This is a genomic window from Pseudomonas sp. 2(2015), assembly GCF_000955865.1.
In the GTDB taxonomy this organism is placed as follows: Bacteria; Pseudomonadota; Gammaproteobacteria; order Pseudomonadales; family Pseudomonadaceae; genus Aquipseudomonas.
The window spans coordinates 3,504-59,080 of sequence record NZ_JYOF01000024.1 but is presented as its reverse complement, the minus strand read 5'-3'; the positions used below and the strand labels follow the sequence as shown (position 1 = coordinate 59,080).

General features: G+C 63.3%; 56 protein-coding genes (1 of these 56 only partly in view). 34 read left to right on the top strand and 22 right to left on the bottom strand.

Annotated features, from left to right (window positions below):
* Together UB48_RS25610 and UB48_RS25605 are read right to left on the bottom strand one after the other, a co-directional pair.
* A protein-coding gene (locus UB48_RS25610; RefSeq protein ID WP_045202001.1) for a YMGG-like glycine zipper-containing protein crosses the window boundary here: on the bottom strand, positions 1-234 show its 5' portion. Its footprint begins 216 nt before the window's first position; the window shows 234 of its 450 coding nt (coding positions 1-234); it begins with the start codon at positions 232-234; its stop codon lies off the left edge, out of view.
* A gap of 83 nt (positions 235-317) precedes the next feature.
* On the bottom strand, positions 318-1,205 hold the full coding sequence (locus UB48_RS25605) for a LysR family transcriptional regulator (protein ID WP_045201999.1): 888 nt from the start codon (positions 1,203-1,205) through the stop codon (positions 318-320).
* Between the two features lie 103 nt (positions 1,206-1,308).
* On the opposite strand from UB48_RS25605, the gene UB48_RS25600 reads away from it, so the two are divergent.
* Complete coding sequence (locus tag UB48_RS25600; RefSeq protein WP_045201997.1) at positions 1,309-2,700, top strand: aldehyde dehydrogenase family protein; 1,392 nt, start codon at positions 1,309-1,311, stop codon at positions 2,698-2,700.
* Between the two features lie 12 nt (positions 2,701-2,712).
* On the opposite strand, the gene UB48_RS25595 is transcribed toward UB48_RS25600, so the two are convergent.
* Positions 2,713-4,104 carry a PLP-dependent aminotransferase family protein gene (locus UB48_RS25595; protein WP_045201995.1) on the bottom strand — a complete coding sequence of 464 codons (1,392 nt, stop codon included), beginning with the start codon at positions 4,102-4,104 and terminating at the stop codon, positions 2,713-2,715.
* Between the two features lie 87 nt (positions 4,105-4,191).
* Here UB48_RS25595 and UB48_RS25590 point away from each other — a divergent pair, with 87 nt between their 5' ends.
* The 3 genes from UB48_RS25590 to UB48_RS25580 all read left to right on the top strand — a co-directional run bounded on the left by UB48_RS25590 (position 4,192) and on the right by UB48_RS25580 (position 5,792).
* Positions 4,192-4,653 (top strand): GNAT family N-acetyltransferase, encoded by a 462-nt coding sequence (locus UB48_RS25590; protein WP_045202028.1) that lies wholly within the window; start codon positions 4,192-4,194, stop codon positions 4,651-4,653.
* Positions 4,646-5,287: an FMN-dependent NADH-azoreductase gene (locus UB48_RS25585; RefSeq protein ID WP_045201993.1), complete on the top strand. Its 642-nt coding sequence runs from the start codon at positions 4,646-4,648 to the stop codon at positions 5,285-5,287. The genes UB48_RS25590 and UB48_RS25585 overlap by 8 nt, the downstream gene beginning before the upstream one ends.
* A gap of 64 nt (positions 5,288-5,351) precedes the next feature.
* Entirely contained in the window at positions 5,352-5,792 is a 441-nt protein-coding gene (locus UB48_RS25580; RefSeq protein ID WP_082075521.1) for a hypothetical protein, read from the top strand.
* Positions 5,793-5,950: 158 nt separating this feature from the next.
* Here UB48_RS25580 and UB48_RS25575 read toward each other — a convergent pair whose 3' ends face one another.
* The 3 genes from UB48_RS25575 to UB48_RS25565 all read right to left on the bottom strand — a co-directional run bounded on the left by UB48_RS25575 (position 5,951) and on the right by UB48_RS25565 (position 9,507).
* Entirely contained in the window at positions 5,951-6,268 is a 318-nt protein-coding gene (locus UB48_RS25575) for a DUF2388 domain-containing protein (protein WP_045201991.1), read from the bottom strand.
* Positions 6,269-6,336: 68 nt separating this feature from the next.
* A complete protein-coding gene (locus UB48_RS25570; RefSeq protein ID WP_045201988.1) occupies positions 6,337-7,080 on the bottom strand; it encodes a hypothetical protein in 744 nt (247 codons plus the stop codon).
* Between the two features lie 102 nt (positions 7,081-7,182).
* Entirely contained in the window at positions 7,183-9,507 is a 2,325-nt protein-coding gene (locus tag UB48_RS25565) for an FdhF/YdeP family oxidoreductase (RefSeq protein WP_045201986.1), read from the bottom strand.
* A 341-nt stretch (positions 9,508-9,848) separates the two neighbouring features.
* Between UB48_RS25565 and moaA the strand changes: the two genes are divergently transcribed.
* Positions 9,849-10,853, top strand: coding sequence for a GTP 3',8-cyclase MoaA (moaA, locus tag UB48_RS25560; protein ID WP_045201984.1), 1,005 nt, complete (start codon positions 9,849-9,851; stop codon positions 10,851-10,853).
* A 19-nt stretch (positions 10,854-10,872) separates the two neighbouring features.
* Here the strand turns inward: moaA and UB48_RS25555 are convergent, their stop codons facing one another.
* Both UB48_RS25555 and UB48_RS25550 read right to left on the bottom strand, forming a co-directional pair.
* A complete protein-coding gene (locus tag UB48_RS25555; RefSeq protein ID WP_045201982.1) occupies positions 10,873-12,021 on the bottom strand; it encodes a glycerate kinase in 1,149 nt (382 codons plus the stop codon).
* 110 nt (positions 12,022-12,131) lie between these two features.
* A complete protein-coding gene (locus UB48_RS25550) occupies positions 12,132-13,232 on the bottom strand; it encodes a sugar diacid recognition domain-containing protein (protein ID WP_045201980.1) in 1,101 nt (366 codons plus the stop codon).
* Positions 13,233-13,393: 161 nt separating this feature from the next.
* Between UB48_RS25550 and UB48_RS25545 the strand changes: the two genes are divergently transcribed.
* Positions 13,394-14,728, top strand: a complete 1,335-nt coding sequence (locus UB48_RS25545; protein WP_045201978.1) for an MFS transporter — start codon at positions 13,394-13,396, stop codon at positions 14,726-14,728.
* A gap of 143 nt (positions 14,729-14,871) precedes the next feature.
* Positions 14,872-15,879 (top strand): aldo/keto reductase, encoded by a 1,008-nt coding sequence (locus UB48_RS25540; protein WP_045201976.1) that lies wholly within the window; start codon positions 14,872-14,874, stop codon positions 15,877-15,879.
* Here the strand turns inward: UB48_RS25540 and nahK are convergent.
* From nahK to UB48_RS25525, 3 genes are all read right to left on the bottom strand, one after another.
* The gene (gene nahK / locus UB48_RS25535; RefSeq protein ID WP_045201974.1) at positions 15,857-18,436 is read right to left on the bottom strand and encodes a hybrid sensor histidine kinase/response regulator NahK/ErcS'; all 2,580 of its coding nucleotides are present in this window, start codon (positions 18,434-18,436) and stop codon (positions 15,857-15,859) included. The genes UB48_RS25540 and nahK overlap by 23 nt on opposite strands.
* Positions 18,366-19,529 (bottom strand): nitric oxide-sensing protein NosP, encoded by a 1,164-nt coding sequence (gene nosP / locus UB48_RS25530; RefSeq protein WP_045202024.1) that lies wholly within the window; start codon positions 19,527-19,529, stop codon positions 18,366-18,368. The genes nahK and nosP overlap by 71 nt, the downstream gene beginning before the upstream one ends.
* Positions 19,530-19,681: 152 nt before the next feature.
* Positions 19,682-20,863: a porin gene (locus tag UB48_RS25525; RefSeq protein WP_045201972.1), complete on the bottom strand. Its 1,182-nt coding sequence runs from the start codon at positions 20,861-20,863 to the stop codon at positions 19,682-19,684.
* Positions 20,864-21,202: 339 nt separating this feature from the next.
* On the opposite strand from UB48_RS25525, the gene UB48_RS25520 reads away from it, so the two are divergent.
* Entirely contained in the window at positions 21,203-22,273 is a 1,071-nt protein-coding gene (locus tag UB48_RS25520; protein ID WP_045201970.1) for an enoyl-CoA hydratase/isomerase family protein, read from the top strand.
* Positions 22,274-22,289: 16 nt separating this feature from the next.
* A complete protein-coding gene (locus UB48_RS25515; RefSeq protein ID WP_045201968.1) occupies positions 22,290-23,441 on the top strand; it encodes an acyl-CoA dehydrogenase family protein in 1,152 nt (383 codons plus the stop codon).
* A gap of 84 nt (positions 23,442-23,525) precedes the next feature.
* Here the strand turns inward: UB48_RS25515 and pedF are convergent, their stop codons facing one another.
* Complete coding sequence (gene pedF / locus UB48_RS25510) at positions 23,526-23,963, bottom strand: cytochrome c-550 PedF (protein ID WP_045201967.1); 438 nt, start codon at positions 23,961-23,963, stop codon at positions 23,526-23,528.
* Positions 23,964-24,223: 260 nt separating this feature from the next.
* On the opposite strand from pedF, the gene exaA reads away from it, so the two are divergent.
* The gene (gene exaA / locus UB48_RS25505) at positions 24,224-26,095 is read left to right on the top strand and encodes a quinoprotein ethanol dehydrogenase (protein WP_045201965.1); all 1,872 of its coding nucleotides are present in this window, start codon (positions 24,224-24,226) and stop codon (positions 26,093-26,095) included.
* A 111-nt stretch (positions 26,096-26,206) separates the two neighbouring features.
* A complete protein-coding gene (locus UB48_RS25500) occupies positions 26,207-26,845 on the top strand; it encodes a pentapeptide repeat-containing protein (RefSeq protein ID WP_045201964.1) in 639 nt (212 codons plus the stop codon).
* On the opposite strand, the gene UB48_RS25495 is transcribed toward UB48_RS25500, so the two are convergent.
* Positions 26,842-27,468 (bottom strand): response regulator transcription factor, encoded by a 627-nt coding sequence (locus tag UB48_RS25495; protein WP_045201961.1) that lies wholly within the window; start codon positions 27,466-27,468, stop codon positions 26,842-26,844. The genes UB48_RS25500 and UB48_RS25495 overlap by 4 nt on opposite strands.
* Before the next feature lie 161 nt (positions 27,469-27,629).
* Between UB48_RS25495 and UB48_RS25490 the strand changes: the two genes are divergently transcribed.
* The 11 genes from UB48_RS25490 (at position 27,630) to UB48_RS25440 (ending at position 39,195) form a co-directional block, all read left to right on the top strand.
* Positions 27,630-28,295, top strand: coding sequence for a response regulator transcription factor (locus UB48_RS25490; protein WP_045201960.1), 666 nt, complete (start codon positions 27,630-27,632; stop codon positions 28,293-28,295).
* A gap of 546 nt (positions 28,296-28,841) precedes the next feature.
* Positions 28,842-29,903 carry a 3-deoxy-7-phosphoheptulonate synthase gene (locus tag UB48_RS25485; protein ID WP_045201959.1) on the top strand — a complete coding sequence of 354 codons (1,062 nt, stop codon included), beginning with the start codon at positions 28,842-28,844 and terminating at the stop codon, positions 29,901-29,903.
* 114 nt (positions 29,904-30,017) lie between these two features.
* Positions 30,018-30,299 carry a peptidylprolyl isomerase gene (locus tag UB48_RS25480; RefSeq protein ID WP_045201958.1) on the top strand — a complete coding sequence of 94 codons (282 nt, stop codon included), beginning with the start codon at positions 30,018-30,020 and terminating at the stop codon, positions 30,297-30,299.
* 93 nt (positions 30,300-30,392) lie between these two features.
* Positions 30,393-32,246, top strand: a complete 1,854-nt coding sequence (locus UB48_RS25475; protein ID WP_082075520.1) for an extracellular solute-binding protein — start codon at positions 30,393-30,395, stop codon at positions 32,244-32,246.
* On the top strand, positions 32,243-33,301 hold the full coding sequence (locus UB48_RS25470; protein WP_045201957.1) for a microcin C ABC transporter permease YejB: 1,059 nt from the start codon (positions 32,243-32,245) through the stop codon (positions 33,299-33,301). Before UB48_RS25475 ends, UB48_RS25470 begins: the two co-directional genes overlap by 4 nt.
* Positions 33,301-34,323, top strand: coding sequence for an ABC transporter permease (locus UB48_RS25465; RefSeq protein WP_045201955.1), 1,023 nt, complete (start codon positions 33,301-33,303; stop codon positions 34,321-34,323). Before UB48_RS25470 ends, UB48_RS25465 begins: the two co-directional genes overlap by 1 nt.
* Before the next feature lie 29 nt (positions 34,324-34,352).
* Entirely contained in the window at positions 34,353-35,744 is a 1,392-nt protein-coding gene (locus UB48_RS25460) for a sigma-54-dependent Fis family transcriptional regulator (RefSeq protein WP_045201953.1), read from the top strand.
* 233 nt (positions 35,745-35,977) lie between these two features.
* The gene (locus tag UB48_RS25455) at positions 35,978-37,369 is read left to right on the top strand and encodes a GntP family permease (RefSeq protein WP_045201951.1); all 1,392 of its coding nucleotides are present in this window, start codon (positions 35,978-35,980) and stop codon (positions 37,367-37,369) included.
* A 10-nt stretch (positions 37,370-37,379) separates the two neighbouring features.
* Complete coding sequence (hbdH, locus tag UB48_RS25450) at positions 37,380-38,150, top strand: 3-hydroxybutyrate dehydrogenase (RefSeq protein WP_045201949.1); 771 nt, start codon at positions 37,380-37,382, stop codon at positions 38,148-38,150.
* Positions 38,151-38,207: 57 nt separating this feature from the next.
* The gene (gene eco / locus UB48_RS25445) at positions 38,208-38,687 is read left to right on the top strand and encodes a serine protease inhibitor ecotin (protein ID WP_045201947.1); all 480 of its coding nucleotides are present in this window, start codon (positions 38,208-38,210) and stop codon (positions 38,685-38,687) included.
* A gap of 232 nt (positions 38,688-38,919) precedes the next feature.
* Positions 38,920-39,195: a peptidylprolyl isomerase gene (locus tag UB48_RS25440; RefSeq protein ID WP_007932676.1), complete on the top strand. Its 276-nt coding sequence runs from the start codon at positions 38,920-38,922 to the stop codon at positions 39,193-39,195.
* Here UB48_RS25440 and UB48_RS25435 read toward each other — a convergent pair.
* A complete protein-coding gene (locus tag UB48_RS25435; RefSeq protein ID WP_045201943.1) occupies positions 39,192-39,452 on the bottom strand; it encodes a DUF1652 domain-containing protein in 261 nt (86 codons plus the stop codon). The genes UB48_RS25440 and UB48_RS25435 overlap by 4 nt on opposite strands.
* Positions 39,453-39,728: 276 nt before the next feature.
* Between UB48_RS25435 and UB48_RS25430 the strand changes: the two genes are divergently transcribed.
* Both UB48_RS25430 and UB48_RS25425 read left to right on the top strand, forming a co-directional pair.
* Complete coding sequence (locus tag UB48_RS25430) at positions 39,729-42,071, top strand: autotransporter outer membrane beta-barrel domain-containing protein (RefSeq protein ID WP_045201942.1); 2,343 nt, start codon at positions 39,729-39,731, stop codon at positions 42,069-42,071.
* 79 nt (positions 42,072-42,150) lie between these two features.
* The gene (locus tag UB48_RS25425) at positions 42,151-44,379 is read left to right on the top strand and encodes an autotransporter outer membrane beta-barrel domain-containing protein (RefSeq protein WP_275560843.1); all 2,229 of its coding nucleotides are present in this window, start codon (positions 42,151-42,153) and stop codon (positions 44,377-44,379) included.
* Here UB48_RS25425 and UB48_RS25420 read toward each other — a convergent pair.
* Positions 44,376-45,002 carry a LysE family translocator gene (locus UB48_RS25420; protein WP_045201937.1) on the bottom strand — a complete coding sequence of 209 codons (627 nt, stop codon included), beginning with the start codon at positions 45,000-45,002 and terminating at the stop codon, positions 44,376-44,378. The two genes, UB48_RS25425 and UB48_RS25420, sit on opposite strands and share 4 nt — an antisense overlap.
* A gap of 305 nt (positions 45,003-45,307) precedes the next feature.
* Between UB48_RS25420 and UB48_RS25415 the strand changes: the two genes are divergently transcribed.
* The 3 genes from UB48_RS25415 (at position 45,308) to UB48_RS25405 (ending at position 47,671) form a co-directional block, all read left to right on the top strand.
* Positions 45,308-46,039: a hypothetical protein gene (locus UB48_RS25415; RefSeq protein WP_045201935.1), complete on the top strand. Its 732-nt coding sequence runs from the start codon at positions 45,308-45,310 to the stop codon at positions 46,037-46,039.
* Positions 46,040-46,146: 107 nt separating this feature from the next.
* A complete protein-coding gene (locus tag UB48_RS25410) occupies positions 46,147-46,965 on the top strand; it encodes a helix-turn-helix domain-containing protein (protein ID WP_045201933.1) in 819 nt (272 codons plus the stop codon).
* Between the two features lie 79 nt (positions 46,966-47,044).
* Positions 47,045-47,671, top strand: a complete 627-nt coding sequence (locus tag UB48_RS25405) for a LysE family translocator (RefSeq protein ID WP_045201931.1) — start codon at positions 47,045-47,047, stop codon at positions 47,669-47,671.
* On the opposite strand, the gene UB48_RS25400 is transcribed toward UB48_RS25405, so the two are convergent.
* The gene (locus UB48_RS25400; protein ID WP_045201928.1) at positions 47,649-48,344 is read right to left on the bottom strand and encodes a metallophosphoesterase; all 696 of its coding nucleotides are present in this window, start codon (positions 48,342-48,344) and stop codon (positions 47,649-47,651) included. The two genes, UB48_RS25405 and UB48_RS25400, sit on opposite strands and share 23 nt — an antisense overlap.
* Positions 48,345-48,429: 85 nt before the next feature.
* Between UB48_RS25400 and UB48_RS25395 the strand changes: the two genes are divergently transcribed.
* The 4 genes from UB48_RS25395 (at position 48,430) to UB48_RS25380 (ending at position 50,055) form a co-directional block, all read left to right on the top strand.
* On the top strand, positions 48,430-48,951 hold the full coding sequence (locus UB48_RS25395; RefSeq protein WP_045201925.1) for a DUF3016 domain-containing protein: 522 nt from the start codon (positions 48,430-48,432) through the stop codon (positions 48,949-48,951).
* Positions 48,952-49,014: 63 nt separating this feature from the next.
* Complete coding sequence (locus UB48_RS25390) at positions 49,015-49,353, top strand: hypothetical protein (protein ID WP_045201924.1); 339 nt, start codon at positions 49,015-49,017, stop codon at positions 49,351-49,353.
* A gap of 15 nt (positions 49,354-49,368) precedes the next feature.
* Positions 49,369-49,695 (top strand): DUF2388 domain-containing protein, encoded by a 327-nt coding sequence (locus UB48_RS25385; RefSeq protein WP_045201922.1) that lies wholly within the window; start codon positions 49,369-49,371, stop codon positions 49,693-49,695.
* A 78-nt stretch (positions 49,696-49,773) separates the two neighbouring features.
* A complete protein-coding gene (locus UB48_RS25380; RefSeq protein WP_045201920.1) occupies positions 49,774-50,055 on the top strand; it encodes a hypothetical protein in 282 nt (93 codons plus the stop codon).
* A gap of 10 nt (positions 50,056-50,065) precedes the next feature.
* Here the strand turns inward: UB48_RS25380 and UB48_RS25375 are convergent, their stop codons facing one another.
* From UB48_RS25375 to UB48_RS25355, 5 genes are all read right to left on the bottom strand, one after another.
* Positions 50,066-50,593: a DUF2867 domain-containing protein gene (locus UB48_RS25375; RefSeq protein WP_045201918.1), complete on the bottom strand. Its 528-nt coding sequence runs from the start codon at positions 50,591-50,593 to the stop codon at positions 50,066-50,068.
* Between the two features lie 12 nt (positions 50,594-50,605).
* A complete protein-coding gene (locus tag UB48_RS25370; RefSeq protein ID WP_045201916.1) occupies positions 50,606-51,031 on the bottom strand; it encodes a VOC family protein in 426 nt (141 codons plus the stop codon).
* A gap of 30 nt (positions 51,032-51,061) precedes the next feature.
* The gene (locus UB48_RS25365; protein ID WP_052676579.1) at positions 51,062-51,379 is read right to left on the bottom strand and encodes a hypothetical protein; all 318 of its coding nucleotides are present in this window, start codon (positions 51,377-51,379) and stop codon (positions 51,062-51,064) included.
* A 77-nt stretch (positions 51,380-51,456) separates the two neighbouring features.
* Positions 51,457-52,473 carry a fimbrial protein gene (locus UB48_RS25360; protein ID WP_177329192.1) on the bottom strand — a complete coding sequence of 339 codons (1,017 nt, stop codon included), beginning with the start codon at positions 52,471-52,473 and terminating at the stop codon, positions 51,457-51,459.
* A complete protein-coding gene (locus tag UB48_RS25355; protein ID WP_045201912.1) occupies positions 52,470-53,204 on the bottom strand; it encodes a molecular chaperone in 735 nt (244 codons plus the stop codon). The genes UB48_RS25360 and UB48_RS25355 overlap by 4 nt, the downstream gene beginning before the upstream one ends.
* A 110-nt stretch (positions 53,205-53,314) precedes the next feature.
* Here UB48_RS25355 and UB48_RS27855 point away from each other — a divergent pair, with 110 nt between their 5' ends.
* The gene (locus UB48_RS27855; protein ID WP_177329191.1) at positions 53,315-53,770 is read left to right on the top strand and encodes a hypothetical protein; all 456 of its coding nucleotides are present in this window, start codon (positions 53,315-53,317) and stop codon (positions 53,768-53,770) included.
* On the opposite strand, the gene UB48_RS28280 is transcribed toward UB48_RS27855, so the two are convergent.
* Positions 53,694-53,900, bottom strand: a complete 207-nt coding sequence (locus UB48_RS28280) for a DUF6434 domain-containing protein (protein WP_045201909.1) — start codon at positions 53,898-53,900, stop codon at positions 53,694-53,696. The genes UB48_RS27855 and UB48_RS28280 overlap by 77 nt on opposite strands.
* Before the next feature lie 145 nt (positions 53,901-54,045).
* Between UB48_RS28280 and UB48_RS25340 the strand changes: the two genes are divergently transcribed.
* Entirely contained in the window at positions 54,046-54,279 is a 234-nt protein-coding gene (locus UB48_RS25340; protein WP_045201907.1) for a hypothetical protein, read from the top strand.
* 260 nt (positions 54,280-54,539) lie between these two features.
* Entirely contained in the window at positions 54,540-55,274 is a 735-nt protein-coding gene (locus tag UB48_RS25335) for a hypothetical protein (RefSeq protein WP_045201905.1), read from the top strand.
* Positions 55,275-55,577 lie beyond the last annotated feature (303 nt).

The following is a 55,577-nucleotide window of genomic DNA, read 5'->3' as shown; positions in this document are numbered from 1 at the left end:
CCGTACCTCGGCGCCCGCGGCGCCGGCGGCCGCACCCACGGCAGCTCCGCGCACCCGCCCACCGACATGGGCACCGCTGCTGGCGGAACTCGCGGCGACGTTATGGCAAGCGTTGATATCGACCTGCACCTGCTGGGCGCTCTGGCCCTTGAGCGGCACCACGGTTTCGGCCCAGCCCTGCGCACATACAGTCGATAACGCCAAGCACAGGCCAATGGAGGACAACCTGTTCATGATGGACTCCGGGATCGGACAGTAGCAACAGTGTAGCTGGCCAGTAGACGCTGGCTTGCCAGCGATGAGGCCAGCACATCAGGTCACACCGGTTCCTCGACCTTGAGTACCTCGCCGCACTCTTCCAGCAGTTGCACGAAGGTCCTCAAGCTGCGCGATACCGTGCCGCGCCGCCACACCAGCCAGGTGCGCAGGTAGCGAAAGCGCTGGGACAGCGGCCAGACACTGACCGTGCTGCAGCCGGGCATGCTTTCGAGCATGCTGCGCGGCATCAGCGCCAGGCCGGCGCCGGCGCTGACGCAGGCGAGCATGCCGTGGTACGACTCCATCTCAATAATTTTGCCCGGCACCGCCTGGTCCTGGGCAAACCAGTTCTCGAAGTGATGACGGTATGAGCAGTTGGCGCGAAAGGCGTAGATGGTCATGCCGTTGACCTCGCCAGCGCGGGTGATCGGCGTGTGGTTGAGCGGTGCGATCAGCACCATCTCTTCGACGAACACCGGCACCCCCTCGAGCGCCGGGTGCAACACCGGGCCGTCGACGAAGGCGGCGCTCAGGCGCCCGGCCAGCACGCCGTCGATCATCGCCCCGGACGGCCCGGTGGTGAGGTCCAGTTCGACCTTGGCATAGGCCTGGTTGTAAGCCGCCAGCAGCGTCGGAATGCGCACCGCGGCGGTGCTTTCCAGCGAGCCGAGGGCGAAGGCGCCTTGCGGCTCGTCACCCGCCACGGTCAGCCGCGCCTCGGCCACCAGGTCGAGAATTCGCCGGGCATAGTCGAGAAAATTCCAGCCCGCCGGCGACAGGCGCAAACGGCTTTTTTCTCGGATGAACAGCTCGGCACCCAGCTCCTGTTCCAACTGCTTGATCCGCGTGGTCAGGTTCGACGGCACCCGATGGATGTGCTGGGCCGCGGCACTGATGCTGCCCTGCTCGGCCACCGCCTTGAACATCTCCAGTTGCACCAGATCCATAGTCATTCTCTCTGCGTGAATGTTTTGCTCAGTATTATTCAGTTTAAGGCAAAGGCACAACGCAGTAGTCTGAAACCGTTCCCCTCCCCTCAGGACCGCCGTGATGACCGCGATCAACTTGCACACCCACGCCTTGTCGATCAACCCCGCCAATGGCGAGCAGATCGGCCACTATGCCTACGAAAGCGACGCTGTCCTCGATGCTGCCCTGAGCCGCGCCGCCCAGGGCTATGCTGCCTGGCGCCGCACGCCGGTAGCGGCACGCACCGCATTGCTGCTGGCCCTGGCCGGCGCCCTGCGCAACAACGCCGAGGCCATGGCGCGGATGATCACCGACGAAATGGGCAAGCCGGTGGCCCAGGCCAGGGGCGAGATCGAGAAATGCGCGCAGCTCTGCGAGTGGTACGCGGCCAACGGCCCGGCCATGCTCGAGGCTGAAGCGGCCCCGGTGCCCGTCGGCAAGGCGCGCATCGAATACCGCCCGCTCGGCCCGCTGCTGGCAGTGATGCCGTGGAACTTCCCGATCTGGCAGGTGCTGCGCGGCGCGGTGCCGGCGTTGCTGGCCGGCAATACCTATGTACTCAAGCACGCGCCGAACGTGATGGGCAGCGCCTACCTGCTGCTCGAGGCGTTCCAGCGCGCAGGTTTCCCCGAGGGCGTGTTCGAGGTGATCAACGTCACCCCAGAGGGCGTGTCCAAGGCCATCGCCGACCCGCGCATTGCCGCCGTGACCCTGACTGGCAGCGTACGCGCCGGTACCGCCATCGGCGCCCAGGCCGGCGCCGCGCTGAAAAAGTGCGTGCTGGAGCTGGGCGGCTCCGACCCGTTCATTGTCCTCAACGATGCCGACCTTGATGAAGCGGTCAAAGCCGCCGTCATCGGCCGTTACCAGAACACCGGCCAGGTCTGCGCCGCAGCCAAGCGCCTGATCGTCGAGCAAGGCGTGGTCGAGGCCTTCACCCGCAAATTCGTCGAGGCCACCCAGGCGCTGGTCATGGGCGATCCGCATGCCAGCGAGACCTACATCGGCCCGATGGCCCGCTTCGACCTGCGCGATGAGCTCGACCAGCAAGTCCAGGCAACCCTGGCCGAGGGCGCGACCCTGCTGCTTGGCGGTGGCAAGGTGCAAGGCAACGGCAACTACTACCAGCCCACCGTGCTGGCCGACGTCACCGACCAGATGACTTCGTTCAAGCAGGAGTTGTTCGGCCCGGTGGCCTCGATCATCACCGCCCGCGATGCCCGCCATGCCCTGCAACTGGCCAACGACAGCGAATTCGGCCTGGCCTCGACTATCTACACTGCCAATGCTGCGTTGGCCGAGCAACTGGCCGATGAGCTGGACACCGGCGGCGTGTTCATCAACGGCTACTGCGCCAGCGACCCGCGGGTGACCTTCGGCGGCGTCAAGAAGAGCGGCTTTGGCCGTGAGTTGTCGCACTTCGGCGTACGCGAGTTCTGCAATGCGCAGACTGTGTGGGTGGACCGCAACTGACAGCCACCACGGCTAAAGGCCCATCGCCAGGCGTAACTGCCTGGCCAGCGCAACGGCTTGTTCGCGGCTGGTGACATTGGTAAAGCCGATCAACAACCCGCGCCGTTGCCCGGGTTGTCGGTACCAGCCTGAAAGCGGCTCGATCGCCAGGCCAAGCACCCGCGCGCGGCGGGCAATCGCACAATCGTCGAAGCCGCCGCGCACATCTGCCACCAGGTGCATGCCGCCTGCCTGATTGTCCAGTTGCAGATACTCACCGAGTTCGGCCTGCAAGGCCTCGACCAGTTGCTGGCGCCGCTGGGCATAGAGGCTGCGCATCTTGCGCAAGTGCCGGGCAAAATGGCCTTCTTCGATAAATGCGCTCACCGTCGCCTGCAACAACTGCGGGCAGTGGTTATGCATGTCCCGGGCCACGCTGGCGAAGCGCTCTACCTGGGCCTGAGGAACCACCAGATAGGCCAGGCGTATGCCCGGCGCCAGTACTTTGCTAAAGGTCGCGCAGTACAGCACCCGCCCCTCGCTGTCGAGGCTCTTGAGTGCCGGCACCGGCCGGCCGCGGTAACGGTACTCGCTGTCGTAGTCGTCCTCGATGATCCAGCTGCCCTGGCTACTGGCCCAGTCCAGCAGGCGCTGGCGCCGCGGCAGCGACAGCGTGACGCCAAGAGGGCTCTGGTGATGGGGCGTGACCAGGGCAAAGCGCGCATCAGCAGCCCGAGCGATAGCGGCGTCGACATCAAGGCCGTCGCCATCCACCGGCACCGGCACCAACTGCACCCGGGCGTGCTCAAGAAAACGCCTGGCCTGGAAGTAACCCGGGTCTTCGAACCAGCAGCGGTCACCGTCCTCCAGCAGGCTGGAGCAGATCAGGTCGAGACAGGCACGGTAGCCTGCGCAGATGAAAACCTGTTGCGCAGTACAGCTGATGCCCCGCGACACCGCCAGGTAACCCGCCAATGCATGGCGCAGGGCAAGCTGCCCTTGAGGGTCCGGGTACGCCAGGCCCTCCACCCCGCTTTGGCGCAAGGTACGCCCCACCAGGCGCGTCCACAGCTTGCGCGGAAAGGCGTCCAGCGCCGGCAGGCCGATCTGCAAGGGCATTGGCAAATACGTCTGCGGCTCCGGGGCCAGCGCTGGCCCCGGCACATAGACATCTACTGCCCTGGTACTGAGCGACGGGGCGACCACCGTGCCTGCCGGGCCCCTGGATTGCACATAGCCTTCACCGCCGAGCATCTGGTAAGCCGCCTCGACCGTGCCGCGCGCCAGGTTGAGTTCCGCCGCCAGGGCCCGCACCGAAGGCAGGCGCTCACCCGGCTGCAAGCGCCCGGTACTGATGGCGTCGCGAAAACGCAAGTAGATCTGTCGATAGAGGGGCGTCATCGTCGGTGGGCTGCAGGCTGGCATGTCCTAGTCATTTGTGCATTTTTTGGACCTATAAGGTAGTCCGTTGCCGCCGTAAAGTAACGGCTCAAATTGATCTGGGAGAAACCCGTGGGCGAACAGGCAACCATCCGCTACCTGCAAGAAGGCACCGAGCAACGCGACGCCTTCGAGCTAATGCGCGAACTTCGGCCGCACCTGGTGGATGCCGACGCGTTCGCGCAGCAAGTCAGGCGCCAGGCGCTGCAGGGCTACCGCTTGCTCGGGGCTTTCTACGGCAAGCAACTGCTGGGGCTGGCAGGGGTAAGGAGCAGCGAAAACCTGCTCTATGGACGCTTTACCTACGTCGACGACCTGGTGGTGTCCCCGGCCATGCGCGGCCTGCGGGTCGGCGCCGCATTGCTCGATGCCGCCCGCGCCGATGGCCTGCGCAACGGCCATGCCTACCTGGTGCTCGATACCGGGCTGCATATGCCATTGGCCCAGCGCTTCTATTACCGCGAAGGACTTTTGGCCAAAGGCATGCATTTTGTTCAGGCACTGCCCGCCGCCGAGGCACAGCGCCATGGATAACCTGCTCCTGGTCAATGCCAGCATGCGCGGCAGCGCCTCGATCGGCTTGCGCCTGGCCGACGAAATGGTCGCTTGCATCCGCCACCAGTACCCACACCTCAAGGTGACCCTGCGGGACCTGGCGGCCACGCCACTGGCGCCGTTGAGTGCCGGCTACGCGACAGCGCTGACCGGCTTTGTACCGCCGCACGACCCGGTATTTGCAAGCTCCGAGGCACTGATCAGCGAGCTCGAAGGCTGTGACCTGCTGCTGATTGCCACGCCCATGCACAACTTCACCGTGCCGGCAGCGCTCAAGCTCTGGATCGACCATGTGCTGCGCATCCACCGCACCTTCATTGCCGGCCCTGAAGGCAAGGTCGGCCTGCTCAAAGACCGGCCGGTGTACCTGATCGTCAGTTCAGGCGGCTACCACCGCGGGGCACGGGCCCGCCAGCCGGACTTTCTCAGCGCTTACCTGCGCCACGTGCTCGGCACGTTGGGCCTTCAGAATGTGCACTTCGTCTACCTCGAAGGCATGGCCGTCAGTGATCAGGCGCGGCTTGCCAGCGTCACTCAAGCCAGGCTCGAACTCGCCCGGCACCGCTGGTTTGGCCAATTGTGTGAGTCAGAGAGCACGTCGGCGCGATCATAGGCGAGGTGCAGTTCGTCGACGCTTCTGTTCAAACGCGTTTTTGTATTCAGACGAACGATTTGCCATGGCTTTCTTCTCGCTCAAACGCCCTCGCCGCTGGCTCTTCGGGCTGGCCCTGGCCAGCGTCGTAGTCGGCCTGCCGGTGGGCTGCGCGGTGCTCGAGCACAAGGAGCGCGAGTTGCTGTTTCGCATCGAGCCGGGCAATGCCAGCTGGTACCGGGGCATGCCCGCAGGCGTCCAGGAGCTTGAATTACGGCCTGAAAGCTTTAAGGCCGGGCAGAACATCCATGCCTGGTGGTGGCCAGCAAAAAGCCCCGATGCCGCGGCCATCCTCTATCTGCACGGGGTGCGCTGGAACCTCACCGGCCAGCTGTTTCGCATCCAGCAACTGCATAATGCTGCGGCGCAGCCGCCCAAACGCCTGCTGCTGGTGCCCGGGGCGACTCATAACAACAGCATGAGTCTTGCCGGGCAGCGTTATCGACAGGCGATCGAGGCGCTTTGAGGTAGATCTGTAGCGGCCTCATCGCGGGTCAAGCCCGCTCCCACAGTGGGCCTGTTTACACCGAACCGGTGGGAGCTGGCCTTGCCAGCGATCGAGCGCGCAGCGGTCGTAATCCAGGCGACACCTGATGTGCTGGCTGCACCGGCCCCTACGGGTGATTACTGCCCGGCGCCGAACTGGTCTTGCAGCAGGATCGCCCGTGCCAGTTCTTCATCACTGGCTTTAAGATCGGGGTTCTGCGCGCGGATGCTCTGCAGCATCGACTCCAGGTACACGCCGCGGATCGCACCGTCACTGGCGATGAACGACGAGGCGTCGTCACGGGCGGGGATGATGCGTTTGTCGTCCTTGAAGGTCGAGTACAGCGAAGCGGATACCCCGGCCGAGGTGGCAACATCACCGGCGTCGACTTTGGCCAGGGCCGAGCCGAAGGGCAGACAGAGCACAAGCGAGGAAACGAGCAGTAAACGGCGCATGGTGATGCCTCCGGATAAAGAGTACCTACATCAACTAGGATTGCCGTAAGTACCTTGAGTTCCCCGGCCTATTGCACCGGCAGGAAGTTCATCAGCAGCAGGCTTTGCGCGTAGTTAAGGCCAATACGCCGATAGCGCTCGTCGAGCATCTGCGCCAGCAGGTCCAGGCGCGCGACGATCTTGCCGAATTCCACGGCAAAGCTCAGGTTGCTGCCCTCCTCCGATATTTCATTGGAAAACAGCAGCAGCACGCCATTGGCGTCCTGCCGCTGGCTGAGCAGCCAGGTGGCCTTTTCGATGTTGCGCGCGGCATTGCTGACGAACTGCGGGTCGATGGTGTCGGTCATGAAAAATTCGGTGCGCCCGCCATGGGCGGTGACCAGCATGCTGCCAATGGCATAGATGAAGGCGCCGACCCGATCGCCGCGAAACTCCGGGCTAAGCGCATAGCTGAGCGCAGCCAGGTCGCGGCGCTCGCCCAGTTGCGCCAACGGCTGGCGTTGCTCGATGGCCTGGCGGATCTGCCGCTCGGCGGTGCTGGCATCGACATAGCCGGACTGGCGCCACTGGTTGGGGTTGCGCTGGTACAGCTTGTTCATCAGCAGGTAAAGGCTGCGCAGGTTGTCGCGCATCGACAGCGTGGCCATGCGGTCGACGCTGGTCTGCAACAGCTCTTGAGGGCGGCCTTGGCTGAACTGGCTGACGATGTCGCGGCCTTGTTGCTGGCTGCAGGCGCTGAGGCTGGCAAGCAAGGCGCCCGCCATCACCGGCAGGCGCAGGTGTCGCAGGAAAACGAGAAACGGATCAACCATCGGCACCGGTCAGTAGTCAGCGTCGCCTGGCCATGAATAGAGCCGACAAATCGGAAAAAGTGCGATGGTGGGCGCGATTGCCTCAGCGACTCGAGTACAGCGTCAGAGGTGCGCTGAAGGAATCAGGTTGTCGGCGCTGGCTTTCTCGAGCTTGATGGCGATGAATTTCGAGGTCGGTGTGAAGGTGCGCTCGCCGTAGCTTTCCAGCGGCACCAGCGGGTTGGTCTCCGGGTAGTAGGCCGCGGCCTGGCCTGGCGGAATGTCGTAGGCGACCAGGGTAAAGCCGCTGACCCGACGCTCGCGGCCGTCTTCCCACAGCGAGACCATATCGACCTTGTCGTTGGGCTTGAAACCCAGGCGGCGGATGTCCTGCTCGTTGGCGAAGACCACCTCACGCAGGCCGAATACGCCGCGGTAGCGATCGTCGAGGCCGTACAGGGTGGTGTTGTACTGGTCGTGGGAGCGCAGGGTCTGCAGGATCAGGTCCGGGGTGTCGCCACGGGCCAGAACTTCTTCGTTGACCAGCTGCGCCGGCAGCACGCTGGCAGTGAACTGCGCCTTGCCGCTTTCGGTGTGCCAATCGCGCTGCGCTGCGGTGTTGCCCAGGTGGAAGCCACCTGGGTGCTGCAGGCGCGCATTGAAGTCCTCGAAACCCGGGATGACGTCGGCAATCAGGTCGCGAATGCGGCTGTAGTCGGCAACCGTCCACTGCCAGTCGATCGGCCGGTCACCGAGGGTGGCCCTGGCGATGCCGGCGACGATCGCAGGCTCCGAGCGCAGCAGCGGCGAGCAGGGTTTGAGCTGGCCGTGGGAGATATGCACCATGCTGAAGGTGTCTTCGACGGTGATGCCTTGCGGCCCTTCGGCCTGCAGGTCGATTTCGGTACGGCCCAGGCACGGCAGGATCAGGGCGTCACGGCCGGTGACCAGGTGCGAGCGGTTGAGCTTGGTGGCGATGTGCGCGGTCAGCGCGCAGTTGCGCAAGGCATCGTGGGTGCGCGGGGTATCGGGGGTGGCCTGGGCGAAGTTGCCGCCCAGGGCGATGAACACCTTGGCGCGCTGCTCTTCCATGGCCTGGATCGCCAGCACCGCGTTGTGCCCGTGCAGGCGCGGGGCCTTGAAGGCGAAGCGCGCCTCCAGGGCATCGAGCAGGCGCGCCGGTGGCTGCTCGTCGATGCCCATGGTGCGGTCGCCTTGCACGTTACTGTGGCCGCGTACCGGCGACAGCCCGGCGCCAGGCTTGCCGACGTTGCCGCGCAGCAGCTGCAGGTTGATGATTTCCTGCACGGTCGGCACCGAGTGGCGGTGCTGGGTCACGCCCATCGCCCAGCACATGATCACCCGCTCGGCGCGCCGGTACATGCGGGCAGCCAGCTCAAGCTCAGCCAGGCTCAGCCCCGACTGCTCGACAATATGCGCCCAACGAGTGGCATCGACTTCGGCCAGGTAAGCGTCGAGCCCCGAGGTGTGCTCGGCGATAAAGACGTGGTCGAACACTGCCGGCTCGCCCTTGGCCTGGGCCTCGCGTTCCCATTGCAGCAAAAACTTGGCAATGCCGCGCATCACCGCCATGTCGCCGCCCAGGGCCGGACGAAAGTACGCGGTGTTGGTCGGCTCGGAGCCGTTGCTGAGCATCTCGAACGGGTGCTGCGGGTGCTGGAAACGCTCCAGGCCACGCTCCTTGAGCGGGTTCAGGCAGATCACCTGGGCCCCGCGCTTGACTGCCTCGCGCAGCGGTTCGAGCATGCGCGGGTGGTTGGTGCCGGGGTTCTGGCCGATAACGAAGATTGCGTCGGCGTGCTCCAGGTCGTCGAACACCACCGTGCCCTTGCCGACCCCGAGGGTTTCCGACATGCCGACACCGCTGGCCTCATGGCACATGTTCGAGCAATCAGGGAAGTTGTTGGTGCCGTAGGCGCGCACGAACAGCTGGTAAAGGAACGCCGCCTCGTTGCTGGCCCGGCCGGAGGTGTAGAACTCGGCCTGGTCAGGAGATTCGAGGCTGTTGAGGTGCTGGGCGATCAGCGCAAAGGCGTCCTCCCAGCTGGTTTCGACATAGTGGTCGGTGGCGGCGTCATAGCGCATCGGATGGGTCAGGCGGCCCTGATATTCAAGCCAGTAGTCGCTCTGGCGGGCCAGCTCGGTGACGCTGTAGCGGGCGAAGAAATCCGCATCGACCAGGCGCCCGGTGGACTCCCAGTTGACCGCCTTGGCGCCGTTCTCGCAGAACTTGACCATGCCGCTTTCCGGCGACTCGCCCCAGGCGCAACCGGGGCAGTCGAAACCGCCGTTCTGGTTGGTCTTGAGCATAACGCGCAGGTTCTTGAAGGCGTTTTCGCTGCCCAGCCAGCTCTTGGTCACGCTTTTCAGCGCACCCCAACCGGCGGCGGGGGCGTCATAGTTTTTTATATGTTCATCTTGGCTCATCGCGGCTTCCTCGCTTGGCTCGCAGGGCATCTTTAACGTTTCACCGATTAACAACTATTTATTGACAGGTTGATTAATGGCGAACTTCGTTTTCTACCCTTTCAGGCTATTGAGCGTGGACTCAGGCGTCTAATCAAAACAAATGACGAACCGATCAAGACCCTCTATCACGCCGCTGAAACCCACGTAATACGGGGGCTGCAAGCTACCGATAGATGAGCCTTATCAGTTGGTCATTATTAGTGATTTGACCGACATGGATAATTTAAATAGCCTCGACCATCATCAAAGAACTAGTGCGCAAACGCATCCCAGACGCGCGATAAGAGGCCCTGCCCAGCATGAGTGCAAACGGCAAACAACTGGTCGACGGCTACAGTCGTAAAATCGATTACCTGCGCATGTCGGTCACCGATCGCTGCGACTTTCGCTGCGTCTATTGCATGGCCGAAGACATGCAGTTCCTGCCGCGCCAGCGCATCCTCACCCTCGAGGAGCTGTACCAGCTGGCCGAGCGTTTCGTCGCCATGGGCACCCGCAAGATCCGCCTGACCGGTGGCGAGCCGCTGGTGCGCGCCGGCATCGTCGAGCTGTGCGCACGCATCGCCGCCCTGCCCGGCCTGCGCGAACTGTGCATGACCAGCAACGGCTCGCAACTCACCCGCCTGGCCCAGCCGCTGTTCGATGCCGGCCTTTCGCGCCTGAACATCAGCCTTGATAGCCTCGATGCCGAGCGTTTCAGGGCCCTGACCCGCACCGGCGATCTGGCCCAGGTGGTTGCCGGCATCGACGCCGCCCATGCCGCCGGCTTTCGCCGCACCAAGCTCAACTGCGTGGTGCTCAAGGGCCGCAACGATGATGAAGTGGTCGATCTGGTGCGCTTTGCCATCGATCGCCAGCTGGATATTTCCTTTATTGAAGAAATGCCCCTGGGGGTGATCAGCGAGCACCAGCGCAGCGAGTCCTATTGTTCTAGTGACGAAGTGCGCGCGCGTATCGCCGAGCACTTCAGCCTGATCGAGTCGGCCGAATCAACCCAGGGCCCCTCGCGTTACTGGCGTCTGGCTGAGGCGCCGGATATCCGCATCGGCTTCATCTCGCCGCACAGCCACAACTTTTGCGCCAGCTGCAACCGCGTGCGGCTGGCCGTCGAAGGCCGCCTGCTGCTGTGCCTGGGCAATGAGCACGCCGCCGACCTCAAGCAGGTGCTGCGTGCCCACCCGGGTGACAGCGAACGCCTGGACAAGGCCATCCGCCAGGCCATGACCCTCAAGCCCTACAGCCATAACTTCGATATCAATGGCGAAGTGCAGATTTTGCGTTTCATGAACATGACGGGGGGCTAGCGGCGATGACGCCGGCCCGTCAGCCGGCGGGCAACGCCCGGGCGCGGCACCACAGGCGGGCGATGTCGCCGGCGCGGGCCTGGAGCAAGGCTGGCGCATTGGCACAGGCCGCCTCCAGGGTCATCGGCCCGCTGGTCAGGGCAAACGCGGCGTCGATGCCATGGGCATACAGCTGTTGGTAACCCTCGCCCAAGGTGCCAGCAATCACCACCACCGGTACCCCATGGCGCTGTGCTACCCGGGCCACGCCGAACGGCGTCTTGCCGCGCAGGGTCTGCGCATCAAAACGGCCTTCGCCGGTAATCACCAGGTCTGCCCCCTGCACCGCCGCCTCAAGCCCGGCAAGCTCGGCCACCACTTCGATCCCCGGACGAAAGGCCGCCTGCATGAAGGCCTTGGCGGCAAAGCCCATGCCGCCAGCGGCGCCGCTGCCAGGAAAGTCACGCACATCAGTGCCCAGCAGTTGCCCGCAGTGGTCGGCAAAGTGTCCCAAGGCCTGGTCCAGGGCCCGGACCTGCTCGGGGCTTGCGCCCTTTTGCGGGCCAAAGATCGCTGAAGCGCCACTGCTGCCGCACAGCGGGTTGTCGACATCCGCAGCAACTTCCAGTTGCACCTCGCGCAAACGCCGGTCCAGCGCGCTGGCATCGATGCGGGCAAGCTGGGCCAGGGCCAGGCCGCCTTCAGCCAGCGGCTGATTGTCGGCGTCGAACAATTGCAGGCCCAGCGCCCGCAACATGCCGCTGCCGGCATCATTGGTGGCACTGCCGCCGATGGCCAGGATGATCCGCCGGGCGCCGGCATCCAGCGCCGCAGCAATCAGTTGGCCGGTGCCAAAGGTGCTGCTGCGACAGGCATCGCGCTGCGCCAGGGTGAGCAGTTGCAGGCCACTGGCGGTGGCCATTTCGATGATCGCCGTGTGGCTGTCGGCCAGCCAGCCCCAACCGGCGTCGACCGGCTCACCCAGCGGTCCGCGCACGCGCAGGCTGCGCAGCTCGCCGGCACAGGCAGCGACGATGGCCGCCATGGTACCTTCGCCGCCGTCGGCCATCGGGCACTTGACCCGTTGCGCCTGCGGCAACACCAGGGCAATACCGGCAGCAATGGCGTCGGCGACGCCTTCGGCGCTGAGGCTGTCCTTGAACGAGTCGGGGGCGATGACGATTTTCATGGGGATTCTCCTGATCCAGATGCCTGCATGCTGACAGTTGGGCCGCTAGAGTGCGTCGGTCGGATGCACAAAAACCGCCCGCGCTTGTTTGGCACTTGGCCAAAACCGCCTCAGTTGCCGGCTGGCAGCAACTGCAAGCCCAGGTACAGGCTGAGCATCCCTTCTAGGCGCAACGGGTCGACTTCGCTCAGTTCGGCGATGCGCTCCAGGCGATAGCGCAGGCTGTTGCGGTGAATGCCCAGGGCATCGGCGCAGGCCTGGCTCTGGCCATCATGAGCGCACCAAGCGCGCAGGGTCGCCAGCAGCTGGCCGCTGTTGTCCTTGGCACGAATGCGCTGCAGCGGTTCGAGCAGCTCGTCGAGGGCGTCATCATTGCGATGGCGCCACAACAATGCTGGCAGCCGGTAGCGGCTCAAGGTCAGCAGGCGCTCGGCCGGCAGCACTTCGCGGCCATAGGCCAGCAAGTCGCGCACCCGCCGATAACCCCGGCGCAGTTGCTCCAGGCTTTGCGCTGGCGAGCCTGCGGCCAGGCGCTGCACCTGCCAGCCATGGCGTTGCAAACGCTCCAGCAGTTTCGGCTCATCCAGCACCACGGTGGCGGGCCGGCACCAGAGCAGCGACTGGCGCGCGGGGCTTACGCACCAGCTGTCCGGGTAGCGGCTCATCAACCAGCTGGCCAACGCCTCGGCCGCAGGCCCGGCGTCCAGCTCAAACAGGCAGGGAATGCGCGGCAGTTGCGGCTTGAGGCCCAGCTGGCGAGCCTCATCGACCAGCCGCGGCGAATCGCCAGAGCCGCCCAGCAGCAATGCCAGCAGGTCGTCGCAGCGCTGGCGCCGCCACTGCTGCTCGACCTGCAGGTGACGCTGGGCCAAAAGCATTTCGGCGGTCATCCGTACCAGCTCGCCATAGGTGCGCAACTGCTGCGGATCACCGGTCAGGCCCAGCACACCGATCAAGCGCCCGTCGAGCAGCAGCGGCAGGTTGACCCCGGGCTGCACACCCTTGAGGCACTTGGCCGCTTCGACGTCGAGCTCGACGATTCGACCGTTGGCCAGCACCAGCTGCGCACCTTCGTGACGGGTGTTGATGCGCTCGGGCTCGCCACTGCCGAGGATCAGGCCCTGGCTGTCCATGACGTTGACGTTGCACGGCAGAATCGCCATCGCCCGCTCGACGATGTCTTGCGCCAGGTCATGGTCCAGTTCGAACATGGGAGGATCCTTGTTGTCGCAATGATTGGTCCGGGGCACAGCAGGCCGCACGAATTGCTGTGCAAAAGCACAAAGACAGCCACGGTCCGCTCACCGAGACTCGTCGCAGCAGCCGCCTCGATGCAGGCTGCGGCGATAAACATAACAACAGAGAGAGAATCATGTCATACAGCCCTGCCCCTGACCAAGGCCAAGACGTCACCCGCAATGCGCTGTATCGGCGCATCACCTTGCGGCTGATTCCGTTCATCTTCATCTGCTACCTGTTCAACTACCTGGACCGGGTCAACGTCGGCTTTGCCAAGTTGCAGATGCTCGATGCGCTCAAGTTCAGCGAAACCATCTACGGCCTGGGTGCCGGGATTTTCTTCATCGGCTATGTGCTGTGCGGGCTGCCCAGCAACCTGGCACTCAACCGCTTCGGCCCGCGGCGCTGGATCGCGCTGATGATGATCGCCTGGGGCACGCTGTCGACCTGCCTGCTGTTCGTCACCACGCCCATGGAGTTCTACGTCCTGCGCCTGTTCACCGGCGCCGCCGAAGCGGGCTTCTTCCCCGGCATCGTGCTGTACCTTTCGCGCTGGTTCCCGGCCACCCGTCGCGGGCGGATCATGGCCCTGTTCATGTCGGCGATCCCGGTGTCGGGCTTGCTCGGCGGGCCGTTCTCGGGCTGGATTCTCAATCATTTCGCCGCCGGCCAGCATGGCCTGGCCGGCTGGCAGTGGATGTTCCTGATCCAGGGCCTGCCGACCGTGCTGCTGGGCTTTCTGGCGATCTTCCTGCTCAGTGATGGTTACGCCAAGGCCAAATGGCTAAGCCCGGCCGAACGCCAGATCATCGAAACCGACCTCAAGGCCGATGCCGCCAGCAAGCCGGTGACCAGCAGCGACAGCCTGCTGTCGGTGTTTGCCAACCCGCTGATCTGGACCTTCGGTTTCGTCTACTTCTGCATCCAGAGCGGGGTCTATGCGATCAACTTCTGGCTGCCTTCGATCATCAAGAACCTGGGTTTCAGCGACGCCCTGCTGATCGGTTGGCTGAGCGCCATCCCCTACCTGCTGGCCGGGGTGTTCATGCTGCTGGTCGGGCGCTCGGCAGACCTGCGCAACGAGCGCCGCTGGCATCTGGTGGTGCCGATGCTGATGGGTGCCCTGGGCCTGCTGATCGCGGTGAACTTCGGCCACAGCCCGGTGATTGCGATTATCGGTTTGAGCATTGCCACCATGGGCGCCCTCACCGGCCTGCCGATGTTCTGGCCAATGCCCACCGCACTGCTCAGCGCCGGTACCGCAGTGGCGGGCCTGGCGATCATCAACTCGGTCGGGCAGATGGCCGGCTTTCTCAGCCCCTACCTGGTCGGTTTCATCAAGGACCAGACCGGCTCGACCGATGCCGCGCTGTATTCGCTGGCGGGCTTGATTGTGTTTGGCAGCCTGGTGGCGTTGCGGGTTTCGCGGGTGCGGGCTGCCGGGGCGGCGGCCGAAGCGGCGAACTGATCAACTGCGCGGCGCTGCTATCGCTGGCAAGCCAGCTCCCACAGGTTCCGGTGATGTGGGAGCTGGCTTGCCAGCGATGCTTTTAATCCCTCGGCGAACTGTGTAAAACAGATCGAATTCCAACCGCCAAAGGCCTTTCGATCATGATTTACCGTCCACTGGGCCAAAGCGGCCTGCAGGTGTCGGCACTGACCCTGGGCAGCATGATGTTCGGCGAGCCGACCAGCACCGAAGACTCGCTGCGCATCATCGCCAAGGCCTGGGACCAGGGCATCAATTTCATCGACACCGCCGACGTCTACAACGCCGGGCGCAGCGAGGAAATCGTCGGCGAGGCCATTGCCCGCCACCGCCACGACTGGATCCTAGCCTCCAAGGTCGGCTTCGGCCCTGCCGAGGGCCTGCCCAACCGTAGCGGCTTAAGCCGCAAGCACATCTTCAATGCCATCGAAGCCAGCCTGACCCGCCTGGGCACCGACTACCTGGACATCTACTACCTGCACCGCGAAGACCACAACACCCCGCTTGAGGTCACCGTCGGCGCCATCGGCGACCTGCTGCGCCAGGGCAAGATCCGCCACTGGGGGGTGTCCAACTTCCGCGGCTGGCGCATCGCCGAGCTGTGCAACCTGGCCGAGCGCCTGGGCGTGCCCAAGCCGGTGGTCAGCCAGCCGCTGTACAACATCGTCAACCGCCAGGCCGAACCCGAGCAGTTCAGCGCCGCCGCCCATCACGGCCTGGGCATCGTGCCCTACAGCCCGCTGGCGCGCGGCGTGCTCAGCGGCAAGTACGCGCCCAATGCCAGCCCCGACGCCAACAGCCGCGCCGGGCGCCAGGACAAGCGCATCCTGGAAACCGAATGGCGCCCCGAATCGCTGCAGATCGCCCAGCAGATCCACGCCTACCTGCAGCCCAGGGGCATCGGCATGGTCGAGTTCGCCATCGCCTGGGTGCTCAACAACCGCGCGGTCAGCTCGGCGATCGTCGGCCCGCGCACCGAAGCCCAGTGGGACACCTACAGCGGCGCGCTGGCGGTGCAGATCAGCGCTGAAGACGAAGCCTTCATCGATTCACTGGTAACCCCGGGCCACGCCTCGACTCACGGCTACAACGACAGCGCGCACTACGTCAGCGGCCGCGTGGCGCGCTGAGTTCGGCGCCGAGCAGGTGGCTGATGGCGGCCTTGAGCTTCATCGGCCGCACCGGCTTGTGCATCAACGTATGGCCGCGCTCGCGCACCTGTTGTTTTAGCTCGTTGCTGTAATTGGCGGTGATCATCAAGGCCGCCAGCGGCACAGCCCGCTGGGCGTTGATCGCCGCCACCGCATCGACGCCGTTGCGGCCGTTGTCCAGGTGGTAATCGGCGATCAGCAGGTCGGCTTCGGCGCTGTTGCAGGCCACCTGGCGCGCCAGGTCCTGCTCGCTCAAGGCCGTCACCACCTCGCAGCCCCACTGCTCGAGCAAGGTGCGCATGCCGGCGCAGATCGCCGCGTCGTTATCCAGCACCCAGATACGCGCGCCTTCCAGGCGTTCGCGCAGCGGCTCGCTGAGGTCGGGTTCGGCCAGCCGCCTGGGCGCCTGGTGGCTGCAGGGCACTTCGACGGTAAACACCGAGCCCTTGCCCGGCACTGAATGCAATTGCAGGCGGTGGCCGAGAATCCCGGCGATCTTGTCGACGATGGCCAGGCCCAGGCCCAGGCCGCGGTCCTGGTCCGGGCGCTGCGCATCACCACGACGAAACTCCTCAAACACCTCTTCGCGGCGCTCTTGGGCAATGCCGATGCCGGTGTCCCAGACTTCGATCGACAACGCCTTGGCGCGCCGCCGGCAGCCGAGCAGCACGCGGCCGCGTGGGGTGTAGCGGATGGCATTGCTGAGCAGGTTGCGCAGTATCCGCGCCAGCAACTGGATATCGCTGTGCACGCTCAGCCCACAGGGCACATAGGCCATGCGCAGGCCCGCGCTGGCGGCGGCATGGGCAAATTCGGCGGCGAGGTTGTCGAGCAGGTCGCTGACGGCGAAGCTGGCAAGGTCGGCCTTGATCACCCCGGCGTCGAGCTTGGAGATATCCACCAGGGTGCCGAGCAGGTTCTCGACGTCATCCAGCGAGTTGCTGACATTGCGCACCAGCGCAGGGTTAGCGCTGCTCTGTTCGAGCAAGGCACTGGTGAACAGCCGCGCCGCGTTCAAGGGTTGCAGCAGGTCATGGCTGACGGCGGCGAGGAACTTGGTCTTCGACAGGTTGGCCTGCTCGGCTTGCTGCTTGGCCTTGCTCAGTTCGGCGGTGCGTTCGCGTACCCGCACTTCGAGGTTCTGGTAGGCCTGGTGCAGGGCCTCGGCGCTGCGCCGGCGTTCGGTGATGTCGCGAATCAGCACGAAAATCCCAACCACCTCGCCACTGGCCAGGCGGTTGGGCACGTAGGAGCGCAGCATGTAGCGTTCCTGGCCGTTGACGTGGGTCTCGGCGCATTCGAACGTCACGCTCTCGCCGGCCAGCGCCCGCTCGATGTAACCCTCCAGGCGCTGGTAGTGCCCGGGGCTGTGCACCTCGCGCAGGTTCTGCCCGAGCATCACCCCCGGCGGCCAGCAGTACCACTGCTCGTAGACCTTGTTGGTGAACTCGTAGACCAGCTCGGCATTGAGGTAGGCAATCAGCGCCGGCACATGGTCGGTGATCAGCCGAATCCAGCGCTCGCTTTCGCTCAGGGCTTGCGCGTGCTGGTAGCGTTCGGTGATGTCGGTGAAAGTGTTGACGAAACCGCCGGTGGGCAACGGATGGGTACGGATTTCCAGCATGCGTCCGTCGAACAGGCGCTGTTCCAGTTCATGCACACAGCGGCCATTGCCGTCGCGGCTGGCCGGGGTCAGCAAGGCCAGTTCGCTGTCGGCGATCACTTCGGTAAAGGATCGGTGGGCGGCGATCGGCGCCAGGCCGCTGAGTTCGAGAAAACGCCGGTTCCACAGTTCCAGCACGCCGTCGGCATTGACCATGGCCACGCCCTGGGACAGGTTGTCGACCGCCCGTTGCAGCAAGTAGGACTTTTGCGCCACCGCCTGCTCGCGGCGCCGGGTTTCGCTGTGCTTGACCTCGGTGATGTCGGTGAACAGCATCACCCGCCCGCCGTCCTGGGTTGGCCGCTCGCTGACCTGCAGCCAGCGCCCGTTGTGCAGACGGTACAGCAGGTGTTCGTCGCTGACGCCGCGCAGTTCTTCGCGCAACAGGCCGCTGCTGTGCATCAGGCGCTTGACCTCGGCCAGGCGCATACCGCTGATGATGCGCAAGCGGCTGCCGGCCCAGAAGGCCTTGAAACGGCTGTTGAAGAGGACGATGCGCAAGTCCGGGTCGAACAGCACAAAGGCGTCGGAGATGCTTTCGATGGCATCGACCAGGTGCTGGTGGGCGGTTTCCGCGCGCAGCCGGGCCTCGCTGAGCAGGTGGTTGCTGGCCTTGAGCTCGACCAGGGTCTGGTTCAGGGCATCGGTGCGCTCGCGCACCTGTTCGGCCAGCACCACCGAATGCTGGAACGCCGCATAGGAATCGTCCGGGCGCGCCGCCCCCGACTCCAGGCGCTCGATCAGCGCGGCGTTGATGCGCAGCAGCTTGTGGTTGGCCCGTTGCAGCTCGGCCAGGCGCGCGTCACTGTTCACGCTGGCCTCGGGGTCGGCCGATGGCAACGCCGGTGAAGGTCTGGTTGATGTGCATGCCATTGAACTGTTCCCCGTAGGAGTTGAAACCCAGCACCCGCTGGCTGCGCAGAAAGCTGCCGACCGCGGCCAGGCTGTCGCTGCCTTCGAGCTCCAGGCGGCGCAGGAAGCAATCGCAACCGATGGTCAGCAGCAAGGGCCCGAGGCGTTGTTGCAGGCCGCTAAACAGGTGCTGCAGATTCGGCAACAGCGGCCCCGGACGCATGGCGGTGAGGACGATGCCGTTCTCCACCGCGCAATAGAAACTCAGGCTCAGGTCCTCGTGCACCTGCTGGATGGCGCGCACGTAATAACGCTCGTTGATGCGCACCGCCAGCGGGTGGGCGGCGAAGGTGCGGTGGTTGATCTGGCTGACCGGCACGCCGATCAACTGCGCGTATTCAAGCGCTGCCGGTTCGGCGTTGAGCTCGTAGACCCGGCGCAACTGGCGATCGGCGCGGGTGATTACCAGTTTTTCACTGCGCGGCTCGATGTGATGGGTGGTGAACACCTCGAACTCAAGCCCGGTGTTGACCAGCAGCACCACCGCAGCGCCACTGCGAAAGGCGCCGTCGAAGTACACATGGGTGTGGTGCAGATGATTGTCGTCACCGGCCGAGCCACCGAAATGCGGGATATCGCCCAACGCCGCACTGAGTGCCGCCAGCACGGTTTCTTCACGGCTGGACAGGCCGTCGAGCAGGGTCAGGGCAAAGCTGTGGCCCTTTATCGGCGCCAGGGTATTGCTACGACACTCGCCCACCAGGCGCTCGACCGTGGCCTGGGCCTGGATCAGGCTGAACGCCGGCATGGCGTCGATCAGTTCGGCGGCGATGGAAAACTGCCGGTGATCAAAACCCAGGGCGGTGATGCAGCCACGGCCGTAACCGTCGGGGGTCAGTTCGCCGGCACTGGTGCAACCGGCCAGGCGAATGCCGCCGAAGCTCTGTTGCAGGGCCTGGGCCAGGGCCGGCAGGTCGTACTCGGCGGAGCAGAAGAACAACACGAAACCCAGGTGCGGGTGCAGCAGCTGGCTGGCCAGTTCCTGGGCGGCAAGCTCAGCGGCGCTGGCCCGCGACACGGCACTGATCACGCCCTCGGCCGGGAACTGCTGCATGGGTGCCTCCTGGGTGGGCATTGATCGATGCAGGCAGTTTAGGCAGGCGCGGTAGCGCGCCGAATGCTACTTGGGTACTGGGTATGGGTGGCATTGGTTGTAGAGCGGGTAGCCTCATCGCGGGGCGAGCCCGCTCCTACCGGTCAATGCGTTTACCAGGTCAGCACCGCGCCCACGGCGAAGGTATCGGTGTCTTCATTCTGCGCATCGCCTTCATGGCCGTCGATCTCGAACTGGTTGTACTCGGCGACCAGCTTGAGGTTGTCGTTGATGTCATGAAACAGCGCAATGCCACGGGTTTCATAGTCGGCGCCGGTGTTCACTGCGCCATTGCCGTCATCCCTGGTCTTGCCATACGACAGCGCCAGACGGTTCTTGCCGAGCTTGTACGACCCCTGAAGCAGATAACCCTTGCTGTCGACCTCACGCAAGGTCGCCTCGCCGGCGTTGTTGGTGAAGAACGGGTTGATGCCCTTGGCGGTAAAACCTGAGCCGGTCAGCGACAACCCGCCGATCTTCGCCTGCACGCCATAGCCGAGGCCCTTGGAAGTCACCGAATCGACGCTGCTGTCGGTGTTGTCCGAGGTCTGGTAGGTGCCGTTGAGCCAGCTATAAATCTGCGCGCCGCCGAGGTCGAACTGGTAGGTGATCTCGCTCTCGGTGCGCGGGTTTTCCTGGTAGGCCTTGCCCACCGCGCTGTCGTCGTTGGTGTCCACCGGGTCGAGGATCCCCACGGCAATGCGCAAGCCGTCCAACACCGGCGTGCGGTAGGTGATCTGCGAGGTCGGGAACGGGTACGGGTAGCCGCTGCCGATGTTGCCGAACGACACCCCGCCGCCATCGACCAGGCCCAGGGTGTCGCTGACCTGGCCGTAGCCGGCGAGCAACTCGTCGAGGAGGATGTTGGAGCGGGCGAACAGGCCGAAGTCCTTGCCGATCAACACCTCGCCCCATTCGGGGTTGGCCACGGTGCCGTAGAACTGGCGCACGTCGATGGCGGTGTCGGTGCCGTTGGTTTCGCTGTCGTTGATGGTCACCCAGAACGAGGCCCGGCCGCCGAGCTTGAGGTCATCGACCTGGCGGGTCATGTTGAAGCCCAGGTAATTGGGCAGAAAGCCCATCTTCACCCGCGACTGGCGACGGTCGTATTGCTCCCCGGCGCGGTCGACGTCGCTGTTGACGTAGAAGGCGTTGATGTAGCCGTCGGTGGAAAAGGTCGTCTGCTCTTTGTCGTAGAGCATGATCTCGGCGCCGGCCAGCGGGCTCAGGCCCAGGGCGGCAAGGCTGGTCAGCAACGGCAGGAAACGGCGATTGGCATTGTTATTGTTGTGCATGGCGCTCTCCGCAAAACGGGGGGACAGATGTCGGAGGCGATTATCGAAAGGCCAGGCAAGCGGCCATACCCTGCCTTGGCGGCGCTCCCGTGCTGCTTTGGCGCAACCGGCCCGGCTGCCCGCAGGCGGAACTAATCCCTTGCCCGTCAGTGTCACAAGGCTAAAGTGGCAAGACCCGGTGCGTTAGGCGCGCCCACCCATGCAAAAATGCAGACTGAGCCTGCAGATTTACGGATTGTATTGGGCAAATTTGCACTGATACGATCCTTCGATCCTCTAGCGCCTATCCAGACCGTGTTAAAACACGTGGAAAATCAATAACAAAGCAGGGAGAAAGCGATGACCGCGCACGCTCAAGCGCCAACCGACGTCCATGTACTGGCCGAGGTTCGCAACCATATCGGTCACTTGACCCTCAACCGCCCCACCGGCCTCAACGCCCTGACCCTGGACATGGTCCGCCGCCTGCAGCGCCAACTTGACGCCTGGGCCACGGACTCACAGGTGCATGCCGTGACCCTGCGCGGCGAAGGCCCGAAAGGTTTCTGCGCCGGCGGCGACATCCGTTCGCTGTACGACAGCTACAAGGCCGGTGACAGCCTGCACCGGGATTTTTTCGTCGAGGAGTACGCCCTCGACCTGTGCATCCACCATTACCCCAAGCCGGTGCTGGCACTGATGGACGGCTTCACCCTCGGCGGCGGCATGGGCCTGGCCCAGGGCGCCGACCTGCGGGTGGTCACCGAGCGCAGCCGCCTGGCCATGCCGGAAACCGCCATCGGTTATTTCCCGGATGTTGGCGGCAGCTATTTCCTCTCGCGCATTCCCGGCGAGCTGGGCATCTACCTGGGGGTCAGCGGCGTCCAGGTGCAGGCGGCCGATGCGCTGTACTGCGGCCTGGCCGACTGGTACCTGGACAGCAGCAAACTGGCCAGCCTCGATGAGCGCCTCGACACCCTGAGCTTTGGCGAACACCCGCTCAAGGACCTGCAAGGGGTGCTGGCCAAACTCGGCACCCAGGTGCTTGAAGACGCACCGCTGGCCAGGCTGCGCCCGGCCATCGATCACTTCTTCGCCCTGCCCGACGTTGCCAGTATCGTCGAGCAACTGCGCGCCGTGACCGTGGCCGACAGCCATGAATGGGCACTGAAAACCGCCGATCTGCTCGACAGCCGCTCGCCGCTGGCCATGGCCGTGACCCTGGAGATGCTTCGTCGCGGCCGTCACCTGAGTCTTGAAGACTGCTTCAAGATGGAGCTGCACCTGGACCGCCAGTGGTTCGAGCATGGCGACCTGATCGAAGGCGTACGCGCACTGATCATCGACAAGGACAAGCAGCCACGCTGGAACCCCGCTACCCTCGCCGGCCTCGACCGCCAGCGCGTGGATCAATTCTTCGAAGGCCTCTGAGGCCTGGAGTACGCAGATGCAAGACCTGGAACTGACTGAAGAACAGATCATGATCCGCGACATGGCCCGGGACTTCGCCCGTGGCGAGATCGCCCCCCATGCCCAGGCCTGGGAAAAGGCCGGCTGGATCGACGATGGCGTGGTGCAGAAGATGGGCGAGCTGGGCCTGCTGGGCATGGTCGTGCCCGAGCAATGGGGCGGCAGTTACACCGACTATGTCGCCTACGCTCTGGCGGTCGAAGAGATCGCCGCCGGCGATGGTGCCACTGGTGCGCTGATGAGCATTCACAATTCGGTGGGCTGCGGCCCGCTGCTCGCCTACGGCAGCGCCGAACAGCAACAGACCTGGCTTGAGCGCCTGGCCAGCGGCCAGGTGATCGGCTGCTTCTGCCTGACCGAGCCGCAAGCGGGCTCCGAGGCCCACAACCTGCGCACCCGCGCCGAGCTTGAGGGCGATCACTGGGTGATCAATGGCGCCAAGCAGTTCGTCAGCAATGCCCGCCGTGCAGGGCTGGCGATTGTCTTCGCGGTCACTGACCCGGAGCTGGGCAAAAAAGGTATTTCGGCGTTCCTGGTGCCCACCGACCACCAAGGCTTCGTGGTCGATCGCAGCGAGCACAAGATGGGCATCCGCGCCTCCGACACCTGCGCGGTAACCCTCAACAACTGCCGTATCCCGGCAGCCAACATGCTCGGCGAGCGCGGCAAGGGCCTGGCCATTGCCCTGTCCAACCTCGAAGGCGGGCGTATCGGCATCGCCGCCCAGGCCCTGGGCATTGCCCGCGCGGCATTCGAGGCGGCGCTGGTGTATTCGCGTGACCGTATTCAGTTCGGCAAGCCGATCAACGAGCACCAGAGCATCGCCAACCTGCTGGCCGACATGCAGGTGCAGATCAACGCCGCACGGCTGTTGATTCTCCACGCCGCACGCCTGCGCAGCGCCGGCAAGCCATGCCTGAGCGAAGCCTCACAGGCCAAGCTGTTCGCCTCGGAAATGGCCGAGCGGGTGTGCTCCAAGGCGATCCAGGTGCATGGCGGGTATGGCTATCTGGAAGATTACCCGGTCGAGCGTTACTACCGCGATGCGCGCATTACCCAGATCTACGAAGGCTCCAGCGAAATCCAGCGCATGCTGATTGCCCGGGAGTTGAAGCACTACACCTTGTAAACACGGCCTACTGCAGGAGCGGGCTTGCCCCGCGATGCGATTTCACTGTTGAATCGCTATCGCGGGTCAAGCCCGCTCCTACAGTCACTCCTCGACATGCACGCTGTCGAGATAACTGCGCACCGCCCATAAGGCTTCCTGGCTGAGGTAGTCAGCCATCTTCGGCATGTACACCCGGCCATCGCGTACCGCGCCATTGCGCACCCGCTCGACAAACCATTCATCACCGGCTGCGCCTTCGTCGAGCAAGCGCAGGTCCGGGGCGATGCCGCCGGACTTGGCTTCAAGGCCGTGGCAAGCAGCGCAGTTCTGGTTGTAGGCCGAAGCACCGATGGACACCGCCTCGTCGTGGTCCTTGCTGTTGCGGTAGGGGTTTTCTGCGCGCCACTGCTCACCGAGCTTTTCCAGGTTGCCGGTGTTGACCGCGGTCGGCGTCACGTTGCCATGGGCAAAAGCCCCGGCGCTGCTCATCAGGCTGGCGCTGACGATCAGGCTCAACCAGGCGTTTTTTGCTGTTTTCATTGTTCTGCCCTCGACTGCTGTTTGCACGCAAAAACCTCTCGGCTGAAAGGTTGTGCCGGCATCTTAGAAACGTGCTGGCGAGGGCCCCATGCTGCTTTGGTGGCCGCAGCCTCCTCCCTTGGTAGTAGCGCTTGTGGGGCAGTGCCAAATCATGCCCGGCCTGGGAAATTTTCCCGTAAAGACCGGGAGATTTTCCGTATCGATCGCGCCTTTGGCGTTCCAGGCTATGCAGGCCAAAACCTTCATTGGGAACTCCAACCATGACAATAAGATCGTTACCCGCCGCACTTTCCCCGCTGACTGCTGCCGTGCATACCGTACTCCTGCTGGGCAGCCTGGCCCTTGCCCCGCATGCCCTGGCCAAACCTGTGAGCTGGGAAGACATCGCCGATGACCACAAGAGCACCGGCAACGTGCTGCAGTACGGCATGGGCACCAATGCCCAGCGCTGGAGCCCGCTGGCCCAGGTCAACGACCACAACGTGTTCAAGCTGACCCCGGCCTGGTCGTACTCTTTTGGTGACGAGAAGCAGCGCGGCCAGGAGTCCCAGGCCATCGTCAACGACGGCGTGATCTACGTCACCGGCTCGTACTCGCGGGTGTTTGCCCTCGATGCCAAGACCGGCAAACGCCTGTGGACCTACAACCATCGCCTGCCGGACAACATTCGCCCGTGCTGCGACGTGGTCAACCGCGGCGCCGCCATCTATGGCGACAAGATCTACTTCGGCACCCTCGACGCCCAGGTCATCGCCCTGAACAAGGACACCGGCAAGGTGGTGTGGAAGAAAAAGTTCGGCGACCACAGCGCCGGCTACACCATGACCGGCGCCCCGACCCTGATCAAGGACCAGAAGAGCGGCAAGGTGTTGCTGATTCACGGCAGCTCCGGCGATGAATTCGGCGTGGTCGGCCAGCTGTATGCCCGCGACCCGGAAACCGGCGACGAGGTGTGGATGCGGCCCTTCGTCGAGGGCCACATGGGCCGCCTGAACGGCAAGGACAGCACCCCCACCGGTGACGTCAAGGCGCCGTCCTGGCCGGATGATCCGAACACCGAGACCGGCAAGGTCGAAGCCTGGAGCCATGGCGGCGGCGCGCCGTGGCAGAGCGCAAGCTTCGATGCCCAGACCAATACCATCATCGTCGGCGCCGGCAACCCGGGGCCGTGGAACACCTGGGCACGTACTTCCAAGGACGGCAACCCGCACGACTATGACAGCCTCTACACCTCGGGCCAGGTCGGTGTCGACCCCTCGACCGGCGAAGTGAAATGGTTCTACCAGCACACGCCTAACGACGCCTGGGACTTTTCCGGCAACAACGAGTTGGTGCTCTTCGACTACAAGGACAAAGACGGCAAGCAGTACAAGGCCACCGCCCATGCCGACCGTAACGGCTTCTTCTACGTGGTCGACCGCACCAACGGCAAACTCAAGAACGCCTTCCCGTTCGCCGACAACATCACCTGGGCCAGCCACATCGACCTCAAGACCGGCCGCCCGGTGGAAAACCCCGGCCAGCGTCCGGCCAAACCCGAACCTGGGCAAACCAAGGGCAAGCCGGTAGAAGTCTCGCCACCGTTTTTGGGCGGCAAGAACTGGAACCCGATGGCCTACAGCCAGGACACCGGCCTGTTCTATGTGCCGTCGAACCAGTGGAAAGAGGAGTACTGGACCGAGGAAGTCAACTACAAGAAAGGCTCGGCCTACCTGGGCATGGGTTTCAGGATCAAGCGCATGTACGAGGACCACGTCGGTTCGCTGCGGGCCATGGACCCGACCACCGGCAAGATGGTCTGGGAGCACAAGGAGCGCCTGCCGCTGTGGGCCGGGGTGCTGGCGACCAAGGGCAACCTGGTGTTCACCGGTACCGGTGATGGCTACTTCAAGGCCTTCAACGCCAAGACCGGCGAGGAACTGTGGAAATTCCAGACTGGCAGCGGCATCGTCTCGCCGCCGATCACCTGGGAACAGGACGGTGAGCAGTACATCGGCGTGACCGTCGGCTACGGCGGCGCGGTGCCGCTGTGGGGTGGCGACATGGCCGAGCTGACCAAGCCGGTGGCCCAGGGTGGCTCGTTCTGGGTGTTCAAGATCCCGGCCTGGGACACCAAGACGGCCCAGCGCTGATTTGACGCCCTCTCGCCGGCAAGGCCGGCTCCCACAGTGGATCGGTGCATACCAAACCCTGTGGGAGCTGGCTTGCCAGCGATTGCTATCGCCCAGCCCCAGGAGATCCCCATGAAATACCTCCCGCTCTTGCTCACCCTTGCCTGCACCGCCGCCCTCGCCGACGACGACGCGCCATTGACCATCAACGGCTGCACCATCGCCCAGGAGAGCCAGTGCCCCAACGCCAACCTGCGCAACGCCGACCTCAGCAACCAGGACCTGCGCAAAATGAACCTGGCCGGTGCCGACCTGCGCGGGGCGAATTTGCGCCACGCGCGCCTGGACCTGGCCAACCTGGAAAAAGCCCGACTGCAAGGCGCCAACCTCACCCGCGCCAGCCTGCAGCAAAGCAACCTGCGCCTGGCCGACCTGCGCGATGCCAGGCTGATTGCGGTACAGGCCTGGGGCATGTTCGCCCAGGGCGCCAACTTCGAAAACGCCGACTTGAGCGCCGCCTACCTGGAGTTCGCCCGCCTGTCCGGGGCCAAACTGCACAACAGCAAACTGCAGGCCGCCGACCTGGAAATGACCTGGCTGAGCAAGGCCGACCTCAAGGGCGCCAACCTTGCCGATGCCAATCTGCAAGAAGCCAAGTTCGGCGAAAGCAACCTGGAGCAGGCCGACCTGCGCGGCAGCCGCCAGCATTACGCCAACTTCCAGGACAGCAACATGCAAGGCTGCCAGGGCTGCCCGACCACCTGGGACTAGGCAACCACCCGCAGCAAGCCGGCCTCGATCGCCAGGCGCACCATCTGCGCCTGGGAGGCCACCTGCAATTTGCTTTTGAGCAGGGTCAGGTAGTTGCTCACGGTCTTGCTGCTGATGCACAACTGCTCGGCGATCAGCCGGGTCGGCGTGCCCTTGGCCAGCATCAGAAAGATTTCCGTTTCACGTTGGGTCAGGCCGTGAATGCCAGTATCGCCTGGCTGACAGGCAAGCTCGGTGGCCAGTGCCTGTTCGATGTAGGCATGCCCGCAAAGCACCCGGCGCACCGCTTCAAGCAGCACGGCAGGCTCCGCCGCCTTGGACAGGTAACCACAGGCGCCGGCCGCCATGGCCTGGCGCACCAGGCCAAGGTCGGTGTGCTCGCTGAAAAACAGCACGCGCAGTTGCGGCAGGCGCTGGCGCAGGCGTCGGGTGGTTTCCACGCCGCTGATACCCGGCAAGTCAACGTCCATGATCACCAGCCCCGGCAACTGCTCGCCGACCTTGGCCAGCGCCTCTTCGCCACTGGCCGCCTCGATCACCGTCATGCCCTCCAGGCCCTGTTGCAGCGCCGCGACCAGGCCCAGGCGCAGCATCGGGTGATCATCCACCAGCAATATCGCCATCTTCGCAGCTCCCGCAGGTTTGCCCCATGCTAGAACGCGTGCCTGGGCGCCCGGCTACTACTTTGGTACTGTTTTGCTTGTCGATGGTCGCATTCCCAAAGCGTTGCACCTGGCCTGTAATGAAGGGGTGCAGCACAACCACAACAATAAGGTGCAAAGCCATGTACAAGATTTTGATCGCCGACGACCATCCGTTGTTTCGCGAGGCCATCCACAATGTCATCAGCGACGGCTTTCCCGGCAGCGAGGTGATGGAAACCGCCGACCTCGACAGCGCCCTGGCGATCACCGGCGATCATGACGACCTCGACCTGATCCTGCTCGACCTGAACATGCCCGGCATGCATGGCCTGGGCGGTTTGATCAACCTGCGCAACGAGGCGCCGACCATTCCGGTGGTGATCGTCTCGGCCGAACAGGACAAGCAGGTGGTGCTGCAGGCCATTACCTATGGCGCCGTCGGCTTTATCACCAAATCCTCGCCACGCTCGCAGATGACCGAGGCCATCGAGCAGATCCTCAACGGCAACGTCTACTTGCCGCCGGACATCATCCGCACGCAAAAGAGCAGCAGCCGGCGCAACCAGGGTGACCATCAGGGCTTTGCCCCCGAGCTGCTGCAAGCCCTGACCCGCAAGCAGTTGCTGGTGCTCGAACGCATGACCAAGGGCGAATCGAACAAGCAGATCGCCTACAACCTCGACATCGCCGAAACCACGGTCAAGGCTCACGTCTCGGCGATTTTGCGCAAGCTCAACGTGCACAACCGGGTGCAGGCGATTCTCAGTGCCGGCGACATCGACTTCACCGCTTACCTGCGGCGATAGTCACGCTCCATGACAATCATGCAAATTAGCCATTGAAACCTGGGCAAGGCCTGAAGTAAGCTCGGGCACATCAACTGGAGAGTCACATGTCGCACACCACCCTCACTCACGCTTGCAGCACTGGTCGCCTGTCGCGCCCCGTGGCCGCTGCCGAGTGCGCGACTGTCTCCCCGGCAGCGTTTTATTTTGGGTATTGGTTTAGCCACAGGCGCCGCTGATACCCTCACCGGCGCCCACTTTCAAGGGGCCGCCGAACACGAGAATACTCAACCCCCGGTCGGCCCCCCGACCGGGGGTTTTGCGTTTCAAGGCCCCGGCAATCAACGAATCACATTGAGGAACAGAACATGAACTACGCCACCTACCGTTACCAAAGCTTCAGCTTCTGGCGATTTAGCCAATCCCGTTCGGGCCAGCCTGCCGCCTCCGATCGGTCACTTGTTGGTGGCACACAAACACATGACGCCAATCCGGCCAACTGTCGAACACCTCGATAGGGCCGAGCGCGCGGGCCAGACCCCGCCAGCCGCCCAGGGAATTCACACCATGCAATCGTCCACCCTCGCTCTGCCACTGTCCGAACCCAGCGCTGCCAACAGCGCCGTCAGCCAACGCCTGCCGAGCCCGATGTTGCTCAAGCAGCAAATGCCGCTTTCCCCCGCCCTCGCCGCCCAGGTCGAAGCCCATCGCCAGGCCGTGCGCGCCATCCTCGATGGCCACGACCAGCGCCTGCTGCTGATCGTCGGCCCGTGCTCGCTGCACGACCCGCGCTCGGCCCGCGAATACGCCCAACGCCTGGCCCGCCTGGCCTCTGAGGTCAGCGACAAGATGCTCCTGGTGATGCGCGCCTACGTCGAAAAGCCGCGCACCACCGTCGGCTGGAAAGGCCTGGCCTACGATCCGCACCTGGATGGCAGCGACGACATGCACGGCGGCATCGCGCTGTCGCGCGGGCTCATGCTGGCCATGCTCGAATGCGGCCTGCCGGTGGCCACCGAGCTGCTGCAACCGATGGCGGCCGGCTACTTCGATGACCTGCTGAGCTGGGCGGCGATTGGCGCGCGCACCACCGAGTCGCAGATTCACCGCGAAATGGTCAGCGGCCTGGGTTTGCCGGTAGGCTTCAAGAACGGCACCGACGGCGGTGTTGGCATTGCCTGCGACGCGATCCGCAGCGCCGCCCACGGCCACCGGCATTTCGGCATGGACGTGCAAGGCTATCCGGCGATTGTCGAGACCCTGGGCAACGCCGACACCCACCTGGTGCTGCGCGGCGGCAGCAAGGGCCCGAACTACGACCGCCAGAGCATCGCCCTGGCCCGCCAGGGCCTGGCCAAAGCCGGCGTCGCGGCACGGATCATGGTCGATTGCAGCCACGCCAACAGCGCCAAGGACCCCCTGCGCCAGCCGGCGGTGTTCAACGAGGTGCTCGAGCAGCGCCTGCAGGGCGATACCTCGCTGATCGGCATGATGATCGAGGGCCACCTGTTCGACGGTTGCCAGACACTGGGCACGCAACCGCTGAAATACGGCGTGTCAATTACCGATGGCTGCCTGGGCTGGGATTCGACCGAACGCTTGCTGCGTGAGGCGGCTGCACGCTTGTGAGCCGTATCACGGGGCAAGCCGGGCGCGCAGCGCAGCTCCCACTTGCCCCGCGACAACTATCAGCCAACCCGCATTTACGTTAGGCTTTGCGTTTTACCCCAAGGAGCCACTCCCATGGCCAAAGCCACTGCCCGTCACATCCTGGTTGCCACCGAAGACAAGTGCAACGAACTCAAAGCCCAGATCGAAGCCGGCGCCGATTTCGCCGAAGTCGCCAAAGCCAACTCCACCTGCCCATCGAGCCGCCAGGGCGGCGACCTGGGCTCGTTCGGCCCGGGCCAGATGGTCAAGGAGTTCGACACCGTGGTGTTCAGCGCGCCGGTCAACACCGTGCAAGGCCCGGTGAAGACCCAGTTCGGTTATCACCTGCTGGAAGTGACCAGCCGTCAGGACTGATCACTACTCTGCAAACCGGCCTCCAGGGCCGGTTTGCTCGCGCAAGTGACCTGCTAAGCTTCAGCCACAGTCGTGGTTCAGGTGGTCAGGCGCTTGCGAATTGCTCCCTTCCCCTTCTTGTTGTTCGTCTTCGGCCTGGCCCTTGCCTGGTCATGCGCTGCCACGCCAGCGCCGGTCCACGCCCTGACGGTATACGGCGAAGCACCGCGCTATCCGTCCAGCTTCCAGCACTTGCGCTACGCCAACCCCGATGCGCCCAAAGGCGGCAGCCTGCGCCGCTCGGCCATCGAACTCGGCCAGTTCGACCACATCATTCCCTACATCGACAAGGGCATCGGCGTTGCCGAGGTCGATGGCTGGCTGTATTCGCCGCTGGCGGTGCGCTCCCAGGATGAACCCTACACCGTGTACGGGCTGGTGGCGCAAAAGCTTGAGCGCGATCCGCAGGGGCTGTGGCTGCGCTTCTATCTTGACCCGCGTGCGCGCTTTGCCGATGGCCAGCCGATCCGCGCCGAGGATGTGCGCTACACCTTCGCGCTTTTGATGCGCGCCGGTAGTCTCAAGTACCGCACCCAGTTCGCCGATGTCTCTGAGGTAAAGGTCGAGAACCCGCGGCAGATCATCTTTTACTTCAAGAACAACCAGAACCGCACCTTGCCTCTGGACCTGGCGACCCTGCCGGTGCTGCCCGAACACTGGTGGAAAGACCGCGATTTCGCCAATGGCGCAGGCTTCGAGGCGCCGCTGGGCAGCGGCCCGTACAGCGTCGGGCGGGTCGACAACGGTCGCAGTATCACCTTCGAGCGTAACAAGAGCTGGTGGGGGCGCGACCTGCCGGTCAACCGTGGCCGTTACAACTTCGACCAGGTGCGCATCGAGTACTTTGGCGACACCGAAGTGGCGCGCCAGGTGCTGCGCGGCGGCGGCTTCGACTACAACCGCGAGTTCTCGGCCACCGCCTATACCCTCGGTTACGCCAGCCCGGCGCTGGACGATGGCCGCTTGCAGCGCGCGCACCTGGCCAAGGACGCCCCGCAAACCGCCCAGGGCTTTGTCTTCAACCTGCAACGCCCGGTGTTCAAGGACCGCCGGGTGCGCCAGGCGCTGGGCCTGCTGTGGGACTTCGAGTGGAGCAACCGGCAGATGATGCGCAACCTGTACATTCGCCAGCAGAGCTTTTTCGCCAATACCGAACTGGCCGCGCGCAATCTGCCCGACGCCCAGGAGCTCAAACTGCTGGAACCGTTGCGCGGGCAGGTACCCGACGAGGTCTTCAGCCAGGTGTTCGAAGCGCCGCGCAGCGACGGCTCGGGGCTGATCCGTGACCAGCAGCTACAAGCCCTCGAACTGCTCGAAGCGGCAGGCTGGCAGCCGCGCGGTGATCAACTGGTCAATGCCCAGGGTGAACCGCTGAGCTTTACCTTCCTCAACGGCCAGGCCGGTTTCGAACGCTTGCTGCTGCCGTGGAAGCGCAACCTGGCGCAGATCGGCATCACCCTGCAGATCCGCCGCATCGACGCCTCGCAATACGTCAACCGGCTGATGGCCCGCGACTACGACCTGATCGTCACCGGCTACCCGGTGTCGCCGTCGCCGGGGCTTGAGCTGTACAACTATTTTGGCTCGGCGGCGGCCAGCGACCCCGGCTCGAACAACTACATGGTGCTCCAGGACCCGGCCGTGGACCGCTTGCTCGACGGCCTGGTCAAGGCCGAAACCAAGGCCGACATGCTGCGCCATGCCCATGCCCTGGACCGTGTGCTGAGCTGGAACTACTACTGGATTCCCAACTATTACCCACCCGGCTCATCTACCGTGTGGTGGAACCGCTTCGGCCTGCCCAAGGTGCAGCCGAGCAACGACGAAGGCCTGGACAGCTGGTGGCAAGTCAGCCCGACACCGCTGACCAACGCGCAGATGGCCGAGCGCCTGGGGAGCCGGCCATGATCGGCTACATCCTGCGCCGCCTGCTGCTGATCGTCCCGACCTTGCTGATTATCCTGCTGGTCAATTTCGTCATCGTCCAGGCTGCCCCCGGCGGCCCGGTGGAACAAGCGGTAGCGCGCCTGCAGGGGATCGGCGGCGGTGCGCCGGGGGCCAGCAGCGAAACCCTGCACGCAAGCTCCAGGGCCAGCCGTGGCCTGGACCCCAAGCTGCTGGAAGACATCAAGCGCCAGTACGGTTTCGACAAGTCGGCGCCCGAGCGCCTGTGGCTGATGCTCAGCCAGTATGCCCGGCTGGACTTCGGTTCGAGCTTTTTTCGCGGCGCCAAGGTCACCGACCTGATCCTCGAGAAAATGCCAGTGACCCTGTCGCTGGGCTTCTGGGCCACGCTGATCACCTACCTGGTGTCGATCCCGTTGGGGATCCGCAAGGCGGTGCGCCACGGCACCGCGTTCGATGCCTGGAGCAGCAGCCTGATCGTCATTGGCTACGCCCTGCCCTCGTTCCTGTTCGCCCTGCTGCTGATCGTGCTGTTTGCCGGCGGCACCTCGCTGAACTGGTTTCCGGTGCGCGGGCTGGTCTCGGAAGACTTCGACCAGCTCAGCCTGCTGGGCAAGATCGCCGATTACTTCTGGCACCTGGTGCTGCCGGTGGGCGCGCTGGTAATTGGCGGCTTTGCCACCCTGACCCTGCTGACCAAGAATGCCTTTCTCAACGAGATCACCCGCCAGTACGTGATCACCGCCCGGGCCAAGGGCCTGAGCGAGCAACGGGTGCTCTACGGGCATGTGTTTCGCAATGCCATCCTGCTGGTGGTGGCCGGCATTCCCCAGGCGTTGATCAGCGTGTTCTTTGCAGGTTCCCTGCTGATCGAGGTGATCTTCTCCCTCGACGGCCTGGGGCGCATGAGCTACGAGGCGGCGGTGGCGCGGGATTATCCGGTGGTGTTCGGCTCGCTGTTCATCTTTACCCTGTTCGGCCTGCTGGTGCGCCTGATCGGCGACCTGTGCTACACCCTGGTCGACCCGCGCATCGACTTTGCCACGAGGGCCCACTGATGTTCAGCCTGTCGCCGGTATCGCGCAGGCGCCTGCAGCGCTTTCGGCGCAACCGCCGTGGCTGGATTTCGCTGTGGCTGTTTGCCTTGTTGCTGCTGGTGAGCCTGGGCGCGGAGCTGGTGGCCAACGACAAGCCATTGCTGTTGAGCTACCAGGGCCAGTTGTATTACCCGGCATTCAAACGTTACAGCGAGCAGCAGTTTGGCGGCCAGTTGCCATTCCAGCCGGACTACCGCAGCCAGTACGTACGCCAGCTGATCGAGGGCCAGGGCGGCTGGATGCTGTTTGCACCGGTGCCGTTCAGCGCCGACACCCCGAACTACGATTTGCTGGTGCCCGCCCCCAGCCCGCCGTCGGCGGTCAACTGGCTGGGCACCGACGACCAGGCCCGTGATGTATTGGCGCGGGTGCTGTATGGCACTCGGGTGTCGATTCTGTTTGCCCTGGCGCTGACCCTGATCAGCACCCTGATCGGCATCGCCGCCGGCGCCTTGCAGGGCTACCACGGTGGTTGGGTCGACCTGATCGGCCAGCGTCTGCTGGAGGTCTGGTCGGGCCTGCCGGTGTTGTACCTGCTGATCATCCTCAGCGGTTTTGTCGAGCCGAACTTCTGGTGGTTGCTGGGGATCATGGCGCTGTTTTCCTGGCTGGCGCTGGTGGACGTGGTGCGCGCCGAGTTCCTGCGTGGACGCAACCTCGAATACGTGCTGGCCGCCCGTGCCCTGGGCCTGCCTGACCGTTGGGTGATCCTGCGGCACATTTTGCCCAACGCCATGAACGCCACCCTGACCTACCTGCCGTTTATTCTCACCGGCGCCATCACCACCCTCACCGCCCTGGATTTTCTCGGCTTCGGCATGCCCGCCGGCAGCGCTTCGCTGGGCGAGCTGGTGACCCAGGGCAAGCAGCATTTGCAGGCACCGTGGCTGGGCTTTACCGCGTTCTTTGCCCTGGCATTGATATTGTCGCTGTTGGTGTTCATTGGCGATGCCTTGCGCGAAGCCTTCGATCCACGGGCATAATCGCAGCCTTTACCCCGGCGGAGCGGCCCATGCAGGACAGTGACAGCCTCAAGGACTATCAGCAGGTGCGCCTGCTGGCGATTCGTTCGCTGTTCGAGATCATCGAGCAGTCCAGCGAAGGCACGATCATCGTCGACCGCGATGCGCGCATTGTCTGGATGAACCAGCGCTATGCCCGGCGCTTTGGCCTTGAAGACGCCAGCAGCGCCATCGGCCAGCCGTGCGAGAGTGTCATCCCCGGCAGCCTGATGCGCGAGGTGCTGAGCAATGGCCGGCCGATCCTGCTGGACATGCTCGACACCCCCAAGGAGCCGCTGGTGGTCATGCGCCTGCCGGTGCACGACGCCGCCGGCACGCTGATCGGCGCTATCGGTTTTGCCCTGTTCGACGAGCTGCGCAGCCTCTCGCCGCTGCTCAAGCGCTACGCCAGCATGCAGCAGGAACTGGCCTCGACCCGTTCGTTGCTGCGCGCCCGCCAGGCCAAGTACAGCTTCGCTCAGTTCATCGGCACCAGCGCCGCCAGCCTTGAAGTCAAGCGCCGCGCCCGGCGTGGCGCCAGCAGTGACTCACCGGTGTTGCTGCTGGGCGAAACCGGCACCGGCAAGGAGCTGCTGGCCCATGCCATTCATGCCGCTTCGCCGCGGGCGCACAAGGCCTTTGTCAGCATCAACAGCGCAGCAATCCCGGAGACGCTGCTCGAAGCCGAGTTCTTCGGCACCGCCCCGGGCGCCTTTACCGGCGCCGAGCGCAAGGGCCGCCCGGGCAAACTGCAGATTGCCGAGGGTGGCACGCTGTTTCTCGATGAAATCGGTGACATGCCCTTGCCGCTGCAAAGCAAGCTGCTGCGCGTCTTGCAAGAGAAGGAATACGAGCCGGTCGGCTCCAACCAGATGATCCACAGCGATGTGCGGATCATTGCCGCCACCTCCACCGACCTGCAGGCGGCCATGGCCCGTGGCGAGTTTCGTGCCGACCTGTACTACCGCTTGAACGTGCTGCCGATCCAGGTGCCGCCGCTGCGTGAACGCCTGGAGGATTTGCCAGCGTTGAGCGAGGCGATTCTTGAAGAGCTGGGCAGCCAGCACGAGCTGGACGATGAGGCCCAGGCGCTGCTGGCCCGGCATGCCTGGCCGGGCAATATCCGCGAGCTGCGCAATGTGCTGGAACGGGCGACCTTGCTGGCCGATCAAGCGCGCCTGGGGCTGGGCGATGTTCAGGCGGCGCTGGGTGACCTGGCGCCGCTGCCGGTTGAAGCCGCCACGTTGAGCTATAAACAGGCGTGTGCCGATTTTGAGCGGCAGTTACTCGAAAACACCCTGGCGCGCTGTGCCGGGAATGTACCGCAAGCGGCGCGGCAGCTGGGGTTGGGGCGCTCGACGCTGTACAAGAAACTGGTGGCGCTGGGGATCAAGTCTCAATAAAGAGATATGTGTTTCTTTTTTGAGATTGTTATCGCGGGGCAAGCCCGCTCCCACCGGGAAGATGTCCGACGGCAGGAGCGGGCTTGCCCCGCGAACCGCTCAATCTCAATTCAGAGACTTTCATCTCAAAAAAACAAACTATATCTATATAAATCAACAGCTTAAAGAGTTGGCACGATTCCCGCTTTCGCCTCCTGACCAACAAAAACAAGATGCACCCAAGGAGACACTCGATGAGTGTGATCATCGCCCTGGCAGCCCTGGCGCTGCTGATGCTGGCTGCCTACCGTGGTTATAGCGTTATCCTCTTCGCCCCCATCGCCGCCCTCGGCGCGGTGCTGTTGACCGACCCTTCGGCAGTCGCCCCGGCCTTTACCGGGGTGTTCATGGAGAAAATGGTCGGCTTTATCAAGCTGTACTTTCCGGTGTTCTTGCTCGGTGCGGTGTTCGGCAAGCTGATCGAGCTGTCGGGTTTTTCGCGCTCGATCGTCGCCGCCGCCATCCGCCTGCTTGGCACCCGCCAGGCCATGCTGGTGATCGTGCTGGTCTGCGCCCTGCTCACCTACGGCGGCGTGTCGCTGTTTGTGGTGGTGTTTGCGGTGTACCCGTTTGCCGCCGAGATGTTCCGCCAGAGCAACATCCCCAAGCGCCTGATCCCGGCAACCATTGCCCTGGGCGCGTTTTCGTTCACCATGGATGCGCTGCCCGGCACCCCGCAGATCCAGAACATCATCCCCAGTACCTTCTTCAACACCACCGCCTGGGCCGCGCCCTGGCTGGGCCTGATCGGTACGCTGTTCGTGTTCTGCACCGGCATGCTTTACCTGCAGCGCCAGCGCAACAAGGCCCAGCGCGCCGGTGAAGGCTACGGCAGCGAGCTGCGCAACGAGCCGGAAACCGCCGCCGACCTCAAGCTGCCCAACCCGCTGCTGGCACTGTCGCCACTGCTGCTGGTAGGGGTGATGAACCTGCTGTTCACCCACTGGATTCCGGCCTGGTACGGCAAGACCCACACCTTGAGCCTGGCGGGCATGAGCGCGCCGGTGCAAACCGACATCGCCAAACTCACGGCGATCTGGGCGGTGGAAGCGGCCTTGCTGCTGGGCATCCTGCTGGTGCTGGTGGCAGGCTTTGGCGCGATCAAGAGCCGCCTGGCCGAGGGCAGCAAAAGCGCGGTCAGCGGCGCCTTGCTGGCGGCGATGAACACCGCGTCCGAATATGGCTTTGGTGCGGTGATTGCCTCGCTGCCGGGCTTTCTGGTGCTGGCCGACGCGCTCAAGGCGATCCCCAATCCGCTGGTCAATGAAGCGATTACCGTGACCTTGCTGGCCGGTATCACCGGCTCCGCGTCCGGTGGTATGAGCATCGCCCTGGCGGCGATGTCCGACAGCTTCATCGCCGCCGCCAATGCCGCCAACATCCCCCTTGAAGTGCTTCACCGGGTCGCGGCCATGGCCAGCGGCGGCATGGACACCCTGCCGCACAACGGCGCGGTAATTACCCTGCTGGCGGTCACCGGCCTGACCCACCGCGAGGCCTACAAGGATATTTTCGGCATTACCCTGATCAAGACCCTGGCAGTGTTCGTGGTGATTGCTACGTTCTATGCCACCGGTATCGTCTAAGGAGCACCTCATGAGTCTCAATGGCAAGACAGCAGTCGTCACCGGTTCCACCAGCGGCATCGGCCTGGGCATTGCCCAGGTACTGGCCAAGGCCGGGGCCAATTTGATCCTCAATGGCTTTGGCGATGCCCGCGCGGCGATTGCCGAAGTCGCCCGCCACGGCACCCGGGTCGGCCATCACCCGGCCGACCTTAGCGATGTGGCGCAGATCGAAGACCTGTTCGCCTACGCGGAACGCGAGTTCGGCGGCGTCGATATCCTCGTCAACAATGCCGGCATCCAGCATGTGGCGGCGGTCGAGGAATTCCCGGTGGAACGCTGGGATTCGATCATCGCCGTCAACCTCTCGGCGGTGTTCCATGGCACCCGCCTGGTGCTGCCGGGCATGCGTGCGCGCAACTGGGGACGGATCGTCAACATCGCCTCGGTGCACGGCCAGGTCGGCTCCACCGGCAAGGCCGCTTATGTCGCCGCCAAGCACGGGGTGGTCGGCCTGACCAAGGTGGTCGGGCTGGAAACCGCCACCAGCAACATCACCTGCAACGCCATTTGCCCCGGCTGGGTACTGACCCCGCTGGTGCAGAAACAGATCGATGATCGCGCCGCCAGCGGAATCGATCCGCAGCAGGCCCGGCACGACTTGCTGGCCGAGAAGCAGCCGTCGTTGGCCTTTGTCACTCCCGAACACCTGGGTGAGCTGGTATTGTTCCTCTGTAGCGAGGCTGGCAGTCAGGTTCGTGGCGCTGCCTGGAACATCGATGGCGGCTGGCTGGCCCAATGACGGGCAGCCTTGGACCCTGGCTGCGGCATCGTGTTTTTTTATCTGCAAGGAGGCCTTATGCGCCCACGCTCCCTCACCGCGTTGTTCACCCTGACCCTGGCGGCCGCTACTTCGGTACAAGCTGCCAGCCTCAAGGATGTAGCGCCCTACCCCGAGGCCGAAAAAGGCTATACCCGCCAGGTGATCCACCTGCCAAAACAGGCTGACGAGTCGGCCTTCAAACTCGAAGTGCTGGCTGGCAAACAGCTGGAAGTCGACTGCAACCGCCAGCACCTGGGCGGCAACCTCGAAGAACAAACCCTGCAAGGCTGGGGCTACAACTACTACCGCCTGGAAAAAGTCTCGGGCCCGGCCTCGACCCTGATGGCCTGCCCGGACGGCAAGAAGAAACAGGCGTTCGTGCCGGTGGTTGGCGACGGTTTCATGCTGCGCTACAACAGCAAGCTGCCGGTGGTGGTGTATGCGCCTGAAGGTGTCGAAGTGCGCTACCGCGTGTGGTCGGCTTCGAACAAAGTGAAAAAAGCTACAGTGGAATAAAGCGCTGCTGCTTGAACAACAGCCCTGTGGGAGCGGGCCCGCGATGAGGCCAGTACATTCAACACACCAGGTGTCGCCTGAGTTGCGACCGCTGCGCGCTCGATCGCGGGTCGAGCCCGCTCCCACAGGTGCCTTTCGCCGGCACCGACGCCCTTGAGCAATTTCGCGACCGCCAAGCGCTGCGCGATCAGGCATAATGCGCGGTTTTTACCCGTTGCGAAGGTAGGTTCAGATGAAAGCACAGGCCCGGCACATTCTGGTCAAGACCGCTGAAGAGGCCGAACAGCTCAAGCAACGAATCGCCAAGGGCGAGGCGTTCGATGTGCTGGCCAAGAAGTACTCCACCTGCCCGTCCGGCAAGCGCGGTGGCGACCTGGGCGAAGTGCGCCCGGGGCAGATGGTCGGCGCCATCGACCAGGTGATTTTCAAAAAGCCACTGCGCACCGTGCACGGCCCGATCAAGAGCAAGTTCGGCTATCACCTGGTGCAGGTGTTCTACCGCGATTAAAGGCTGTCGCGACGCCGTTGCAAGCGTTGACTGCGCTGGTCTTCAAGGTCATTGCGCAGGCCGACGATCAGGTTGGAAATCGCCCGGCTGCTGGTCAGTTGCTCGGCACTGATGCCGGTCACCAGCAAGTCGACCCGCTCGCAGCTGCGGTCGAACACCCGCACGGTCAGCGAGCGGTCGGCAGCCAGGGTGCATTGGCAGCGGGTGGGTAAAAAACTGCTTTCTATAATGTTGCGCAACTCCAGGGTCGAGAGCATCGGTACATCTCCTTGGCAGGTGGCGGACAGCGGTTCCGTGTTGCCCGGTCCAGCCCCAAGACTAGGCCATATTCCCTAAGCGAATCAGACCCTTTCACTATAAGCACCTGGCGGTTTTACCGGCTGCGGGACAGTAGCGGCCATTCGCCACCTAGCATTTTTGTCAGTTGCCGATATTGCTCATTGCTCTATACCTGCAAAGCAAGACCCGTCCGGTACTAACAGGGGGGCTGGACAGCCAGTGGGGCAATGCCTGGAAGACACGGAGCCTGTCTGATGCGAATTTCGCTTATCGTGGTACTAAGCGCCTTACCCTTCACCGCCCTGGCGCAGAATCTCGTGGTTGGGCCCGGCGATACCCTCGGTGTCGTCGTCCAGACGCCGTTGATCGATGACTTCCTGATGACCGGCGGGACCCTGCAGTCCCTGGCACAGGGCGATGCCCGCGATACGTTCAATATGTCGGCGGGGCAGATTATCGGTGCCTTTGAAGACGGTGACGTGGCGTTCTTCTCAGGTGGCAGCATCGGCCGGGTCGACATGAAGCTGGACAACAACATTTTCAGCATGTCCGGCGGCACCATCGTCGGCAACCTGGTCACCGGTTTTGGCAACGACCAGATATTCCTCAATGCCGGAACCATCGGCGGCAACATCAGCACCAGTGGCGGCACCGATGTGTTCGTCATCACTGGCGGGGAACTGCGTGGCAACCTCCTCGCCAGCTTCGGCAACGACTCGCTCAAATGGCAGGGCGGCGTTATACGCGGCAGCGTCGACATGGGCGGTGACGATGATGTGGCGGTGCTCGAAGGCCTGGGCAGCCCGGCCCTGAACATCACCGTTAACGGTGGCGCAGGTATCGATAGCCTGACCTTCAACAACAGCCAGCCGGTGGGGGGCGATCGCTACATCAACTGGGAGTCGGTCAGCCTCATCAACGCCAGCCAGTTCAAACTGGACAACACCCTGACCCTGGGCGATGCCAGTGCCGTTGCCGCGCCCACCAGCTTCAACATCGACGCCAGCAGCTCGCTGGTCTCGCGTACCGGGGTGATCACCCCCTTCACCGCCGGCCAGCCGCTGACGGTCAACAACAGCGGGCTTATCGACCTGAGCAGCGGCGGCGATGCCCAAGGGCGGTTGACCATCAACGGCAACTACACCGGCAACGGCGGCACCCTCAAGCTCAACAGCGTACTGGCCGGCGACGGCGCGGCATCTGATCGCCTGGTGGTCAGCCGGGGCTCGATCTCCGGCACCACCAACCTGCAGATCAACAACTTCGGCGGCGCCGGTGCGGTGACCAGCCAGAATGGCATCCAGGTAGTTGAAGCCATCAACGGAGCGACCAGCAGCAACACCGCCTTCGTCCAGACCCAGACCCTGTCGGCCGGTGCATTTGATTATCGCCTGTTCAAGGGTGGGGTGACGGCTGATAGCGTGAACAGCTGGTACCTGCGTTCAACCGTCGTGGTGCCCACCCCGTTGCCGGAGCCCGTTAACCCGGACCCTGGTACGCCGGTTGATCCTGGAACACCGGTTGATCCTGGTACGCCAGTCGATCCCGGTACACCGGTTGTGGTGATCCCGCCCCCAATCCCTGGCCCTGCTCCCGGCCAGCCTGACTTGCCGCCACCGCCGGCGCCCGGCGTGAGCATCCCGCTGTACCGCCCGGAAGTTGCCGTCTATGCCGCCGCGCCCCGGGCTGCGGCATTGATTGCACGCTCGGCGCTGGGCACCTTTCACCAACGTCAGGGCGACCAGAGCCTGCTGAACCAGGAGGGCGCGTTATCGGCCAGTTGGGGCCAGGCCTATGGCGACAGCTTCCACCAGAGCTGGTCGGGTACTGTCAGCCCAAGCCTGGACGGCAGCCTGTACGGTTTCAAGGTCGGCCAGGACTTGTGGGCCTGGCTCAACGATGACGGCCTGCGCCAGCATGTCGGCGTGTATGTCGGGCACAGCCGCCTGCACGGCGATGTCAAAGGCTTCGCCCTGGGCTTTGAAGACAACAAGGTCGGCGACCTGAAACTCGACAGCGACAGCGTCGGCGCCTATTGGACCCTGATCGGCGCGCAACAATGGTATGTCGATGCCGTGGTGCAGTACTCGGACCTCGACGGCCGGGCCAAATCCGATCGCGGCGACAAGCTCGACCTCAACGGTCACGCCTGGACAGCGTCATTGGAGGCCGGCTACCCATTTGCCCTGTCGTCGTACTGGACCCTGGAGCCGCAGGCACAACTCATCGCCCAGAAAGTCTCGTTGGACAGCGCCAACGACAGTGTCAGCTACGTTAGCTTCGACACCCAGACCGAGGTGAGTGCGCGCCTGGGCATGCGTCTGGAAGGCAAGTTCAAATCCGCCGGAGTGCACTTGCAGCCTTATGTAACCACGGATTTCTGGAGTGGCAACGGAGGCCGCGACACGCAGACGTACGATCATGTCGACAAGGTCAAGACCGATTACAACTACACTTCCCTGAGTGTCGGCACCGGCCTGGTTGCGCAACTGAACAAGAACCTCAGCGTGCATGCGGGTATCGACTACACCACCAACCTGGACAGTCGTCAGCAGGAGCACGTCGGCGCCAACCTGGGGTTGCGTCTGAGTTACTGAACGCGCTTTGTTGCCAGTCACCAAGGGAGCGGGTCTGATGCGAGTGCCACTGTTCTTGACCTTGGGAGTCCTTCCCTGGATGACGTTTGCCCTGGATGCCGAGGCCGAAGATCGCGTCGTGGTCGACGGCGACGTTTTTGGCGACATCGTGCAGACCCCGCAGGCCGATACCCTGACCATGAGCGGAGGTACGGTACAGTCGCTGGATCAGGGCGACGGACGGGACCTTCTGATCATGACCGGCGGCCACATCGTAGGCACCTTCGCCAACGGCAACAGCGTTGCCCTGCGAGGCGGGCGTATCGGCCGCATAGAGTTGCAGCCCGGCAACGGTGATGTAGCGCTCACCAGCGGCTCCATAGACGGCGATCTGATCACGGGTGATGGCCATGATTTTTTGGTGTTTCGCGGCACTGTGCTCGGCGGCAACCTGATCACCGGCAAGGGTATCGACCTGATTTCCTTCGAGGGTGGCGAGATTCACGGCAACGTTTCCACCGGCCCCGAGAACGATCACTTCAACTGGAAAGGCGGCCAACTGTACGGCAGCGTCGACATGGGCGACACCACCGACCAGGTGCTGATGGTCAACCTGCGGGCCGAGCAGTTGTTCGTGCCCTTCAATGGCGGCGCTGCACGCGATGAGTTGCATTTCCAGAACAGCTTTCCCACAAACGGAGCGTTGTACACCAACTGGGAGAGCATCAGCCTTGGCTTCGTAAGCCACTACACACTCAACGACACCTTGGTTCTCGGCGACGGCGGAGGCCCGATCGATGTTGCCACCGGCACGGGCGATCTATTCATCGGCAGAGAAAGCACGCTGTTCTCAAGCACCGGTGTGATCCGGCCCTTTGCTGCCGGCCTGAACGCGCGCCTGGGCAACACCGGCCTGGTTGACCTGCGCAACAGCGGCGATGGCCAGGGGCGCCTGACCGTCATCGGCAATTATTTCGGCAACGAAGGCAGACTGGCGGTGAACACCGTACTAGGCACTGACGACTCGCCTTCCGACCGCCTGGTTATCAGCCAAGGGGCGATTTCTGGCGATACCGCCCTGCTGGTTACCAATCTTCATGGCCCGGGCGGGCTGACCCGCCAGGACGGCATCCTGGTGGTCGAGGCCGCCAATGGTGCAACCAGTACCGATACCGCCTTTACCCAGACCCAGCGCCTGTCGGCCGGGGCTTTCGACTATCGCCTGTTCAAAGGAGGGATAACGCCCGGCAGCGAGAACAATTGGTACCTGAGTTCGGCGTTGGTCGCGCCTGCTGACGGCCGCCCGCCGCCCTTGGCCGCACCGGCCCCGGGACTCGCCGAACTGCCCCGGGCGATCCCCGGTCAGGTCATCCCGCTGTACCGATCGCAGGCCTCACTGTATGCCGCTGCGCCTCGCGCCGCAGCGTTGATCGGACAATTCAACCTCGGTACTTTCCATCAACGCCAGGGCGACCAGCGCCTGCTCAGTGAACAGGGCGCCTTGGCCGCCAGTTGGGCGCAAGCCCATGGCTACAGCTTTCATCAAAGCTGGTCCGGCTCGGTGAGCCCCAGCCTGGATGGCAATCTTTATGGCTACAAGGCAGGCCAGGACCTGTTTGCCTCGCCCAGCGCCGCAGACTACCGCCAGCACATTGGTGTTTATGTCGGCCACAGCCGTTTGAACGGTGATGTCAAAGGCTACGCGCAGGGATTTGCGGATCGCCCGGTCGGTGACCTCAGGCTCGATGGCGACAGCGCCGGGGTGTACTGGACGCTGATCGGACCGCAACACGGTTACCTCGATATGGTCGTGCAGTACACCGACCTGGACGGCCGCGCGCGCTCGGAGGACGGCGAAAAAATCGACCTCGACGGCCATGCCTGGGGTAGCTCGCTGGAGGTGGGCCGGCCGTTTGCCTTGTCCAACCAATGGAGCCTGGAGCCCCAGGCACAAGTGCTGGTGCAGAAGGTCAGCCTGGACAAGGTGCAAGATGGTGTATCGACGGTCAGTTTCGATACCCGGACCGAAGTGAGCAGCCGCCTGGGGCTGCGTCTTGAGGGTAACTTGCGAGCAGGCACGACGCCCCTGCAGGCTTACCTGCAAACTAACATCTGGCACGCCGATGGCGGGCACGACTCGCTGGTCTTCGCCGGTGTCGACCAGGTCCGGACCGATTATCGCTCAACGTCCCTTGAAGTCGGCACCGGACTGGTGGCGCAGTTGCATAAGCAGTTCAGTGTGCATCTGGGCATTGACTACGCCAGCAACCTCGACAGCCGCCAGCAGGAGCGCGTCGGTGCCAACCTGGGAATACGCATCAGCTACTAGGCACGCCGCGCTGCCAGCAAGCCGATGCCGGCGCAACCCAGCAGCGTGGCACTGACCCGGTTGAACAACCGGCGTGGCCCGGGCTGGCTGAACCAGCGCTGCAGGTAAGCACCCAGCCAGGCATAAATCGCAATGGCCAGCCACTCCAGCAGCAGGAACAACCCGCCTAGCCAGGCGAACTGCTCGGCCACCGGCACCGGGCTGGCGACGCTGACAAACTGCGGCAGGAAGGCGGTGAAAATCAGGATCGCCTTCGGGTTGCCCGCCGCCACCCAGAACTCCTGGCGCGCCAGGCGCAAGGTACCGCGGCGTTGGCCGTCAGCCGCCAGCGCCTCGCCCACTGGCGCGCGCCACAGCTGCCAGGCGATGTAGAACAGGTAGGCTGCGCCCAGCACCTTGACCAGCAAAAACAGGTACTCGCTGGTGTGCAGCACCACTGCCAGGCCCATGGCTGCCAGCACGATCATCCCGGCAAAGGCCAGCAACCGGCCAATGCCTGCCACACAGGCAATGCGCAGGCCGTAACGGCTGGCGTTGTTCAGTGACAGCAGGTTGTTCGGGCCAGGGGCCATGTTCAGGGCAAAACAGGCCGGGATGAACAGCGCGAGGGTGGACAGGTCCATGGGGGCTCTCCGGTGACAGGAGCGACAAGATTCCCGCGCACACAGTTGCCGGGTCAAGGTACAGCTGAGGGAAAAAACTGTGTGCCTGGCAATGCACCCTGCCCCTTTGGCAACAAGCACTTGGCTTGAGGCTAAAGCGATTCGCTTGAACCCGCGCCACCACTGATAGCAAAACAATATCAGTACTCACCTTCGGCTTGGCTATACCTCCCTCTGGCACATGAGTGCCCGGGTGCACGGAGGCTGCACACAGGAACGCAGCGCACCGTCACCTGCCCTGTCAACGCTAGGAAAAGGACATTTCCATGGAAAGCATCGGTGTACTCGCCACCCAGACCAACTGGAACGGTGGCCAACGTCTTACCCTCAATGCCGGCGATACCGCCACCTGCACCACCCTGAGCCCGGGGCAGTTGTACGGGATCTTCATCTACAACTCGGCGCAGAACCAGACCAGCGCCACGGTCAATGTGAACTGGAGCAACAGCCAGCCGCCTTGCCCGATCACCGTGCCTGGCACCACCGCCAACGCCGGCCTTGCCTCAATAGGGTTTGTCTCGGGTACGGATACCCAGACAGTCTCGGTGTCGATTGCCCCCAACAGCGGCCTGGCCCAGGTGGATATCTGGCTCGGTAGCGTCAGCATGCCGATCAACACCGCCGGCTTGAACAACCAGGCGTTGCAGGCCAATGGCGAGCTCTACCCGTTCAGCAAGTACAGCCGCTACTACGCAGTGCCACCGTCAAAATGGATGAGCCTGACGATTGCCAGCAAGATCACTCAGTTCGTCTCCTGCCAGTTCCGCGAGGAAAAGGCCGTCGTCTACGTAATCAATGAAACCTCCAACGGCTTGTTGTCGGGCCAGATCACCTCCATCGGGCCAACCGCCAAGACCGCTGGCGTCGTGACCATCCTGCCAACCAGCTTGCAGAGCATCACCAATACCCTGCAGGGCGATGGCAGCCAATGGGTGTGGATGGATGCCGATAGTGCGCAAGACTCGCAATCGGCCAGCATCGCCTTGCAGTCCATGTAATTTCGCCTGAGCTTGCGCAAACGCCCCTCCCGGCAACGTGAGGGGCGTTTGTTTTAGCCGGTGGATTGCGGATAAGCTGCAGGCTTCGCCCCTTTGAGGCTTACGTGATGCTGCGGGCAACCGGCAAAAACCCTACCCTGTTCTGGCGTGACCCGGCCCTGCCCTTTGTCGAGAGCCGCCGCGCCTGCGACAGCCGTGCCTGCTACAAGGCGCACAGCCATCCAACGTTCTCGATTGGCGCGGTCGATCAGGGCTGCAGTGTGTTCACCGGCGCAGGCAAAGGGCAAACGCGCCTGTTGCCCGGCACCCTGGTGTTCATCCCGGCGCACTGCGTGCATGCCTGCAACCCTGAACCCGGGCTGAGCTGGAGCTACCAGATGCTCCACCTGGACGCCGGCTGGCTGCAAGCCTTGCGCCTGGAGTCGGCCCTGGCCCCGCAGGTTCAGGCAAGGCCTGCGAAGATCACCCGCAATCCTTCTACCTATGAGCGCTTTACCCGGCTCAACGACTTGCTGTTCTCCGAGGCCTGCGCCGGTGTGAAAGAGGCCGCGCTGATCGAGTTCATCGGTGATCATGATGATCATGATGATCAGGCGCCAGCCACCACAGCTCAGGCGCTTGACCGCAGCCTCGAACCCTTGCTCGAGCGCCTTGCCCAGGAAGACGCTAGCAACCTGTCGCTGGGCGAACTGGCGAGCAGCGCCGGCATGGGCCGTTACCAACTGATCCGGGCGTTTCGCGCCGCCACCGGCCTCACTCCCCATGCCTGGCAGTTGAACCTGCGCATCAACCGTGCCCGCCAGTGGCTGCGCAAGGGCCAGGACATGGCCGACATTGCCTACCGCCTGGGTTTTGCCGACCAGAGCCACTTCCAGCGGGTGTTCAAGGCCCATACCGGGGTGACGCCCGGCCTGTACCGCAGCTGAGCGCGCAATTTTCTTCAATACAGGCGCTGCAGCCGCTACGGACAATCAGCAACCCTCTTGCTGAAGAAGTCCGAAACCGATGGAGCAGTTTTTACTCATTGCCGCCGCGCACTTTCTTGCCTTGCTGTCACCCGGCCCGGATTTTTTCCTGGTCGCGCGCACCTCCATGAGCGCCGGCTGGCTCAAGGCAACCGGCGCCTGCCTGGGCATTGCCCTGGCCAATGGCGTGTTTATTGTCGCAGCCTTTGCCGGAGTGTCGGCGCTGCGCCCGGACAGCACGCTGTTTGTCCTCATCCAGTTGGCCGGTTGCGCCTATTTGCTGTACCTGGGCGTGCTGTTCCTGCGCCATGCCGGTGCCAGCGCCGTGACCCGGGTGGGCGATGACCCTGTACTGCTAAAGAGCCCGTGGTTCCAGGGCCTGGTGATGGGCTTTGTGTCGGGGATTCTCAACCCGAAGAATGCGCTGTTCTATGTCAGCCTGGCCAGCATGGTCGCGGCCAGCCAGGCCAGTGCTGGCTGGAAATGGCTGTATGGCCTGTGGATGTTCAGCGCAGTGCTGCTGTGGGATGTGCTGGTGGCCGCGGCCATTGGCAACCTGCGGGTACGCCGGCGCTTTGCCCGGCTGCTGCCCTGGCTTGAGCGGGTGTCGGGGGTGGTGCTGATGTTGCTGGCGCTGGGGGTAATCATTCACCTGGCCTGGCGTTGAGCACGGTGAGGCTGGCGAGGTCGAGCAGGCTGAACTGGCCGCTGGCCCAGCCGCCGGTGTCGATATGCCAGATATTACCCAGCACCCGCACCTCACGCTGCGGGGTGTGCCCGACCACCAGCGCCCGCAGCCCCTCAACGGGCGTCTCATCGCCAGCAGCCAGGCGCTTGCGCGACCATTGGCAAACTTCCTGGACCTCGCTCGGTGGCGTGCTCACCAGCAGCTCGCGTAATTGCGACCAGTGGCGGAACGGGCAATCGGCATGCAGCAGGGCGATCAGCCCGTCTGCGGTTTCCACCTCAAGGGCCAGCGGCAGGCGCCGAAAGCGCTCGGCAAAGCGCGCCTGTTCATCGCTGTCCAGGGCCAGGAACCAGCCGCCACCGGCGGCGCGGTACTGGCTGTAGTCGAGGGTGCCGCCATCAACGTGGGTGATCGCCAAGGCTTCATGGTTGCCCTGCACCGCGTGGAACCACGGCTTGGCCAGCCACTCCAGGGCCAGCGGGCACTCAGGGCCGCGGTCGACCAGGTCGCCAACGCTGAACAGGCGGTCTACCGCCGGATCGAAGCCAATAGCTGCCAGCCGCTCCTGCAGGCGTGAAAAATGCCCATGGATATCGCCCACGGCAACGTCCCGCCCGCGCCTGTTGGCTGTAAACCGCTCGATCCTGCGCACTGCCGACTCCTCTGTTTTCAATCCGTACAGGCGTACAATGAAGCCTGTGCAGCACACTGCGCAAGGCTGCACCTGGAGGTGAATCATGCGCCCTGCCCTGACCCTGGCCACCTTGAGCCTTTTGGCCTGCAACAGCCTGGCGCAACCGGCGGCCACGCCCAACGTCGAAGTCACCTTCGACAAACCCGAACACTTTCGCGACGCCAGCCTCGACAGCAACGGCTACCCACGCGGTGCCGATGCCTATGTGATGAAGGAGCTGAGCGCCTACCTGGTCAAGCTCGGCCAGCGTTACCTGGCGCCCGGCCAGAGCCTGCGCATCGACATCCGCGATATCGACCTGGCGGGCCAGTATGAACCCTGGCGGGCCAATGCCTATTCAGTGCGGATCATGCGTGACGTCACCTGGCCCAGTATCGACCTGCACTATGCCCTGTCGCAACCCGGCCAGGTTGTCAGCCAGGCCGATGCCCATGTGAGCGACAAGTTCTACCTGCAGCGCCCGGGCTGGCGCGCCGACAGCGACCGCCTGTATGCCGAAAAGGCCATGCTCCAGGAGTGGTTTCGCAAGCAGTTCAGCGTGCAGCACCAGACTTCGGGCTTTTAGCCATCAGCTGTTATGCTGGCGGTTTTCCAGCCGTCAGAGGACGGCCCGCAAGCAAGGACGCTCATGCGCAAACACTCTCGCCCGTGGGATAGCAACGACCTGGGAGTACTGGCCCTGGCCGTCGCCGCGCTGACCGGCGCCTTATGGCTGACCCTGTCGTACTGGATAGACCAGGAACGCGGCTGGGTCCGCATGCCCCGAGGTGGTCGCACGGGCTCCGGCTACATCACCTACTACGCCGACCTGCAGCCAGAAGAATTCCACCGGGCCCTGTTGTTCAACCTGTGGTTTGCCGGCGCCTTGCTGATCGCCGGCCTGCTGCTGGGCTGGGCGGTGACGAAAATGCGCCGCTATCCGTCATACAACCGTCACACAGTTTCACGCAACACCCCTCTCAAGTAACGGAGCGGCATTAACATGGACGTGGGCAAGATTGCAGCACTGCTGGTGGTGCTGGGGCTGGCAACGCCGGCCTGGGCCGGTGAACCGATCGAGAACCCGATCGAACGCAGCACCATGGTGGTGGCAATTGGCGTCAGCGTCGTCGTGGCCAGCCCGTTTATCACCACTACCGGTGCGCCGGCGCTGTTCAAGTCGGCCAAGGATGACGCCACCGCGTTCGTCGGCTCCGACGGCGCCATACGTGGCGTCGCCTTCGAACGGGCGGTGCAGGAATACCGGGCCGGCAGCGGCCCACGGCCGATGAGCGACATGCAACTGGCCCTGGCCATCGTCACCCTCTAGCGGCGCCGAACCTGACCCTGCCCAAGCGGTCCAACCCTTAGAGCCTGTTGTTGAGCAACAGTGCCGAGGAGGATCCCCATGGTCACTCACTTCAAGACCGCCGGCCACCTGGCCTGCGGACACCACGGTAAAAACCTGGTCGCCACCAGCGAACTCAATCGGGTCAAATGCCGTAGCTGCCGCAACACCGATGCGTTCAAGACCGCACGCAAAGACCAGCGCAATGCCGCCCGACGCGCACGCAGGGCCAGCACCCAGCACGCCGCCAGCGACTGGCGCAGTGCCTGGGTCGAGCGCCTGAGCGCCCTGCCCGGTCGCCAGCGCTTGCCCCGCGGCTTTGCCGATCAGGGTTTTGTCTGAGCGCAAGCGCTTAGCTGGCGTTGACCAGGCGCCTGAGGGCAATGGGTGCGATAAAGCGGTGAAACGGCGCGACCGGCAACATGTACAAGCGGCCGAGACGATTGTGCGTGTGCACCACGGTGGACACCACGATCTCGCGGCGCTTGTCGGCGCCCAGGGGCAGGCGCAGCAACGAGATGTAAACGTCCAGGTGCTTGTCGCGATCGACCAGCAGCACTTCATCCGGGCTATTGCCGACCAGGGTGAAGATACCAATGCGCTCATCGACCCGGTAAGACCCTTCTTCGCGATCAAGGTCGACCCTCGACAAACGCCCCAGGTCTTTCAGGCCGCACAACCGAACCAGGCGATTGCGCAGCACCATCAGGTTGTCGATCCAGCCCGGCATGCTGCTCATCAACCGCAAGAAATGGCCCAGCGCCGTGCGCTCGGCGTTTGCCACCTGCGCCCGCTGCGCATCGACGAAATCGGCGCCGGCCAGTTGCAGGTGGATGCGTGCGTTACCCGGAACCGCACAGGCTTTGATGGGCTTGTCCATCGGCGTGTTTCCTTATGGGCAGGGGCGAAAGCCGAGGTCCTGGAAAAACCGCAGCAAGTAGCCATCCGGGTCCTGAATCAGGAAATTGCGCTGGCCGGCTTCACGCTCATCACTGCGGTACCAGTGATCCTCCACCCCACGCCGCAACGGGTAGCCGGCGGCCTCGAATGCGCCGGCCAGTGCCGTGGCGTCTTCACAGAGGATTTGCAGGTTCAGGCCTCGGCCGAAAGGCGCTTCAAGCGGGCCGACGCGCCAGGGTGACTCGCTGTGCCAGTCCTGCTCGAGCATGATCTGGCTGTTGCCCCGCGACAGGAAGGCGAACTTGTCCTCGGGGCGTTGGTACTCCAGCGCAAAACCGCCAATGTCGCAGTAAAACTTAAGGCTGCGCTGCAGGTCGCTGACAATCAGTTCCGGCACCAGTGCGTTCATCTTGAACATCGGGATATCCCTATAAAGGTAAAGAGTGGCCTAGCCCCGGTGCTCGCTGCTGAGCACACGGGCATCCTGGTCGATGTAGAAGCGCCAGAGGTTGCGGCATTCAACGAAGGTCACGATGGTTGCCGGTGGCTGGCTCATGGTCTCGGTGAGGGCCAGAAACGTGACCTGGTCACAGGCCGGCTGGCGGGCGATGGCGTACAGCGCCTGGCGCTGGGCGCGGCTGATGCGTTGCACGCCCTCCTCACCCCAGCGCTGGTAAGTATTGGTGTGCAATGGCGGGCTATATACCGGCAGCAACGACTCGTCGATGACCGGCGCCACCTGCGTGCTGCAGCCGGTCAGTAGCACAAATGCAATCCAGTAAAGATACCGATACACCGCTGCGCCTCCCTGGCAAAGCGGCGAGTCTACAACAGCCCTGCGGCTTACTTGTAGAAAATATCCAGGGTCGCGCCGGCGTTGAACTCACCGAAGGTCGGCGTCGCGCTCATCCATTTCAGGCGCGCCAGTAAGTTGTGGGAGTTGGTGGTCGAGGTGGTCTTGGGGGTCAGCAAGAACTCCTTCTTGAAAAACAACGCACGTTGATCGTCTTCGTTGATCAGGCTGATGCCCACCGATTTGTTGTCGTTCGGAATCAGCGTGTCCTGCGCCGCGTTCAAGGTCGCGGTCAACGGCTCCAGATAACCGCCCAGGCCATAGGCGGCATTGCAGGTGCGCTGTTCGGTGATGGTGAACGGCACCTCCTTGATCGTTGCACCGACCTTGGCGCCCGAGGTGCGGATCGCGCCGAAGTTAATGACACTCGGCTGGATATTGATCGAGGACTCGCAAGGCAGGTAGCGGAATTTGTTCAGGCCGTTGACGGTGACGTTGTAGCTCTCGCCGGGCCGCACACCGCCTACGCCATCGAACTGAAAAGCCCGGTAGTTGGCAAGCGAAGTGATAGGCCCTTCCTTGTTATCGCCTGCAGGTGACTTCTTTACGAAGAACAACGAGTAGGTCATCGACTTGCTTTCTTTTTTCCAGCCGCAGTTGTCGTTGGCCGGGCAACCAGCGACCCACCAGCCGATGTTGAGCTTTCCGCCGCTGAGCGACGAGTACAAGTAATCCTTGCCTTCATAGGTAACACCGATTTCGATGTCCTTACCCAGGTCCACCCGGCTCGGGTTCATGTAAAAGTAAATGTCCTCACCAGGCCTGCCCTGAATATCCACCCAGCACTCGACATTGATACGTTGGGTCGCCTGCCGCCAAAGCACAGTGCCCGCAGGCAATGAATTGGGAATGGCGGTGGTATCGGTAATGGTGGTCGTGTCATTGATGAGCGCCGAACCGGTCTTCTGGCATTTCAGCGCATAGCTGTCAGGAATGCTCAAAAAAAACAAAACGCCAATAAAAAGTAACTGTCTGTTAAACATGGCAACGCCTTCCGGAATAATCACAACTGCAGCTCGCTGCGACGCGCATGGGCCAGCCCGGCGTCGCTGATATAGGCGTAGGCCACCTGGCCGACAGGCCGGTCGCAGTCGCTCACGGGCAATGGATAGGTTGAAAACGGCGCAATCATCAGATGATCAATGGCCTTGCCGCAGGCGGCGCCTGAGTGATCAAGCAAACCGACCTCGGTCAAGGTCAGGTAATACGGCGAATCGTTGCGCGCTTCATAGCTGCTGGCTGCGCTTGCAGACCAGCGCAACTGCTCCACAGCCTGCTTGACCGAGCCGGGCAATTGCGGCCGGTAAAACAGCTTGAGGTTGTGCTGCAGGGCAATCGCCATGGCGTTGCTGTCGGCAGTTTTTTTCGGAATCTGCAGCACTTTCAGCATCAGCAACGACTCCCGGTCCTCAGGCAGGCCCTGCCCCTGATAGAGAATGTCGGTCGATGCCTTGCTGTTGGCGGGTATCAGCAACAAAGGTTTCGACACGGCCATGGGCAACTCGCGGGTGTCCTGCTTGTCGCCCCAGCCGAGCTTGACCTGCACCAGCGCAGGCTCATTGCCCTGGTTGACGATAATCAGCGGCAACTGCTTCTGCGTGCCCTCGAAAACGAACCGGGTAAAGCCATCGAAGGTAATCTCGGCCCGTGCCGAAGCGCTGGCGATTACCGCCAGCAAGATGCCAGCAACGGTTTTGAGCGTGCGTACAAGCTGAGGGATGCGGGGTTGGAAAGTCATGCGCCGATTCTGGCGTGGCCCGTGGCAGGTCTGTATCAGACGATTCCTAAAGGCAATCACAGGGCGCGGGCAACATGGGTATCATGTGCAGCTCTGAAGGAGCAGCAAGCATGAATACTGTGGCAACGGACCGGGAATTACTGAAACTGGCGGCCAGGGCTGCCGGCTATGAACTCATCGACTGGACAGACGCGTGGCCAGGTATCGCCGGGCACCCGAGGGTCGGTGAACAGGGTTTTCTGCTGCGCGTTGAGCAACGCCAAGTGTTGTGGAACCCACTGGTGGATGATGGCGATGCCCTGCGCCTGGCGGTGAAACTGGGTATTCATATCGATTGCGCATTTCTCTGCGCGATGCCGAGGGATCTTTACGGAAAGAACCCCGACGACTGGACTGAAGGATCAGATATCGACTCGGACGACGAGTGTGAGTTGATGCGCCGCGCCATTGTCCATACCGTGGCCCGTATCGGCAAACGCCAGGATCAGATCAACGGTGAGTCCGCATCCACTCATCCGCCACGTCGCCCATCGTCAGGGGTTCCGCCGTTTTTACCCAGGCCATGAAGGCCCGATCGAACTTGAATGCTGCCCCACACTGGCCAATCAGAAACCGCCGGACCTCCTGGGTATTGCGGTAATGCTTGTCCAGCGGCGTGCTGCGGGTAATCGGCCCTGCGTGCCAGTCGAAGCTCATTTCCGGTTCCCTGGATGGTGTGGTTCGCCCAAAGCCTAGCACTGCCCAGGCCACAAAACATCAGCAGAATGACCCGCACCGTTCAAGGCAGTGGATAGATCTGCCAGTACCCGTTACCTTGAGGCTTCACGCAAGGAGTTTGAACATGGCAGATAAATATGTTGGCAAGCTCATGGGTGTCGGCACGGACAACGTGCAGTACGTGATCAACATTTATCAGGACGAGACCGTTGAACGCTCATCTCACGGCATGGTTCGCCATGAGGGCCGCAAGCATTTCGAGATGCAATTCGGCGGTGAGGTGAAGCAGATTTCCGAGACGGAGTACGAGATTGTGGCCACGGGCGTGAGGGTCACTGTGCGCGGTGACCAACGCTAGCCTCACCCCTTGCGTTTGTTCCTGTTCTTGACCCCGCCCTGGCGTGCTTTGAATTTCGGATTTATCTCGCCAGATCGATTCGCCCGAATTGCCTTCACCTGATACGCATCGAAGCCTATGTCTTGCCCCTGAATGCGCGCCAGCATTGACACTGTTCCGGCAGGTTGATGTTAATATTCGGCGCGGCCACGCCGCACTGCGCAACAGGAGCAGCATGCATACCTTGCAGGTATGCTGATTTTTGATAAGGACTATTTTTCATGCGTTTTCAACGTTCGGGCATCGCCGCCCTTCTCGCCACATTAACCTGCACGGCTGTTCTGGCCGCAGATGACATTTCGGGCGTCGCCCTTGGATCCTCGTTGGCTGTCGCCAAAGAAGCCATTGCAGAGGCAAACCCAAACTTCAAGCTTTCGCCCTTGATGCTGCGTGACGGCAAGGAAGCCGGCGTTACAGCAGTTACAGCAGACCGACTCAAAGGAACCGGCCTCAGCAATGCGGGGGGGCCTTCTGACGAGTTTGCAGCGCTGCAGAATGATGCCGGGAAAGTCTGGTTCATTGCGCGTGTTCAACGCTTCGAAGACGGGTCGCGCATCAAGACAGAGGCACTTAAAGCTGCCTTGACTGAAAAGTTCGGTAAACCGTCGAACATTACCCAGATGATGTCGCTCGGCCTTGTCTGGCAGTACGACCGCGACGGCAAACAGTACTTTGGCCCCAGCTCAGAGGGTCCATGCAAGGGCGTGCGCAGCGCCAGCAGCAACATTCCCGGTGTGTCGTTTCCGGCGCCGCAATCGTTTAGCCCAACCTGCGGGAAAATCATCGAGGTTGGCGCTTCGGAACAACCAGACGAAATGGTGCCTCACTACACGGTGTCCATCATCGACGTCAAATCGATGTTTGACGAGCTGGCTGCGCGTGATGCTAACGCTGAAGCCGATCGAAACAAGAAACTGTCTGATGAGCAAGCGAAGAACGTAAAACCCAAAATCTGACAGGAGACGCTGTACATCTTTGCGTCGTCAAAAAACGCAGAATGTGTGCAGCCAACCTCCAATCTGCATCAGCAATGGCGGCCCGTCCTCAAGGAATTGGGGATCGGCTACCGGCGGCCATACAGCCGAAAGAGCAAGCGCAGCGATTGAGGGGCAGATCAGGCTGTTCAGCCAAAATGAGAATCGTCTGATGTCGAGCAGGAGGCGGGATAGGTAGCTTTACCTATTCATTTCTGACAGTACGAATTAGCAATGTCCATACAAAACTCGGAATTTACGCAGAGCAAGCAAGCAAGCAAGCAA

Excerpts from the sequence above, each read along its gene's own strand:
- UB48_RS25500 (WP_045201964.1), top strand. The coding sequence starts at position 26,207 with ATGAAATACCTCCCGCTCTTGCTCACCCTTGCCTGCACCGCCGCCCTC.
- UB48_RS25380 (WP_045201920.1), top strand. The coding sequence starts at position 49,774 with ATGGTCACTCACTTCAAGACCGCCGGCCACCTGGCCTGCGGACACCAC.
- pedF (WP_045201967.1), bottom strand. The coding sequence starts at position 23,963 with ATGAAAACAGCAAAAAACGCCTGGTTGAGCCTGATCGTCAGCGCCAGC.
- UB48_RS25550 (WP_045201980.1), bottom strand. The coding sequence starts at position 13,232 with ATGTTCGAACTGGACCATGACCTGGCGCAAGACATCGTCGAGCGGGCG.
- moaA (WP_045201984.1), top strand. The coding sequence starts at position 9,849 with ATGAGTGCAAACGGCAAACAACTGGTCGACGGCTACAGTCGTAAAATC.
- UB48_RS25490 (WP_045201960.1), top strand. The coding sequence starts at position 27,630 with ATGTACAAGATTTTGATCGCCGACGACCATCCGTTGTTTCGCGAGGCC.
- UB48_RS25460 (WP_045201953.1), top strand. The coding sequence starts at position 34,353 with ATGCAGGACAGTGACAGCCTCAAGGACTATCAGCAGGTGCGCCTGCTG.
- UB48_RS25465 (WP_045201955.1), top strand. The coding sequence starts at position 33,301 with ATGTTCAGCCTGTCGCCGGTATCGCGCAGGCGCCTGCAGCGCTTTCGG.
- UB48_RS25385 (WP_045201922.1), top strand. The coding sequence starts at position 49,369 with ATGGACGTGGGCAAGATTGCAGCACTGCTGGTGGTGCTGGGGCTGGCA.
- exaA (WP_045201965.1), top strand. The coding sequence starts at position 24,224 with ATGACAATAAGATCGTTACCCGCCGCACTTTCCCCGCTGACTGCTGCC.
- UB48_RS25390 (WP_045201924.1), top strand. The coding sequence starts at position 49,015 with ATGCGCAAACACTCTCGCCCGTGGGATAGCAACGACCTGGGAGTACTG.
- UB48_RS25580 (WP_082075521.1), top strand. The coding sequence starts at position 5,352 with ATGGCTTTCTTCTCGCTCAAACGCCCTCGCCGCTGGCTCTTCGGGCTG.
- UB48_RS25515 (WP_045201968.1), top strand. The coding sequence starts at position 22,290 with ATGCAAGACCTGGAACTGACTGAAGAACAGATCATGATCCGCGACATG.
- UB48_RS25335 (WP_045201905.1), top strand. The coding sequence starts at position 54,540 with ATGCGTTTTCAACGTTCGGGCATCGCCGCCCTTCTCGCCACATTAACC.
- UB48_RS25570 (WP_045201988.1), bottom strand. The coding sequence starts at position 7,080 with ATGGTTGATCCGTTTCTCGTTTTCCTGCGACACCTGCGCCTGCCGGTG.
- UB48_RS25585 (WP_045201993.1), top strand. The coding sequence starts at position 4,646 with ATGGATAACCTGCTCCTGGTCAATGCCAGCATGCGCGGCAGCGCCTCG.
- UB48_RS25495 (WP_045201961.1), bottom strand. The coding sequence starts at position 27,468 with ATGGCGATATTGCTGGTGGATGATCACCCGATGCTGCGCCTGGGCCTG.
- nosP (WP_045202024.1), bottom strand. The coding sequence starts at position 19,529 with ATGCAGCAGTTCCCGGCCGAGGGCGTGATCAGTGCCGTGTCGCGGGCC.
- UB48_RS25410 (WP_045201933.1), top strand. The coding sequence starts at position 46,147 with ATGCTGCGGGCAACCGGCAAAAACCCTACCCTGTTCTGGCGTGACCCG.
- UB48_RS27855 (WP_177329191.1), top strand. The coding sequence starts at position 53,315 with ATGAATACTGTGGCAACGGACCGGGAATTACTGAAACTGGCGGCCAGG.
- UB48_RS25565 (WP_045201986.1), bottom strand. The coding sequence starts at position 9,507 with ATGAGCCAAGATGAACATATAAAAAACTATGACGCCCCCGCCGCCGGT.
- UB48_RS25340 (WP_045201907.1), top strand. The coding sequence starts at position 54,046 with ATGGCAGATAAATATGTTGGCAAGCTCATGGGTGTCGGCACGGACAAC.
- UB48_RS25470 (WP_045201957.1), top strand. The coding sequence starts at position 32,243 with ATGATCGGCTACATCCTGCGCCGCCTGCTGCTGATCGTCCCGACCTTG.
- UB48_RS25485 (WP_045201959.1), top strand. The coding sequence starts at position 28,842 with ATGCAATCGTCCACCCTCGCTCTGCCACTGTCCGAACCCAGCGCTGCC.
- UB48_RS25595 (WP_045201995.1), bottom strand. The coding sequence starts at position 4,104 with ATGCCAGCCTGCAGCCCACCGACGATGACGCCCCTCTATCGACAGATC.
- UB48_RS25605 (WP_045201999.1), bottom strand. The coding sequence starts at position 1,205 with ATGGATCTGGTGCAACTGGAGATGTTCAAGGCGGTGGCCGAGCAGGGC.
- UB48_RS25405 (WP_045201931.1), top strand. The coding sequence starts at position 47,045 with ATGGAGCAGTTTTTACTCATTGCCGCCGCGCACTTTCTTGCCTTGCTG.
- UB48_RS25375 (WP_045201918.1), bottom strand. The coding sequence starts at position 50,593 with ATGGACAAGCCCATCAAAGCCTGTGCGGTTCCGGGTAACGCACGCATC.
- UB48_RS25520 (WP_045201970.1), top strand. The coding sequence starts at position 21,203 with ATGACCGCGCACGCTCAAGCGCCAACCGACGTCCATGTACTGGCCGAG.
- UB48_RS25415 (WP_045201935.1), top strand. The coding sequence starts at position 45,308 with ATGGAAAGCATCGGTGTACTCGCCACCCAGACCAACTGGAACGGTGGC.
- UB48_RS25480 (WP_045201958.1), top strand. The coding sequence starts at position 30,018 with ATGGCCAAAGCCACTGCCCGTCACATCCTGGTTGCCACCGAAGACAAG.
- UB48_RS25435 (WP_045201943.1), bottom strand. The coding sequence starts at position 39,452 with ATGCTCTCGACCCTGGAGTTGCGCAACATTATAGAAAGCAGTTTTTTA.
- UB48_RS25455 (WP_045201951.1), top strand. The coding sequence starts at position 35,978 with ATGAGTGTGATCATCGCCCTGGCAGCCCTGGCGCTGCTGATGCTGGCT.
- eco (WP_045201947.1), top strand. The coding sequence starts at position 38,208 with ATGCGCCCACGCTCCCTCACCGCGTTGTTCACCCTGACCCTGGCGGCC.
- UB48_RS25555 (WP_045201982.1), bottom strand. The coding sequence starts at position 12,021 with ATGAAAATCGTCATCGCCCCCGACTCGTTCAAGGACAGCCTCAGCGCC.
- UB48_RS25370 (WP_045201916.1), bottom strand. The coding sequence starts at position 51,031 with ATGTTCAAGATGAACGCACTGGTGCCGGAACTGATTGTCAGCGACCTG.
- hbdH (WP_045201949.1), top strand. The coding sequence starts at position 37,380 with ATGAGTCTCAATGGCAAGACAGCAGTCGTCACCGGTTCCACCAGCGGC.
- UB48_RS25440 (WP_007932676.1), top strand. The coding sequence starts at position 38,920 with ATGAAAGCACAGGCCCGGCACATTCTGGTCAAGACCGCTGAAGAGGCC.
- UB48_RS25540 (WP_045201976.1), top strand. The coding sequence starts at position 14,872 with ATGATTTACCGTCCACTGGGCCAAAGCGGCCTGCAGGTGTCGGCACTG.
- nahK (WP_045201974.1), bottom strand. The coding sequence starts at position 18,436 with ATGGCATGCACATCAACCAGACCTTCACCGGCGTTGCCATCGGCCGAC.
- UB48_RS25395 (WP_045201925.1), top strand. The coding sequence starts at position 48,430 with ATGCGCCCTGCCCTGACCCTGGCCACCTTGAGCCTTTTGGCCTGCAAC.
- UB48_RS25430 (WP_045201942.1), top strand. The coding sequence starts at position 39,729 with ATGCGAATTTCGCTTATCGTGGTACTAAGCGCCTTACCCTTCACCGCC.
- UB48_RS25545 (WP_045201978.1), top strand. The coding sequence starts at position 13,394 with ATGTCATACAGCCCTGCCCCTGACCAAGGCCAAGACGTCACCCGCAAT.
- UB48_RS25420 (WP_045201937.1), bottom strand. The coding sequence starts at position 45,002 with ATGGACCTGTCCACCCTCGCGCTGTTCATCCCGGCCTGTTTTGCCCTG.
- UB48_RS25525 (WP_045201972.1), bottom strand. The coding sequence starts at position 20,863 with ATGCACAACAATAACAATGCCAATCGCCGTTTCCTGCCGTTGCTGACC.
- UB48_RS25575 (WP_045201991.1), bottom strand. The coding sequence starts at position 6,268 with ATGCGCCGTTTACTGCTCGTTTCCTCGCTTGTGCTCTGTCTGCCCTTC.
- UB48_RS25425 (WP_275560843.1), top strand. The coding sequence starts at position 42,151 with ATGACGTTTGCCCTGGATGCCGAGGCCGAAGATCGCGTCGTGGTCGAC.
- UB48_RS28280 (WP_045201909.1), bottom strand. The coding sequence starts at position 53,900 with ATGAGCTTCGACTGGCACGCAGGGCCGATTACCCGCAGCACGCCGCTG.
- UB48_RS25600 (WP_045201997.1), top strand. The coding sequence starts at position 1,309 with ATGACCGCGATCAACTTGCACACCCACGCCTTGTCGATCAACCCCGCC.
- UB48_RS25355 (WP_045201912.1), bottom strand. The coding sequence starts at position 53,204 with ATGACTTTCCAACCCCGCATCCCTCAGCTTGTACGCACGCTCAAAACC.